The organism is Lactobacillus sp. PSON (assembly GCF_052615405.1).
On sequence record NZ_JBQXFW010000006.1, the window covers coordinates 1 to 57,671 of the forward strand.

The 57,671-nt window shown below is 33.5% G+C and carries 56 protein-coding genes, 1 tRNA gene, 1 pseudogene and 1 other annotated feature (1 of these 59 running past the window's edge); of the genes and pseudogenes, 52 read left to right on the plus strand and 6 right to left on the minus strand.

All coding sequences use genetic code 11. From position 1 onward, the window contains the following. Positions 1 to 262 precede the first annotated feature (262 nt). From ACTHPI_RS05795 to ACTHPI_RS05830, 8 genes are all read left to right on the plus strand, one after another. Entirely contained in the window at positions 263 to 1,258 is a 996-nt protein-coding gene (locus ACTHPI_RS05795) for a LacI family DNA-binding transcriptional regulator (protein WP_445353230.1), read from the plus strand. A 157-nt stretch (positions 1,259 to 1,415) separates the two neighbouring features. After that, the gene (locus tag ACTHPI_RS05800; RefSeq protein WP_445353231.1) at positions 1,416 to 3,383 is read left to right on the plus strand and encodes a glycoside-pentoside-hexuronide (GPH):cation symporter; all 1,968 of its coding nucleotides are present in this window, start codon (positions 1,416 to 1,418) and stop codon (positions 3,381 to 3,383) included. 14 nt (positions 3,384 to 3,397) lie between these two features. Beyond that, on the plus strand, positions 3,398 to 5,392 hold the full coding sequence (locus ACTHPI_RS05805; RefSeq protein ID WP_445353232.1) for a beta-galactosidase: 1,995 nt from the start codon (positions 3,398 to 3,400) through the stop codon (positions 5,390 to 5,392). Positions 5,393 to 5,541: 149 nt separating this feature from the next. Then, positions 5,542 to 6,711, plus strand: a complete 1,170-nt coding sequence (locus ACTHPI_RS05810; RefSeq protein WP_445353233.1) for a galactokinase — start codon at positions 5,542 to 5,544, stop codon at positions 6,709 to 6,711. Between the two features lie 22 nt (positions 6,712 to 6,733). Next, positions 6,734 to 8,197 (plus strand): UDP-glucose--hexose-1-phosphate uridylyltransferase, encoded by a 1,464-nt coding sequence (locus ACTHPI_RS05815; protein WP_445353234.1) that lies wholly within the window; start codon positions 6,734 to 6,736, stop codon positions 8,195 to 8,197. A 1-nt stretch (position 8,198) separates the two neighbouring features. Then, a complete protein-coding gene (locus tag ACTHPI_RS05820; protein ID WP_445353235.1) occupies positions 8,199 to 9,185 on the plus strand; it encodes an aldose epimerase family protein in 987 nt (328 codons plus the stop codon). Positions 9,186 to 9,288: 103 nt separating this feature from the next. Beyond that, positions 9,289 to 9,705: an OsmC family protein gene (locus ACTHPI_RS05825; RefSeq protein ID WP_445353236.1), complete on the plus strand. Its 417-nt coding sequence runs from the start codon at positions 9,289 to 9,291 to the stop codon at positions 9,703 to 9,705. A gap of 129 nt (positions 9,706 to 9,834) precedes the next feature. Continuing rightward, positions 9,835 to 10,050, plus strand: coding sequence for a hypothetical protein (locus tag ACTHPI_RS05830; RefSeq protein WP_445353237.1), 216 nt, complete (start codon positions 9,835 to 9,837; stop codon positions 10,048 to 10,050). Positions 10,051 to 10,076: 26 nt separating this feature from the next. Here the strand turns inward: ACTHPI_RS05830 and ACTHPI_RS05835 are convergent, their stop codons facing one another. Beyond that, on the minus strand, positions 10,077 to 11,426 hold the full coding sequence (locus ACTHPI_RS05835) for a ClC family H(+)/Cl(-) exchange transporter (protein ID WP_445353238.1): 1,350 nt from the start codon (positions 11,424 to 11,426) through the stop codon (positions 10,077 to 10,079). Positions 11,427 to 11,574: 148 nt separating this feature from the next. On the opposite strand from ACTHPI_RS05835, the gene yjeM reads away from it, so the two are divergent. Next, on the plus strand, positions 11,575 to 13,089 hold the full coding sequence (gene yjeM / locus ACTHPI_RS05840; RefSeq protein ID WP_445353239.1) for a glutamate/gamma-aminobutyrate family transporter YjeM: 1,515 nt from the start codon (positions 11,575 to 11,577) through the stop codon (positions 13,087 to 13,089). 26 nt (positions 13,090 to 13,115) lie between these two features. Here the strand turns inward: yjeM and pyrE are convergent, their stop codons facing one another. Then, a complete protein-coding gene (pyrE, locus tag ACTHPI_RS05845; RefSeq protein ID WP_445353240.1) occupies positions 13,116 to 13,748 on the minus strand; it encodes an orotate phosphoribosyltransferase in 633 nt (210 codons plus the stop codon). Beyond that, positions 13,748 to 14,455: an orotidine-5'-phosphate decarboxylase gene (pyrF, locus tag ACTHPI_RS05850; protein ID WP_445353241.1), complete on the minus strand. Its 708-nt coding sequence runs from the start codon at positions 14,453 to 14,455 to the stop codon at positions 13,748 to 13,750. Before pyrF ends, pyrE begins: the two co-directional genes overlap by 1 nt. A gap of 247 nt (positions 14,456 to 14,702) precedes the next feature. Between pyrF and ACTHPI_RS05855 the strand changes: the two genes are divergently transcribed. From ACTHPI_RS05855 to ACTHPI_RS05895, 9 genes and pseudogenes are all read left to right on the plus strand, one after another. Further along, positions 14,703 to 15,626, plus strand: a complete 924-nt coding sequence (locus ACTHPI_RS05855; protein ID WP_445353242.1) for a dihydroorotate dehydrogenase — start codon at positions 14,703 to 14,705, stop codon at positions 15,624 to 15,626. A 165-nt stretch (positions 15,627 to 15,791) separates the two neighbouring features. Then, positions 15,792 to 16,334 (plus strand): bifunctional pyr operon transcriptional regulator/uracil phosphoribosyltransferase PyrR, encoded by a 543-nt coding sequence (gene pyrR / locus ACTHPI_RS05860; RefSeq protein ID WP_445353243.1) that lies wholly within the window; start codon positions 15,792 to 15,794, stop codon positions 16,332 to 16,334. 150 nt (positions 16,335 to 16,484) lie between these two features. Beyond that, positions 16,485 to 17,435: an aspartate carbamoyltransferase catalytic subunit gene (locus tag ACTHPI_RS05865; protein ID WP_445353244.1), complete on the plus strand. Its 951-nt coding sequence runs from the start codon at positions 16,485 to 16,487 to the stop codon at positions 17,433 to 17,435. Next, complete coding sequence (locus ACTHPI_RS05870; RefSeq protein WP_445353245.1) at positions 17,435 to 18,700, plus strand: dihydroorotase; 1,266 nt, start codon at positions 17,435 to 17,437, stop codon at positions 18,698 to 18,700. The genes ACTHPI_RS05865 and ACTHPI_RS05870 overlap by 1 nt, the downstream gene beginning before the upstream one ends. 2 nt (positions 18,701 to 18,702) lie before the next feature. Then, positions 18,703 to 19,785: a glutamine-hydrolyzing carbamoyl-phosphate synthase small subunit gene (carA, locus tag ACTHPI_RS05875; protein WP_445353246.1), complete on the plus strand. Its 1,083-nt coding sequence runs from the start codon at positions 18,703 to 18,705 to the stop codon at positions 19,783 to 19,785. Beyond that, positions 19,778 to 22,960, plus strand: a complete 3,183-nt coding sequence (carB, locus tag ACTHPI_RS05880) for a carbamoyl-phosphate synthase large subunit (RefSeq protein WP_445353247.1) — start codon at positions 19,778 to 19,780, stop codon at positions 22,958 to 22,960. The genes carA and carB overlap by 8 nt, the downstream gene beginning before the upstream one ends. 168 nt (positions 22,961 to 23,128) lie before the next feature. Further along, positions 23,129 to 23,992 carry a GRP family sugar transporter gene (locus ACTHPI_RS05885; RefSeq protein WP_445353248.1) on the plus strand — a complete coding sequence of 288 codons (864 nt, stop codon included), beginning with the start codon at positions 23,129 to 23,131 and terminating at the stop codon, positions 23,990 to 23,992. Positions 23,993 to 24,191: 199 nt separating this feature from the next. Then, the gene (gene mazE, locus ACTHPI_RS05890) at positions 24,192 to 24,323 is read left to right on the plus strand and encodes a type II toxin-antitoxin system PemI/MazE family antitoxin (RefSeq protein ID WP_445353249.1); all 132 of its coding nucleotides are present in this window, start codon (positions 24,192 to 24,194) and stop codon (positions 24,321 to 24,323) included. A 134-nt stretch (positions 24,324 to 24,457) separates the two neighbouring features. Then, positions 24,458 to 24,745 (plus strand): annotated as a pseudogene (locus tag ACTHPI_RS05895) (type II toxin-antitoxin system PemK/MazF family toxin); the annotation flags it as partial. 216 nt (positions 24,746 to 24,961) lie between these two features. Here the strand turns inward: ACTHPI_RS05895 and ACTHPI_RS05900 are convergent. Next, positions 24,962 to 27,343 carry a Xaa-Pro dipeptidyl-peptidase gene (locus tag ACTHPI_RS05900; protein ID WP_445353250.1) on the minus strand — a complete coding sequence of 794 codons (2,382 nt, stop codon included), beginning with the start codon at positions 27,341 to 27,343 and terminating at the stop codon, positions 24,962 to 24,964. A gap of 151 nt (positions 27,344 to 27,494) precedes the next feature. On the opposite strand from ACTHPI_RS05900, the gene ACTHPI_RS05905 reads away from it, so the two are divergent. Beyond that, positions 27,495 to 28,343 carry an alpha/beta hydrolase gene (locus ACTHPI_RS05905; RefSeq protein WP_445353456.1) on the plus strand — a complete coding sequence of 283 codons (849 nt, stop codon included), beginning with the start codon at positions 27,495 to 27,497 and terminating at the stop codon, positions 28,341 to 28,343. Positions 28,344 to 28,369: 26 nt separating this feature from the next. Here the strand turns inward: ACTHPI_RS05905 and ACTHPI_RS05910 are convergent, their stop codons facing one another. Further along, positions 28,370 to 29,254, minus strand: a complete 885-nt coding sequence (locus ACTHPI_RS05910) for an alpha/beta hydrolase (RefSeq protein WP_445353251.1) — start codon at positions 29,252 to 29,254, stop codon at positions 28,370 to 28,372. Positions 29,255 to 29,409: 155 nt separating this feature from the next. Between ACTHPI_RS05910 and ACTHPI_RS05915 the strand changes: the two genes are divergently transcribed. The 31 genes from ACTHPI_RS05915 (at position 29,410) to ACTHPI_RS06065 (ending at position 55,503) form a co-directional block, all read left to right on the plus strand. Next, positions 29,410 to 29,486: transfer RNA gene (locus ACTHPI_RS05915), tRNA-Arg, on the plus strand. Between the two features lie 91 nt (positions 29,487 to 29,577). Continuing rightward, positions 29,578 to 30,180 carry an ECF transporter S component gene (locus ACTHPI_RS05920; protein ID WP_445353252.1) on the plus strand — a complete coding sequence of 201 codons (603 nt, stop codon included), beginning with the start codon at positions 29,578 to 29,580 and terminating at the stop codon, positions 30,178 to 30,180. 39 nt (positions 30,181 to 30,219) lie between these two features. Continuing rightward, on the plus strand, positions 30,220 to 30,399 hold the full coding sequence (locus ACTHPI_RS05925; protein WP_144355494.1) for a 2-hydroxymuconate tautomerase: 180 nt from the start codon (positions 30,220 to 30,222) through the stop codon (positions 30,397 to 30,399). A 48-nt stretch (positions 30,400 to 30,447) separates the two neighbouring features. After that, positions 30,448 to 31,374 (plus strand): substrate-binding domain-containing protein, encoded by a 927-nt coding sequence (locus ACTHPI_RS05930; protein ID WP_445353253.1) that lies wholly within the window; start codon positions 30,448 to 30,450, stop codon positions 31,372 to 31,374. Positions 31,375 to 31,514: 140 nt separating this feature from the next. Continuing rightward, positions 31,515 to 32,438, plus strand: a complete 924-nt coding sequence (gene rbsK / locus ACTHPI_RS05935; RefSeq protein ID WP_445353254.1) for a ribokinase — start codon at positions 31,515 to 31,517, stop codon at positions 32,436 to 32,438. Continuing rightward, positions 32,434 to 32,835 carry a D-ribose pyranase gene (gene rbsD / locus ACTHPI_RS05940; RefSeq protein WP_445353457.1) on the plus strand — a complete coding sequence of 134 codons (402 nt, stop codon included), beginning with the start codon at positions 32,434 to 32,436 and terminating at the stop codon, positions 32,833 to 32,835. Before rbsK ends, rbsD begins: the two co-directional genes overlap by 5 nt. Positions 32,836 to 32,859: 24 nt before the next feature. Then, the gene (gene rbsU, locus ACTHPI_RS05945; RefSeq protein ID WP_445353255.1) at positions 32,860 to 33,750 is read left to right on the plus strand and encodes a ribose/proton symporter RbsU; all 891 of its coding nucleotides are present in this window, start codon (positions 32,860 to 32,862) and stop codon (positions 33,748 to 33,750) included. A gap of 97 nt (positions 33,751 to 33,847) precedes the next feature. Then, a complete protein-coding gene (locus tag ACTHPI_RS05950) occupies positions 33,848 to 35,191 on the plus strand; it encodes a DUF2325 domain-containing protein (protein WP_445353256.1) in 1,344 nt (447 codons plus the stop codon). Between the two features lie 89 nt (positions 35,192 to 35,280). Further along, positions 35,281 to 36,120 (plus strand): YitT family protein, encoded by an 840-nt coding sequence (locus ACTHPI_RS05955; protein WP_445353257.1) that lies wholly within the window; start codon positions 35,281 to 35,283, stop codon positions 36,118 to 36,120. A gap of 62 nt (positions 36,121 to 36,182) precedes the next feature. Beyond that, positions 36,183 to 36,263: a sequence feature (ribosomal protein L21 leader region), on the plus strand. A 13-nt stretch (positions 36,264 to 36,276) separates the two neighbouring features. Further along, positions 36,277 to 36,588, plus strand: coding sequence for a 50S ribosomal protein L21 (gene rplU, locus ACTHPI_RS05960; RefSeq protein ID WP_144355487.1), 312 nt, complete (start codon positions 36,277 to 36,279; stop codon positions 36,586 to 36,588). Between the two features lie 18 nt (positions 36,589 to 36,606). After that, positions 36,607 to 36,897 carry a 50S ribosomal protein L27 gene (gene rpmA / locus ACTHPI_RS05965; protein WP_144355486.1) on the plus strand — a complete coding sequence of 97 codons (291 nt, stop codon included), beginning with the start codon at positions 36,607 to 36,609 and terminating at the stop codon, positions 36,895 to 36,897. A gap of 226 nt (positions 36,898 to 37,123) precedes the next feature. Continuing rightward, positions 37,124 to 37,693, plus strand: coding sequence for an elongation factor P (gene efp, locus ACTHPI_RS05970; RefSeq protein WP_144355484.1), 570 nt, complete (start codon positions 37,124 to 37,126; stop codon positions 37,691 to 37,693). Between the two features lie 17 nt (positions 37,694 to 37,710). Further along, positions 37,711 to 38,142 carry an Asp23/Gls24 family envelope stress response protein gene (locus tag ACTHPI_RS05975; protein ID WP_445353258.1) on the plus strand — a complete coding sequence of 144 codons (432 nt, stop codon included), beginning with the start codon at positions 37,711 to 37,713 and terminating at the stop codon, positions 38,140 to 38,142. Then, entirely contained in the window at positions 38,143 to 38,538 is a 396-nt protein-coding gene (gene nusB, locus ACTHPI_RS05980) for a transcription antitermination factor NusB (protein WP_445353259.1), read from the plus strand. 55 nt (positions 38,539 to 38,593) lie between these two features. Next, positions 38,594 to 39,448, plus strand: coding sequence for a bifunctional methylenetetrahydrofolate dehydrogenase/methenyltetrahydrofolate cyclohydrolase (locus tag ACTHPI_RS05985; protein ID WP_445353260.1), 855 nt, complete (start codon positions 38,594 to 38,596; stop codon positions 39,446 to 39,448). Next, positions 39,432 to 40,781, plus strand: a complete 1,350-nt coding sequence (gene xseA / locus ACTHPI_RS05990; RefSeq protein WP_445353261.1) for an exodeoxyribonuclease VII large subunit — start codon at positions 39,432 to 39,434, stop codon at positions 40,779 to 40,781. Before ACTHPI_RS05985 ends, xseA begins: the two co-directional genes overlap by 17 nt. Further along, positions 40,778 to 41,020, plus strand: a complete 243-nt coding sequence (locus ACTHPI_RS05995) for an exodeoxyribonuclease VII small subunit (protein WP_445353262.1) — start codon at positions 40,778 to 40,780, stop codon at positions 41,018 to 41,020. The genes xseA and ACTHPI_RS05995 overlap by 4 nt, the downstream gene beginning before the upstream one ends. A gap of 2 nt (positions 41,021 to 41,022) precedes the next feature. Next, the gene (locus tag ACTHPI_RS06000; protein ID WP_445353263.1) at positions 41,023 to 41,892 is read left to right on the plus strand and encodes a polyprenyl synthetase family protein; all 870 of its coding nucleotides are present in this window, start codon (positions 41,023 to 41,025) and stop codon (positions 41,890 to 41,892) included. Beyond that, positions 41,893 to 42,705 carry a TlyA family RNA methyltransferase gene (locus ACTHPI_RS06005; RefSeq protein WP_445353264.1) on the plus strand — a complete coding sequence of 271 codons (813 nt, stop codon included), beginning with the start codon at positions 41,893 to 41,895 and terminating at the stop codon, positions 42,703 to 42,705. Between the two features lie 8 nt (positions 42,706 to 42,713). Beyond that, complete coding sequence (gene recN, locus ACTHPI_RS06010; RefSeq protein ID WP_445353265.1) at positions 42,714 to 44,399, plus strand: DNA repair protein RecN; 1,686 nt, start codon at positions 42,714 to 42,716, stop codon at positions 44,397 to 44,399. A gap of 136 nt (positions 44,400 to 44,535) precedes the next feature. Then, positions 44,536 to 45,150 (plus strand): guanylate kinase, encoded by a 615-nt coding sequence (gene gmk / locus ACTHPI_RS06015; protein ID WP_445353266.1) that lies wholly within the window; start codon positions 44,536 to 44,538, stop codon positions 45,148 to 45,150. A 1-nt stretch (position 45,151) separates the two neighbouring features. Further along, positions 45,152 to 45,379: a DNA-directed RNA polymerase subunit omega gene (rpoZ, locus tag ACTHPI_RS06020; RefSeq protein WP_445353267.1), complete on the plus strand. Its 228-nt coding sequence runs from the start codon at positions 45,152 to 45,154 to the stop codon at positions 45,377 to 45,379. Between the two features lie 55 nt (positions 45,380 to 45,434). Further along, positions 45,435 to 47,834, plus strand: a complete 2,400-nt coding sequence (gene priA, locus ACTHPI_RS06025; RefSeq protein WP_445353268.1) for a primosomal protein N' — start codon at positions 45,435 to 45,437, stop codon at positions 47,832 to 47,834. A gap of 10 nt (positions 47,835 to 47,844) precedes the next feature. Next, positions 47,845 to 48,789 carry a methionyl-tRNA formyltransferase gene (gene fmt, locus ACTHPI_RS06030; protein WP_445353269.1) on the plus strand — a complete coding sequence of 315 codons (945 nt, stop codon included), beginning with the start codon at positions 47,845 to 47,847 and terminating at the stop codon, positions 48,787 to 48,789. Next, positions 48,776 to 50,101, plus strand: coding sequence for a 16S rRNA (cytosine(967)-C(5))-methyltransferase RsmB (gene rsmB, locus ACTHPI_RS06035; RefSeq protein ID WP_445353270.1), 1,326 nt, complete (start codon positions 48,776 to 48,778; stop codon positions 50,099 to 50,101). Before fmt ends, rsmB begins: the two co-directional genes overlap by 14 nt. A gap of 3 nt (positions 50,102 to 50,104) precedes the next feature. After that, on the plus strand, positions 50,105 to 50,854 hold the full coding sequence (locus ACTHPI_RS06040) for a Stp1/IreP family PP2C-type Ser/Thr phosphatase (protein ID WP_445353271.1): 750 nt from the start codon (positions 50,105 to 50,107) through the stop codon (positions 50,852 to 50,854). After that, positions 50,851 to 52,869, plus strand: a complete 2,019-nt coding sequence (pknB, locus tag ACTHPI_RS06045) for a Stk1 family PASTA domain-containing Ser/Thr kinase (protein ID WP_445353272.1) — start codon at positions 50,851 to 50,853, stop codon at positions 52,867 to 52,869. The genes ACTHPI_RS06040 and pknB overlap by 4 nt, the downstream gene beginning before the upstream one ends. Then, positions 52,866 to 53,759: a ribosome small subunit-dependent GTPase A gene (gene rsgA / locus ACTHPI_RS06050; RefSeq protein WP_445353273.1), complete on the plus strand. Its 894-nt coding sequence runs from the start codon at positions 52,866 to 52,868 to the stop codon at positions 53,757 to 53,759. The genes pknB and rsgA overlap by 4 nt, the downstream gene beginning before the upstream one ends. 12 nt (positions 53,760 to 53,771) lie before the next feature. Then, the gene (gene rpe, locus ACTHPI_RS06055; RefSeq protein ID WP_445353274.1) at positions 53,772 to 54,431 is read left to right on the plus strand and encodes a ribulose-phosphate 3-epimerase; all 660 of its coding nucleotides are present in this window, start codon (positions 53,772 to 53,774) and stop codon (positions 54,429 to 54,431) included. Then, entirely contained in the window at positions 54,428 to 55,102 is a 675-nt protein-coding gene (locus ACTHPI_RS06060) for a thiamine diphosphokinase (protein ID WP_445353275.1), read from the plus strand. The genes rpe and ACTHPI_RS06060 overlap by 4 nt, the downstream gene beginning before the upstream one ends. 95 nt (positions 55,103 to 55,197) lie before the next feature. Then, the gene (locus tag ACTHPI_RS06065) at positions 55,198 to 55,503 is read left to right on the plus strand and encodes a hypothetical protein (protein ID WP_186277715.1); all 306 of its coding nucleotides are present in this window, start codon (positions 55,198 to 55,200) and stop codon (positions 55,501 to 55,503) included. 93 nt (positions 55,504 to 55,596) lie between these two features. On the opposite strand, the gene rpmB is transcribed toward ACTHPI_RS06065, so the two are convergent. Further along, the gene (rpmB, locus tag ACTHPI_RS06070) at positions 55,597 to 55,782 is read right to left on the minus strand and encodes a 50S ribosomal protein L28 (protein WP_144355465.1); all 186 of its coding nucleotides are present in this window, start codon (positions 55,780 to 55,782) and stop codon (positions 55,597 to 55,599) included. A gap of 170 nt (positions 55,783 to 55,952) precedes the next feature. On the opposite strand from rpmB, the gene ACTHPI_RS06075 reads away from it, so the two are divergent. Both ACTHPI_RS06075 and ACTHPI_RS06080 read left to right on the plus strand, forming a co-directional pair. Further along, complete coding sequence (locus ACTHPI_RS06075; RefSeq protein ID WP_445353276.1) at positions 55,953 to 56,315, plus strand: Asp23/Gls24 family envelope stress response protein; 363 nt, start codon at positions 55,953 to 55,955, stop codon at positions 56,313 to 56,315. Between the two features lie 22 nt (positions 56,316 to 56,337). Next, positions 56,338 to 57,671, plus strand: partial view of a DAK2 domain-containing protein gene (locus ACTHPI_RS06080; RefSeq protein WP_445353277.1) — the 5' portion only. 328 nt of this gene lie beyond the right edge of the window; 1,334 of the gene's 1,662 nt are visible here — the first part of the coding sequence; its start codon is at positions 56,338 to 56,340; its stop codon lies off the right edge, out of view.

Below are 57,671 nucleotides of genomic sequence, written 5' to 3' on the forward strand. Positions count from 1 at the left end.
CTCTGGTGGCATGAGAGCCAATATAGCCTGCACCACCAATAACTAAAACTCGCATATTTTGCTCCTTTTATTTAACTTTCTTTTTTGTAACCGATTACAGTATAACACAATTTTAGTAAATAATTTACTAAAGTTAATAAAAATGTTATTTGCTATAATAAATAATATAAAAAGAAGTTTGTAACATAAACAGCTTACTTTGATGAAATTAAATCTTTTGTATAATATAATTAACTATTTAATTTTAGGAAAGAAATGTAGAATGACAACAATAAAAGAAATTGCTGAAAAGTCAGGATATTCTTCAGCTACAGTTTCAAGGCTTTTGAATAATGATCCAAATCTTTCAATTACAGCAGATACTAAGAATAAAATTTTAGAATTAGCAAATAAATTAGGCTATTGGGAAAGTCATCAAGGTAAGAAAATTAAACCTACAATTGCATTACTTTATCGAGTAAATCATCAAGAACAACTTCAAGATGAGTATTTTATTTCTTTAAAGGAAAAAATTATTGAAACTACTAAAAGTCAAGGTATAAAAATGGAGGTTTTTGAAGATATAAATGATTTAATTAACCATGCATCATTATTCCAAGGCTTTTTAGGAGTAGGTTCTGATGAAATTTCAATAAATAGCTTGCAAAAATTACATAAAGTTTTGTCAAATGGTGTATTTATTGATACAAACCCTGCTCCAAATTTATTTGATTCAATTAAACCTAATTTATTTTTAACAGTAAAAGATGCAATTAATCAATTGTTAAAGGTAGGATATGAAAAAATAGGCTTTATTGGTGGGTTAGGGCAAAAATTTGACCATATTCAGGAAAAGGATATTCGTGAAATTGCTTTTAAAGAATATATAACAACTCGTAATATAAAACATGCACCAATGTATGTTTCTGGTCCTTTCAGTGTTGAAAATGGATATCAATTAGGTAAATTAGCGGCTAAAAAAGAATTGCCTCAAGCTTTTGTAATAGCTTCTGATACATTGAGTGTTGGAGTATTGCAAGCTTTTAATGAGGCAGGAATCAATGTTCCTCGTGATGTAGCAATTATTTCAATAAATAACAGTGATGTAGCTAAGTATGTTTCACCACCTTTAACTTCTTATAATATCAATCAAGAAGAGATGGTCTTACAAGCAATTAGTATGTTGACAGATTTAATAATGAGACCTAATCGACCGTATGAAGAGGTAAATGTTAATACTAATTTAATTGTACGAAAAAGTTTTATCCCTAAAAAATAATAATTCATTATAAAGAAATGCTGTTAATTCAGTATTTCTTTTTTATTTAGTAAAGTTTTAGTAATACTTAGTAATGAATAAATCCTTTACTAAATATTAGTAAAGAAGTATACTAATCTCTGTAAACGGTTTCATAGTTTTATTAGGGAGGCAAACTATGACAAAAAATCAACAGTTAAAAGGAAGGAAAATTCTTTCCTACGCATCGTTTTGCTTGGGTAATCTTGGTCACTCAGCATTTTATGGTGTTTTAAGTACATATTTTATTATTTTTATTACTAGTTCAATGTTTAATGGTGTTAACCCAAATATTGCTGATAAGTTGATAGCAATGATTACAGGATTAATGGTTATTATTAGAATTGTTGAACTAGTTATTGATCCAATTTTGGGTAATATTGTTGATAATACACATACCAAATGGGGTAAATTCAAGCCATGGATTTTAGGAGGAACTGTTGTTAGTGCAGCATTACTTTTGGTTTTATTTACAGGGATTTTTGGTTTAGCTAGAGTAAATTGGATTTTATTTGCAATTTTATTTGTAATTATTTTCATTTTATTTGATGTGTTTTATTCGTTATCAGATGTATCTTATTGGGGAATGGTTCCAGCTTTGAGTGAAGATTCACATGCACGTGGAATTTATACTTCATTAGGGGCTTTTTCTGGTACGATTGGTTGGAATGGTTTAACTATTATCATGGTACCAATTGTTACTGGTGTAACTTATATGGTAACTGGTAAGCATAGTGAAGGAGCAGCGGGTTGGTTTGCTTTTGCAGCTGTTATTTCTCTTTTAGCAATTTTATGTGCCATTATTGTATGTGCTGGTACTAGAGAAAAAGAAAACTTAATTAGAACATCTGCCAAAAAAGACACAACTATTAAAGAAGTTTTTGGAGCAATTTTTCATAACGATCAAATTCTTTGGCCTAGTTTAGCTTACTTAATGTATTCAGTAGCTCAAACTATTACTAACGGTGTTATGTTCTACATGTATAAATTTGTGCTTGGAAAGCCAAATGAATTTTGGGTTGTTGGTGTAATTGCTACCATTATTGGATTTTGTGTAAGTCCACTTTTCCCAATTTTGAATAAATATATTCCACGTAAATGGTTATTTATTGGAGGTCAAATTTCACTTTCATTTGCTTATATAATTTTTATTTTTGCAAGAACTAATGTTGTGATGATGGATATTGGATTAGCTTTGTTTAACATCAACTTTGCACAGCTTGTAACTGTCTTAACTTTGACTGATGCTATTGAATATGGTCAACTTAAAAATGGTCAAAGAAATGAAGCGGTTGTTTTAGCAGTTCGTCCAATGATTGATAAGTTTGCAGGTGCAGTATCAAATGCTTTAGTAGGTTATGTTGCAATTGCCGCTGGGATGACAGGAAGTGCTACTGCAGCTGATATGACTGGTAAAGATATTCATACTTTTAATACTTTAGCCTTGTATATTCCATTAGTTTTAGCAATTTTATCAATTATAATTTTTGTAAGTAAAGTTAAATTAACTGAAAAGAAACATGCAGCTATTGTTGAAGAATTAAAGGATAAACTTGCTGAAGGTAAAGCAGAACAGGGAGAATTAGTGCCTGAATTAAGAGATGATGCTATTTATGCACCAGTTTCAGGTAAACTTCTTAAAATTAGTGAGGTCATTGATGAAAATGGTAAACCGTTTCCTGGTAAAGGCTTTGCTATTAAGCCAAATTCAAATCACATTTATGCACCATTTAATGGAACTATTAAATTTACTTTTGGAACAAAGCATGCTTTTGAGATTGTTTCAGATAATGGCTTAGCCATGGTTGTTCACGTAGGGCTTGGAACAGTAAATATGCGTGGACAAGGGTTTGTTACTCATTACTTAGATGGTCAAAAAGTTAAACGTGGTGATTTACTGCTTGATTTTAATAGAAAATTGATTATTGATAATGGATATCAAGATACTATTGTTAATTTCTTTACTAAGCCTAGAGATATTGAAAAAATCGAAGAAACTGCTACAGATAGACTTATTAAGCATGGTGATACAGTTATGGAAGTTCAATTTAAAGGTAAGACTAAAACTTCAAAGAAGACAGTTTCTGAATCACCAGTGATGGCTTAGAAAGGAATATAAAAATGAAAGAATTGTCACGATTTTTATATGGTGGTGATTATAATCCTGATCAATGGCCAGAAGATACTTGGTCACAGGATATTGAAGTATTTAAAAAAGCAGATATTAATTCGGCTTCGATTAATATTTTTTCTTGGGCACTTCTTGAGCCTGAAGAAGGAAAGTATGATTTTTCTAAATTAGACAAGATTGTAGAGGAATTATCTGAAAATAATTTTGATATTGTAATGGCAACGTCGACTGCTGCAATGCCAGCTTGGATGTTCAAAAAATATCCTGATGTGGCTCGAGTTGATTATCAAGGTCGGCGGCATAAATTTGGACAGCGACATAATTTTTGCCCTAATAGTATAAATTATCAACGTCTTGCTAAACACCTAGTAGAAAAGATTGTTCAACGCTACTATAAAAATCCTCATATTGCCGTTTGGCATGTAAATAATGAATATGGTGGCAATTGTTATTGTGAAAATTGCCAAAAAGAGTTCAGAATTTGGCTTAAAAATCGTTATCAAACTTTAGATAATTTAAATAAGGCTTGGAATAATAACGTTTGGAGTCACACTATTTATAACTGGGATGAGATTGTTGTTCCAAATGAATTGGGCGATGCGTGGGGAAATGAAGTCAGTGAGACTATTGTTCCTGGATTATCAATTGATTATTTACGCTTTCAGTCTGAAAAATTACAAGATCTCTTTAATATGGAAAAGACAATTATTAAAAAATATGATCCTGAAGCACTAGTGACGACTAATTTTCATAGCTTACCAAATAAAATGATTGATTATCAAAAATGGGCCAAAGATCAAGATATTATTTCATATGATTCTTATCCAGCTTATAATGCACCAAATTATTTACCAGCTTTTCTTTATGATTTGATGAGATCGCTTAAACATCAACCATTTATGTTAATGGAATCTACACCATCTCAAGTTAATTGGCAGTCATATAGTCCGTTGAAGCATCCAGGACAAATGCAAGCAACAGAATTTCAAGCAGTTGCTCATGGAGCAAATACGGTTCAGTTTTTCCAATTAAAACAGGCAGTTGGTGGTTCGGAAAAGTATCATGGTGCTGTAATTGGTCACTCACAACGCACAGATACAAGAGTGTTTAAAGAAGTTGCTGACTTAGGTAAGAAACTTAAAAAAGTAGGACCTAAAATTTTGCATACAAATAATGAATCAAAAGTAGGGATAATCTTTGATTGGAGCAATTTCTGGAGCTATGAATATGTAGATGGAATTAGTCAAGATTTTAATTATATGTCAGAAATTTTAGATTATTACCGTCAATTTTATGAACGTAATATTCCAGTTGATATAATTGGAGTTGATGATAATTTTGATCGATATAATTTAATTGTCGCTCCAGTTCTGTATATGGTAAAACCAGGCCTTGATAAAAAAATTAATAAATATGTTAAAAAAGGCGGAAGATTTATTACTACCTTCATGTCAGGAATGGTTAATGAAAGTGATAATATCTATATTGGTGGTTATCCAGGTCCGCTTAAAGAAGTCACAGGAATCTGGGTTGAAGAAAGTGATGCGGTTATTCCAAATCAAAAAATTACTGCAAGTTTTGATAAAGCTGAACTTCAATGCGGCTTGATATGTGACTTGATTCATCCTATTTCAGCGAAAGTTTTAGCAAGATATTCTTCTGAATTTTATGCAGGAACTCCTGCTGTAACAGTCAATGATTATGGTAAAGGCAAAGCTTGGTACATTGGTAGTAAATTTAAACATGGTTCCCTTAGTAGAATCATGGATTATATTTTGACAACTTGTAGAATTCAAAGTCTAGCTAATAGTAGTTTGGAAATTACATGTCGAAAAGATATGAGTGGTAAAAAATATTACTTTGTTTTAAATATGAGTAATGAAGCTCAAATGTTGCCAGATAAATTTCTGAATTATAAAGATATAATCACTGATAGTTTACCTACTAAAAAAGTTAAACCATGGCAAGTTTTAATTTTAAATTAAGTGAGAAATGATAGACTAGTAAAAATATACTAGTCTATTATTTTTAGTTAAAAATTTATTTTATTTAAGTAAATCATTTACTAAAAGATCTAAAAGTACTATACTTTATTTATGAAAACGATTACAAAAAAGAGAACGAGGAAGTTATTATGAATAAAGAAGAATTATTAGCAGCTTATAAGAATACTTTTGGCGAAGAAGGACAAGACATTTTCTTTTCACCAGGTAGAATCAATGTAATAGGGGAACACACCGATTATAATGGTGGGCATGTATTTCCTGCAGCTATTAGTTTAGGTGTATATGGTGTATACGGTCCGCGTAGCGACAATAAAGTAGTTCTTTACTCAGGTAATATTGATGGAGAAGCAGTTGAATTTGACTTAGATGATGAAACAGTTGAAAAAGATGACCGTTTCTGGACAAATTACTTCAAAGGAATGCTTACTTATCTTCGTCATCGAAAAGATGGTGATAAAATTAACCACGGATTTAATCTTTATATTAAAGCAACCCTGCCATCTGGATCAGGACTTTCTTCTAGTGCAGCTATTGAAATGTTAATGGGAATTATTTTAAAAGATGAATTTGATCTTGATGTTGATCGAGTAACTTTAGCGAAGTTAGGTCAAAAAACGGAGAATGAGTTTGTTGGTTTAAATTCCGGAATCATGGATCAATTTGCATGTATTATGGGTAAAAAAGATAGTGCAATTTTTCTTGATTGTAATACTTTGGAATATGAATATAAGCCTCTTAAGTTAGGCGAATATGAAATTATTATTATGTCAACCAATAAAGAGCATACGTTAGCGGATTCTGCTTATAATGATCGAGTTAAAGAATGTAATAATGCTCTTGAAAAATTACAAAAGAAATTAGATATTAAAGCGTTAGGTGAACTTGATGATCATACCTTTGATGAGTATTCTTATTTAATTAATGATGAAACAGAATTAAAACGCGCTCGTCATGCAGTTAGTGAAAATGGTAGAACTATTCGAGCTACAAAGGCAATGGAAGCTAATGATCTTGAAAAATTAGGACGTTTGATTAATGCTTCTCATGTTTCACTTCATTATGATTATGAAGTAACTGGAAAAGAGCTTGATACTTTAGCAGAAGAATCTTGGAAACAAGATGGAGTTCTGGGTGCAAGAATGATTGGCGGAGGCTTTGGTGGAAGTGCTATTGCCATTGTTAGAAAAGATAAAGCGGAAGATTTTAAGAAAAATGTAGGTAAGGCATACCGTGAAGCAGTTGGGTATGATGCAAGTTTTTATGATGCTGAAATTGTTGATGGAACTAAAAGAATTTAATTTAAAAGGAGAATAGTAAAGAATGCAAGTTATAGAGAAATTTGCGGATGAAATTATTAAAAGTGGAAGTTACAAGCCACTTGATAAAGTTTATGTAATTAATAAAATCCGGGCTTTAGTTGGAGATAAAGATGAAGAAGCTAATGATGAACATTGTGTTAAACAATTAGTTGATTTAGCAGTAAAAAACAAAAAAATTCCTGATGATATTACTAGTCGTGAAGTTTTAAATGATGAATTATATGACTTGATGACACCAACACCGTCAAAAGTTAATGAGATTTTTTGGCAGAAAATGCAGCTTTCTCCTGAAAAAGCCACCGATTGGTTTTATAAATTATGTGAAGATAATGATTATGTAAAAAAAGAAGCAATTGCAAAAAATATTGTTTTTTCAGGAGTTTCTTCTAAAGGACATGGTCTAGAAATTACTATTAACTTATCTAAACCGGAAAAAGATCCTAAAGCTATTGCTGCAGCTGCTCATGCAACTGGTAAGAAGTATCCACAATGTGCACTTTGTCTTGAAAATGAGGGCTACCTTGGTGGCTATGGTAAAAATGCTCGTTCAAATTTACGTATTATTAGAATGAATATTGGAGGACGTTCATGGGGATTTCAATATTCACCATATGCTTACTTCAATGAACATTGTATCTTCTTAGATCAAAAGCATGTTCCAATGGAAATTAATGAGCAAACTTTGATTAATTTAGTTGATATTGAAAAGCAGCTTCCAGCATATTTTGTTGGTTCAAATGCGGATTTACCAATTGTTGGAGGCTCCATGCTGGCTCATGAACACTATCAAGGTGGTCGACATGTATTTCCAATGATGAAAGCTAAGATTAAAAAAGAGCTTAAGTTTAATAAATATCCAAATGTTAAAGCTGGAATTGTTGACTGGCCAATGAGTGATATTCGTTTAATTAGTGAAAATTCTTTAGATATTATTGATTTAGGCACACAAATTATTAAATTCTGGGATAACTACAGTGATGAAAGTCGTCAAATTATTGCTTTTAAAGATAATAAGCGTCATCATACTGTAACTCCAATTATGCACCGAGATGGTGAAAAATTTGTTTTAGACCTTGTTTTGCGTGACAATAATGTTAGTGACGAATACCCATTAGGAATTTTTCATCCACATGCAGAACTTTGGCATATTAAAAAGGAAAATATTGGCTTAATTGAAGTTATGGGACGTGCAATTTTACCGGGACGTCTTAAGAGTGAAATGGCAGAAGTTAAAAAGTATCTTTTAGGACAAAAAAATAATATTGCAGAAAGTCATTTAAGTTGGGCTAATAAGATTAAGAACAATAATACTATTACTGAAGGCAATGTTGATGAAATTTTGCATCAAGCTTTAGTTGAAATATTTGAAGAAGTATTGCAATGTGCAGGTGTCTTTAAGAATACTGAAGATGGTGAAAAAGGATGGGAACAATTTACAAATGATTTAATTAAGGAAGTAGACTAAAATGAAAACAAATTTTGTAAAATATGGTAGAAAAGACGACAAAGACCTTTGTGAAATTACTTTAGCTAACTCAAAGGGTACAGAAGTTAAAGTTTTGAATTATGGAGCTACCTTGGAAAAAGTTTTATTGAATGGTGAAAATATGATTTTATCTTTAGATAATCCAATTGACTATTCAAAACAGCGCAACTATTTAGGTGGAACTGTAGGTAGAGTATGCGGTAGAATTCGTCATGGTCAATGGGGCGTTAAGCATATGATATATCAATTGCCATTAAATGAGGGTGAAAATCATATTCATGGTGGCACGGGAACTGATACAAGAGTATGGGACTTTAGTGTTTTTGCTGATGATAATACTGCACGAGTTGATATGACTTTAATTGATTCTGACTTTAACAATGGTTTTCCAGGTAATATGAAAATTGTAGCTAGTTATGAACTAGATGAAGAAAATAATTTACGTTACAGTATTACTGCCTTAAGTGATAAGATGACTATTTTTAATCCGGCAAACCATACTTACTTTAATCTGGGTGAATCAGCTAAGGATCTTGACATGCAAATTAATGCTGATTACTACATTCCAGTTGGAAAAGACGGTTTACCATTAGAAGGAATGAAGAGTGTAAAGAACACTGCTTTTGACTTCACTAAAAATAAGAAAATTTCTGAAGCACTTGCTTGTGATGATGAACAGATTAAATGGCGTAATGGTTTAGATCATCCGTTTATTTTAAATGGGATGCAACCAGCTGCTGTTTTAACTGGAAAGAAGCATCGGTTAATTGTAACTACTGATGCACCTGCAGTAGTGGTTTATACTGGAAATCATTTTGATCATACAGGATTAGCTGAAAAGTACGGTCAATATGATGGAGTAACTTTTGAAGCTCAATGTCCGCCTGCTTATGGTAGTGATTTAGATGAAATTACATTAATGCCAGGTGAAGTATTTGAAAGAAATGTTTGCTGGAATTTTGAATAATTAGATATTATAAGTGCTATGATTATATTTTTGCACGGAATACTGTTATACTAAAACTGTAGAAAGCGCTTAACACGTGATTATTTAGAAAAGAGTGTTCATAATGGAAAAATACATTGTAAATTCAGATCTTGAAGATGGAACTATTCAAGTTTATACCAAGGTTGGTATTCACAAGTTGATTAGTGATGAAAAGATGGCTGAAGGTGGAGAAGACGCTGGTCCAGATCCAGTTGAATACTTGGCAACTGCTGTTAACTCATGCATCGCAATTTCTGCTGGTAGCTTAGCTAAAGCCAATACTGAAGCACTTGAGAATTTCCATATTGAAAATCATGTTGAAACTAAGCCAATTGTTCATACTAAGAGAAGCGTTGTTTCTAAGATGGTTATCAGAGTTAGCTTTGATGGTATTCCAAAAGATAGAAAACAAGAATTTTTAGCACATGCATTACATGTTTCGACAGTTTATAATACTTTAGCTAAAGTTGTTGAAATGGATGTTAAGCTTGAAAATTAAAATGGAGTCGCGTTTGCGACTCTTTTTTAATTTTTGAGTTCAAAAGTCTAATTTTGATTTATAATAGAAATGTAGAAATCGTTAGCAAATTAAACAAATTATAAAGACTAAGTTCTTTTGAGGCGTAATATGTCCTGGGGAATAATTTTAAGTGATATTGTATTTTTGTTGATGATTGCTGGAGGAATTTGGAGTATTTATGCTTCAATCTCCAGTGCAAAACCGCTACATGTAAAAGCTAATGGCAGTATACGGCTGGCTAATGTAGCTCAGTGGTATGGCTATTTCTTCGGTGCAATTTTGATTCTTTGCTCAATTGCAGGTTTGTGCGGTGCATATAGATAAAATAAAAAAGGCTCAATGAGCCTTTTTTATTTTGATTTCTTTTTATATGGCATTTGAATTCGTAGTGCTTCATAAATAGGTCGACCGCCAAGCCAATCTAATACGAAGTAAGCGATAAAAGTAGTGATAATCATTGGCAAAATTTGTTCAACTGTTCCTACCATTTCTGACAAAAGAGTTACAGCTGTAAAAGGAGCTTTTTCAATAGCACCAAAATAAGCCGCCATTGCAATCACCACGATATGAGGATAATAAGCTTCTGTAATAAAACCACTGCGAATAAGAGCCATTGCAAATGCTACCCCAAGAAAAGCACCCAAAACCAGAATAGGCATAAAGATTCCTCCTGGAACAGAACTGCCATAGGATAACATTGAAAAAACAAATCTAACTACAAAGTATAATAATGGAATTGAAATTGCCATTGCAATTGATTGTTTATTTAAATTAAGCTTGTATGAACTAGTAAATAAACTACTAATTAAATCATGTGAACCACCTAATAACTTAGCATTCCAAAGTCCTACAGGAATAATTAAAATAAATGGAATAATGCTGTGATACTGTTTAGGAATAAACTTAATATGTGAAAACCAAGGCTTAAGACTTAATAAGCAATATTGATAAACATAAGCTAATAATCCTAACAATACGCCTAAAATTGGAAGAGACCAATATATATTAAGTGGTAGGTCACCTTTAACTGGCAAGTATAAGCAAGGAGTAGTACCAAAGAAGAAAAGTGTCATTAAATCTGCTGTAAAACTAGCAGCTAAGGCCATTAAACACTCACGTGGCTTGAAATTAAATGTAATTTCTTCAACTAAGAAGAATACTCCAGCTAGTGGCGCACTAAAGGCAGCAGCCAGTCCTGCCGCAACTCCGCTTTGTTGGAGCAAGCGGATATATTCTTCGTCTGAATTAAGAAACTTATCTCCTAATCCTTGTCCAACTAGAGCTCCCATTTCAATACATGGACCCTCTCGTCCAAGCATTAATCCAGGACAAATAGCTAGTAATCCACCAACGAATTTACGCCAAAGAACAGGCCACCATGCAATTTTATTTTCATTTAAAAAAACTGCCTCAATTTGTGGTACCCCTGATCCAACTAAATCGCTTAGGTAAGGCTTGATAAGCTTACCTAGAATAAGACAAATAATTGCCATTATTAAAACATAGGGGATTAGATAAAGGGGATGTTTTCCTAAAATGGGATAAATAGTAAATAAAAACTGCATAGTATGATCAATTATCCAGCGAAAAACTCCAACAATTCCACCAGTCATAATTCCGACTAGTACTCCATCAGCAATGTATAAACTTAGACTAGAAACGAAAGGTTGTCGTAAAATTTGTTTAGCTTTTAAAATCATAATCAACTTCTTTATAAAAACAACAATAATACACAATTATATTTTAACAAAAATTCTTTAAAAAAACTTAAAAAGAACTTTGAATATTACTAATAAAAGGTTCATAATAATAGATGTTTGACGGTTTAAAAAGGAGTTTTAATTTTTTATGAAAAGTAAAGATAAAGATGATGTCAAAATTAAGCTTGGTAGCTTAGTTTTGATGATTTTTTCTTCCATCTTTGGCTTTAGTAATTCACTTACTGCCTATTATCAGATGGGATATTACAGTATTATTTGGTATATTATTACCGCTATTTTATTCTTTTTGCCATCTGCACTAATATTTGCAGAATATGGCGCCACCTTTAAAGGTGTTAAAGGTGGGATTTTTTCATGGCTTGAAGGGTCAACTAATGAAAAGGTAGCTTTTATTGGAACTTTTATTTGGCTTTCTGCTTGGGTTGTGTGGCTTGTATCATCGACACAATTTTTCTTAGTATCAGTGTCTACCGCAATGTTTGGACATGATACTACTCAAAGTTGGCACTTAGCAGGTCTTACATCTACCCAATTATTAGGAATTCTAGAAGTAGTATTTTTAGTAGTTGTAACTTTTTGTGCAAGTAAAGGAATTGATAAAATTGCAGTAGTTAATAATATTGGTGGGGTCTTTACCTTAGCAATTGCTATTGGATTTATGGTGATTTCACTTTTAGTATTTATTTTAAATCATGGTCAACTTGCAGAACCAATTACTGCTACTAATTTAACTCATTCACCAAATCCAGCTTTCCAATCTCCAATTGCAGTTGTTTCATTTATTGTTTATGCTTTATTTGCATATGGTGGTCTTGAAACAACTTCTGGAGTTATTGATTCAGTTGATAAACCAGAAAAAACTTTCCCTAAAGCACTTGTAACTGCAATGATTGCAATGACTGCATTATATGTAGTAAATATTTTAATGTGTGGTATCGCGGCTAACTGGAATACTCAACTTGGCGTTAAAGGTGTAGATTTGGCTAATGTTGAATATGTGTTGATTAACAATTTAGGTGTTGTTACAGGACATAGTTTGGGATTATCCCAATCTGCATCTTTAGCACTTGGTAGTGCATTTTCACACTTTGCAGGTATTGCGGATGTTTTATCAGGGATTGCGGCAGCCTTTTTAATGGTTTATTCACCGATTAAGTCATTTATTGAGGGATGCGACCCGCGACTTTTACCTAAGAAGTTAGTTGAATTAAATAAACATGGTATGCCAGAAAAATCTATGTGGCTTCAAGCAGCTATTGTAGCAATTATTATCTTATTTATTTCCTTTGGTGGTAATGCAGCTGATCAGTTCTATACAATATTAATGGATATGATGAACGTTTCATCATCAGCACCTTACTTGTTCTTGATTGCAGCTTATCCATTTTTTAAGAAAAAGAAGGATTTAGATCGTCCATTTGTTTTTATTGAAGGTACTAAAAAGGTATGGGCAACAACTATTGTCGTATGGCTTGTTGTAGCCATCGGAATTATCTTTACTTGTATCGAGCCACTCTTTACAGGTGATTATCAAACTTCATTCTGGACAGCTATTGGACCAGTAGCCTTTGGCGTGGTTGCTTGGGTATATTATGATTATCGTGAACGAAAAAGCGATAGAGTAGATGAGATAGCTGAATAAAAATAAGGATATGCATTAGCATATCCTTATTTTTTATTTCCCCAATTCCATGGATTATTATGCCATGATTTTAAAATATGATATTCTTTTTCTGAAAAATGATTTAACTCTTTTTCAATATTAATTAGTTGGAGATAAGAAAGTAAAGGTTCAAATTTAATTTTATTTTTATCAAAATTTACTTTGGCATCTGGTAAATAATAAGTAAAAATTGAAGAAACACCAATTACGTTTCCGCCTTCTTTTTCTGTAGCATGAACTGCCTCAAGGACAGACCCACCAGTAGTGATAAGATCATCAATTAAGACAATCTTATCATCTTTAAAAAAATGTCCTTCAATTTGTCGTCCCTTGCCATGGTCTTTAGGTTTTGGACGAACGTAAATCATTGGTAAATCTAATTTTTCTGCTACAAAAGCTGCATGTGGGATTCCCGCTGTAGCAACCCCGCCAATAATCGTTACGTCTGGGAATTTTTCTTTAATTAAATTAGCCAAGTCTTCTTCGATCCAACTTCTCAGTTGAGGATATGAAATTGTTAAACGCAAATCTGTATAAATTGGTGATTTCATACCACTTGCATAGGTGAAAGGTTTTTGTGGAGAAAGAGTAATAATTTTATTTTCAATTAATGATTTGATAATTTCTGTCTTATGCATTAGTTAAATTCCTCCTTGATTGCTTTATAAGCTGCTTGTGGGTTACTTGCTAAAGTAATTGGCCGTCCAACTACGATAGCTGATGAGCCATATTTCTTAGCTTGAGCAGGAGTTGCGATACGTGATTGATCGTCTTGGGTATCGTCTTTTGGTCTGATGCCTGGTGTCACATAAAGAAAGTTATCGGTAATATTTTTGCGCAAGTTTTCAACTTCTAATGCAGAGCAAATTACACCATCTGCACCAGCTTTTTTGGCCATTTTGGCTAAACTAGTTACTTCTTCTTCCATTGATAGACGACAGTTTTGCTCAAATTGTAAGCTATATTCAGATATTGAAGTTAGTTCAGTTACTGCTAAAAGTTTAGGAATCTTTTTATTAATAGGAGTTCCGTGTTTGAGACCATCTTTAGCAGCTTTAATCATTTGACTGCCTCCTAAAGCATGAACTGTAGTATAAGTTACTCCTAAAGAGGCAATCGCTTTAGCTGCTTGATAAACAGTATTTGGAATATCGTGCAATTTTAAATCTAAGAAAATTTTATATCCTTGTTCAGCTAGCTGTTTAACAGTTTCGCGATCAGTTGAATAAAACAACTCCATACCAATTTTAATAAAGGTGTCTTCAGGTTTGCCTAATTTAGTCAAAAGTTTGTCAAGACTTGCTTGATTATTAACATCAAGAGCCACGATTACTGGATGTTCCATTTTTCCTCCACAAAAAAAGACTCAAAGAGTACAAAGAGAGTACGCAAAGAGTCTGGTCTTGCTAAATTTAAGTCATAATCAAACTTGCGGTCTCTCTGTACCGAATTTAAAGTTTGTTTGAAAAAAGTCTACCACCAAAAAATAAAAAAGACAACTTAAATTTTAAACTTGCAAAAAATATTATTCCGTGTAAACTTAATTGTCAAAAAATAAAGAATGTCAGTGAGCATTCATTTTGGAGGACATTATGGTTAATACTCGTGTTAATTTGTTAGGATTAAATTTGAAAAATCCTATTATGCCAGCTAGTGGGACTTTTGGATTCGGAGATGTTGCTGCAGCTCAAAAGTTTGACTTGAATAATTTGGGTGCAATGGTCATCAAGACTGCAACCTTAGAAGAATCTTTTGGTAATCCACAACCGCAGATTGATATTTTGCAAGATGGAGTTTTGAATTCTGTCGGCTTAACTAATCCGGGTGTAGATAAAGTAATTAGTGATAAGCTTATGCCTTTTCGTAAAAAACATCCTGCTTTACCAATTATTGCTAGTGTTGGCGGAGAGCGGGAAGAAGATTATCTAGAAGTTGCAAAAAAATTTGATAAATCTGGCTTAGTCAATGCTTTGGAAGTTAATGTTTCTTGCCCTAATGTTGATTTGGGAGGGATGAGTTTTGGAATTCATCCAGAAATCGTTGAAGATTTAACTAGAAAGATTAAAGAGAGTGTTGATTTGCCAGTTTGTGTAAAATTGACTCCGAATGTAACAGATATTACTAAAATCGCTCAAGCTGCAGAAAGAGGAGGTGCCGATGGTCTTTCATTGATTAATACTGTTTTGGGGATGGACATTGATATAAAAACGTACAAACCAAAACTTGGGCATAATTTAGGTGGTCTCTCAGGAAAAAGCATTAAGCCAATTGCACTTAGAATGGTTTATCAAGTGCATCAAGTAACTAGTTTACCAATAATTGGAATGGGCGGAATTGAAAGTGCTGAAGACGTGGTGCAATTTTTGTTAGCTGGTGCAAGTTGCGTTGCTGTTGGAAGTGCGCATTTTAAGGATGAACTGGCGAGTTTCCATATTAGCCAAGAGTTACCAATTTTACTTGAAAAACTTGGCATAGAAGATGTTAATGAATTAATTGGACAAGTAAAAATGAATTAATCATTGACAGAGAATACTAATCTGAGTATATTTAACTAAAATATTACTTTTAAATTGGTCCCGTGAGGCTAGTAAAGTAACTCAATTAAAGTATGCACTTTATATAGAGCTCCTAGTCTGATTAGGCTGGGAGTTTTTTCATGGGATAAGAAACAGGAGGCAAAAATGGCAAAGCAAATCTGGGATGAAGCTGCAATGGGTCGTGCTCTTACTAGAATTACTTATGAAATTATCGAAAGAAATAAGGGTACTGAAGATTTAGTTTTAGTAGGAATAAAAACTCGCGGAGTTTACTTGGCTCAAAGAATTCATGACAGAATTCAAAAACTTGAAGGTGTTGATGTGCCTTTAGGAGAACTTGATATTACTCTTTATCGTGATGATCGTCATGATGCGAGTTTAAAACAGGATCCAGTTGTAAATTCAGAAAAAATTAGTGTAGATATTAATGATAAGCATGTTGTTTTAGTTGATGATGTGATTTATACAGGAAGAACAATTCGTGCCGCAATGGATGCTTTAATGGATCAAGGACGTCCAAGCTCAATTGCAGTAGCGGTTTTAGTAGATAGAGGACATAGAGAATTACCAATTCGTGCAGATTTTGTTGGTAAAAATATTCCAACTTCAATGGATGAGCAAGTTGCTGTTGAAGTTAAGGAAGTTGATGATAAAGATGTAGTAGAACTAAAATCTTTATCAAAGTAAAATAAACAAACAAAATATTTCAACCATTTAATTGACTCCAGAGAGGGCCAGAAGGGTTGATCATTTTTAGCATATTTAAATAAGCTAATGATGACGAAAAGCCTGGAGCAATTAATTGCTTCAGGCTTTTATTTTTAGAAAGAAGAAATCATGGAAAATTTAAATCTTGTTAGTTTAAACCATTTTGTTACAGTTAAAGACCTTACTTCAGAAGAAATTTTAGCTTTGATTAACAGAGCGGAATTTTTTAAAAAAGGTGGTAGTGTTCAAAAATTAACTAAACCAGTTTATATCAGTAATATGTTTTTTGAAGATTCGAGTAGAACTCATACGAGTTTTGAAATAGCTGAAAGAAAACTAGGTCTAACAGTAATTCCTTTCGATTCAAAGCATAGCTCAATCAATAAAGGAGAAACTTTATATGATACTTCTTTGATTATGGATGCTGTAGGAGTAGATATTGAAGTGATTCGTCATTCTAAAAATAAATACTATCAAGATTTAATTAACACATCAGGAAAACTTAACTTAGGAATTATTAATGCTGGTGATGGCAGTGGTCAACATCCATCTCAATGTATGCTTGATATGATGACGATTTATGAGCAATTTGGAAAGTTTGAAAACTTAAAGATTGCGATTGTAGGTGATATTACTAATTCACGAGTTGCCAAGAGTAATATGCAATTATTAAAGAAGTTAGGTGCCAAAATATACTTTGCAGGTCCTGAATATTGGTATGATAAAAAGTTTGATGAATATGGAGAATTCTCAGAACTTGATGAGATTTTACCAGAATTAGATGTGGTGATGCTTTTACGAGTTCAACATGAACGTCATCAAAAAGATACACATGAAGCAGAATTTGATAGTAAACAATATCATCAAAAATATGGTATTAATAAAGCCCGCTATCAAAAGTTAAAGGAAAATGCAATCATCATGCATCCCGGCCCAATTAATCATGATGTAGAACTCAGTGGTGAATTAGTAGAAGCACCTAAGTCGATGTTTTATCAACAGATGAAAAACGGTGTCTTCATGAGAATGGCAATGATTGAAGCGGTAATGAGAGGACGTAAGTTGGGAGGAATCCAATAATGAAAACAGTAATTAAAAACGGCCTTGTCTATCAAAATGGGCGCTTAATTAAGACTGATATATTAATTGAAAATAATAAAATTTCTGCTCTGGGTCAAAATTTGACTGGTGAAAAAGTGATTGATGCTTCAGGGATGCTGGTGACACCGGGCTTAGTTGATGTTCATGTTCATTATCGTGATCCTGGTCAAACTTATAAAGAAGATATTGAAACTGGTAGTCGCTCTGCAGCTAGAGGCGGCTTTACTACAGTAGGTGCCATGCCGAATGTAAAGCCAGTACCGAATACCGCAGAATTAATGCAAAAAATGATTCAAAAAAATCATGAAAAAGGCTTGGTGCACATTTTTCAGTATGCACCAGTAACTATTGACCAAACAAGCAATACTTTACCTGATTATCAAAGTTTAAAAGCTGCTGGAGCTTTTGCCTTATCAAATGATGGACATGGTATTCAAAGCGCGCAAGTAATGTATCAAGCTATGCAAAAAGCTCAAGAAAATGACTTAATCATTGCAGCTCATGCTCAAGATGATTCTTTATTTAATCAGGGTGTAATTAACGAAGGGGAAAAATCCCAAGAGTTAAATTTGCCAGCTATTACTGAATTAGCTGAGACGACTCAAATAGCTCGTGATTTGTTATTAGCTCAAAAAACTGGCGCTCATTATCATATCTGTCATGTTTCAACAAAGACAAGTCTGGATTTGGTAAGACTTGCTAAAAAGCATGGGGTTAAAGTAACTTGTGAAGTTGCACCGCATCATTTGTTACTAGCAGATAAAGATATTCCATCAGATAATCCATATTATAAGATGAATCCTCCTTTGAGATCTGAAAAAAATAGAAAAGCGTTAATTCAAGGTCTGCTTGATGGCACAATTGATATGATTGCTACTGACCATGCTCCTCATGCTAAAAATGAAAAAAGTGGCTCCTTCAAAACAGCTGCCTTTGGTATTACAGGTAGCGAAACAGCTTTTGCAAGTTTATATACTAATTTAGTTAAAACAAAAGTTATTTCTCTTGAAAAATTGCTAGCTTTAATGACTAAGAATCCTGCACGAGTTTTTAATTTAAAACATGCTGGCATAATTGAACCAGGGCGAGAAGCGGATTTAACAATTTTTGATATTAATCATAAAAAACGCTGGCGTGAAGAAGATTATTGCTCAAAAGCGGTGAACACACCATTTACTGGTCAAGAATTATATGGTCAAACTGTAAAAACTATTGTTAGCGGAAAAGTAGTCTACGAGAGGTAAAAATGCGGTATTTAATTTTAGAAGATGGTAGTGTTTATGAAGGTGAAGGCTTTGGTGCAAACATTGATACTGAAGCAGAAGTAGTTTTTACTACAGGGATGACGGGATATCAAGAAGCAATTACAGATCAGTCTTATGCTAATCAGATTTTAGTATTTACTAATCCTTTAATTGGAAACTATGGCGTTACTTTGGCAGATTATGAAAGTTTAAAACCGCAAATCAAAGGCGTAATTTGTCATCAACTTGCTCGCCGTCCAGATAATTGGAGAATGCAGGAGAGTTTGCCAGAATTTTTGCAAAAAATAAATGTTCCAGCTATTCAAGGTATTGATACACGTGAACTAGTTAAAAAACTGCGTGAATATGGTACTTTAAATGGTAAAATTACTAATTCTAAACAAGAAGCTACAAAAATTGCTCAAGAATTACGCAATAAAAACTTTACCCATAATGTTATTAGTCAGGTTTCTACTAAGTCATCATATCCAGTTCCAGGTTCTAAAAGAAATGTAGTTGTAGTTGACTTTGGCTTGAAAAATAGTATCCTACGCGAACTTAGCGAGCGTGATTGTAATTGCATTATTGTTCCTTTTAATACTAGTAGCCAGGAAATACTGAATTTACATCCAGATGGAGTTTTGCTTTCAAACGGTCCTGGAGATCCAAAAGAGATGCAGGAAGCAATCAAGATGGTAAGCGAAATTGAAAAACATCTGCCAGTTTTTGGAATTTGTATGGGACACCAAGTTTTTGCTTTGGCTAATGGAGCTAAAACTTACAAGATGAAATTTGGCCATCGAGGATTTAATCACCCTGTTAAAGAAATTGCAACTGGGAAAATCGGCTTTACTTCACAAAATCATGGCTATGCTGTAGATGCTAGTTCAATTGATTCAAAAAAATTAATGATTACTCATGAAGAAATAAATGATAAGACAGTTGAAGGTTTGCGTCATAAAAAATATCCTGCGTTTTCGGTACAGTTTCACCCAGATGCTACACCGGGACCACATGATGAAGTTTCGCTGTTTGATGAGTTTATGACAATGATTGATAATTTCAAAGGAGCAAAAAATGCCTAAAAGACAAGATATTCATAAAATTTTGGTAATTGGTTCAGGTCCCATTATTATCGGTCAAGCAGCCGAATTTGATTATTCAGGTACTCAAGCTTGTTTAGCATTAAGAGAAGAAGGATATGAAGTAGTCCTAATTAACTCTAATCCCGCTACAATCATGACAGATACTACAATTGCAGATAAGGTGTACATTGAACCTTTGACTTTAGAAAGTGTTTCAAGAATTATTCGCCAAGAATATCCTGATGCAATTTTGCCAACTTTAGGTGGTCAAGTAGGACTTAATATGGCTTTAGCTCTGGCAAAAAGCGGTTTACTTGATGAATTAAATATTGAACTCTTAGGAACAAAACTAGAATCAATTGAACAAGCAGAAGATCGTGAAAAATTTAAAGAACTTTGTCAAAAATTAGGTGAACCAGTTCCTCCTTCAACAACCGTTCATACAGTTGAAGAAGCGTTAGAATTTGGTGAAAAGATAGGCTATCCAATTATTGTTCGTCCAGCCTTTACAATGGGCGGTACTGGTGGAGGAATTTGTCACGATAAAGAAGAATTACGAGAAATTGCTAAAAATGGGTTAGAATTGTCTCCAGTGACAGAATGTTTAATTGAAAAATCAATTGCTGGTTATAAAGAAATTGAATTTGAAGTAATGCGTGATAGCAGTGATAATGCAATGATTGTCTGCTGTATGGAAAACTTTGACCCAGTAGGTATTCATACAGGAGACTCGATTGTTTTTGCACCATCACAGACCTTATCTGATAAAGAGTATCAAATACTTAGAGACTGTTCTTTAAAATTAATTAGAGCCTTAAAGATTGAAGGTGGCTGCAATGTTCAACTTGCACTTGATCCAAACAGCTTTGCTTATGATGTAATTGAGGTCAATCCTCGTGTATCGCGTTCAAGCGCCTTAGCTTCAAAAGCAACTGGTTACCCAATTGCCAAGATGGCTGCAAAAATTGCGGTAGGGATGACTTTAGATGAGATTAAAAATCCAATAACTGGTACGACTTATGCAGAATTTGAACCAGCGCTTGATTATGTCGTCTGCAAAATGCCTAGATTGCCATTTGATAAGTTTCCCAAGGCTAATCGCCAACTAGGCACTCAAATGAAGGCAACTGGAGAAGTAATGGCGATTGGACGAACAAGTGAGGAAGCTTTACTAAAAGCAATTAGGTCACTTGAAATTGATGAAAAAGATTTATTTTCTGAAAAAGCTCACGTAGCCGATGATGAAAAATTAGAGTATAAACTAGTCAAAGCTCAAGATGATCGAATTTTTTATATTGCAGAAGCGTTTAGACGTGGATATTGTTTAGAAGATATTCATGAATTAACCAAAATCAACTTTTATTTTTTAGATATTGTTAAGCACCTTGTGGAATTAGAAAAAATAATAAAAAATAATTCACGAGATATTTCAACTTTAAAATTGGCTAAAAAATATGGCTTCAGTGATGCTACTATTGCTAAATTATGGCACCTAACTACAGATGAAGTTCGAAGTTTTCGCAAGGAAAACAACATTCTTCCAGTTTATAAGATGGTTGACACCTGTGCGGCAGAATTTGAATCACATACGCCATACTATTATTCAAGCTATGATAATGAGAATGAAAGTCAAAAATCTGCTAAAAAATCAATTTTAGTTTTAGGCTCTGGTCCTATTAGAATTGGTCAAGGGGTTGAGTTTGATTATGCGACAGTTCATTCAGTGAAAGCCTTGCAAAAATTAGGCTATGAAGCAATTGTTATCAATTCAAATCCAGAAACGGTATCAACTGACTTTTCAATTTCAGATAAGCTTTACTTTGAACCGTTGACTTTAGAAGATGTCTTGAATGTTTGTGATTTAGAAAAGCCAGAAGGAGTGATTGTTCAGTTTGGTGGGCAGACATCAATAAATTTGGCAGAAGGTTTAGAAGAACATGGTATCAAGATATTAGGAACTAGTCTAGAAAACTTGAATCGAGCAGAAGACCGAGAGGAGTTCGATCAAGTAATAAAGGATTTAGGCTTAAAGCAACCACAAGGCTTAACTGCAACTACTTGCCAAGAAGTAATGGATGCTGCAGAAAAGTTAGGTTATCCGGTTTTAGTGCGTCCAAGTTATGTACTTGGTGGAAAGGCAATGGAAATTGTATATAGCAAGAAAGAGTTAGAAGAATATCTTGATAATCATGTTGATATGGCTAAAAAGCACCCAATTTTAGTAGATGATTATCTTGATGGACGTGAGTGTGACGTTGATGCAATCTGTGATGGGGAAAGAGTCTTAGTTCCGGGAATTATGGAACATATTGAACATGCAGGAGTCCATTCAGGTGATTCGATGGCGGTTTATCCTCCTCAGAATTTTGATGAAAATATTAAAGAAAAGATAACTGATGTAACAAGAAAATTAGCTCTTAAATTGAATTGCCGCGGAATTATGAATGTTCAGTTTATCGTGCGTGATGGGGATGTATATGTAATTGAAGTTAATCCGCGAGCAAGTCGAACAGTCCCATTTTTAAGTAAAATCACAGGTATTGAAATGGCACAAGTTGCGACAAAAGTGATTATGGGTGAGAGTTTGAAAGAGCAAGGCTATAGTGATGGGCTTTATTCAGAACCTAAAATGATTAGTGTAAAAGCGCCTGTCTTTAGCTTTAGTAAACTTACTGATGTTGATAGCTATCTTGGTCCTGAAATGAAGTCAACTGGAGAAGTTATGGGAAGTGACATTAGCTTTGCTAAAGCTCTATATAAGGCTTTTGCTGGGGCTAAGATGAAACTACCAGAAAATGGAAATGTCTTACTTACAATTGAAGATCAAGATAAGGAGAAAATTCTACCAATTGCTAAAAGATTTGCTCAGATTGGTTACCGAATTTTTGCGACTGAAGGTACTGCTAATTTCTTAAAAAAGAATGGTCTCTTTGTAAGTGAAGTAAGCAAATTAAATGAAGAAGCAGATAATAACATCCTTTCAGAAATGCAAAAAGGAAAAATTGACTTAGTAATTAATACCATGGGACATGATTTAGAGAAAAATACTGACGGCTTCATTATCCGTCAAACTGCTATCCAGCAGAATATTCCGTTAATTACTGCTCTTGATACAGCAGACGCCCTTTTAACTGCTTTGGAGAATCGCTCATTTAGTACACAAAGTTTAGAATAAGACTTAATAATAAAAGTGTTAGGTAGAAAATGTATTACCTAACACTTTTTTGACTTAAGATTATAAGAATTGGTAATGAATATTTGATTCAAGTTGCATGAAAGCGTGTACTTCTGATATAATCCATAGTTATACAATTCTATAAGTATATAGGGGAGAGAAAACAAAGTGAAATACGTATTTCTATTTTTACCAGCACTGGCTTGGGGTATCATGCCGGTTTTTGTTGCTGGTGTAAAGAAGAGTACCACTTATAATCAAATTACTGGTACAGTTATTGGTGCATTCTTGCTCGGAGCAGTTGCTACATTGATTACACGTCCTGCAATGGACTGGACAACATTTTTAATTGCGATGATTGCCGGGGCTGCCTGGACAATTGGTCAGGTTGGACAGTATATTTCTTATGCTAATATTGGTGTTTCAGAAACTATGCCACTTTCAACTGGACTTCAATTAATCGGTGTGCCGATTGTCGGTGTTCTACTTTTTGGTGAGTGGAGTAGCGCACAAGCTAAAATTTTTGGTTTTATTGGAATTTTGGCTTTGATTATTGGGGTTTACCTTACTTCTAAGGATGATGAAGGAACTGAAGAAGGCAACAAGAAGAATCAAACAACAACTTTGATTATTTTGGTTGTAACTACTCTTGGTTACATTGCTTCAAGTTCTATTCCAAAGGCAGTAAAGGCTGATGGTGTAGCTATCTTCTTCGGTGAAACTATCGGTATGCTTATTGCGGTACTAATTTACTTAGCAGCAAGTAAGCAACTTGGAGCTATCAAACAAAAAGAAAGCTACTTGGTAATTCCAGCTGGACTTATCTTTGCAATTGGTAACTTGAGTTACATTATGTCAGTTAAGGATAATGGTGTTAACTTAGGATTTGTTATGTCACAGCTTGCTGTTATCATTTCAACTCTTAGTGGTATCATTTTCTTACATGAAAGAAAATCAAAGAAGGGTTACATTTTTACAGCTTGCGGTCTTGCATTGATTGTTGCTGGTGCTATCCTTACTTCTTTGTTCTAGAGAAGATATATAAAAAGAGATTCAGTAGGACTGAAATAGTCTTATTGAATCTCTTTTTTGTTATTTGTGAATGACTGTTGATCTTGAATTAAGTAAGAAAATCAAATTGAAGGGATGTTTTTTCACTTATTGCTACATTTCTACTTATTCTAATAATTATATTTATTATAATTAAATTATACAGAAAGGAAGTAGAATTATGTTACAAGCAAAGACAAGAAAAGTTGGTAATTCAGTTATGATTTCAATTCCTAAGGAACTGCATCCCAAAATTAATAAAGAGTACATCATTACCCGAACTAAAAACGGAGCATTTATTATGGCCCCCTAAAATTAGTAATCCTTTTAGCAGTGATGAGGATTTTCAAGATTCTCCAAGTCTTTTTGAACTACAAGCTATGAAAGGATGGGAGAATGATTAATATTCAACAAGGAGATATTGATATTATATAGGTTGATTTTTCTTCTTCTGTTGGAGAAGAAACGAGAGGAAAACACCCAGCACTAGTTGTATCATCAAATGATTATAACCAAAAAACTTCTTACATAATTGTTTGTCTTATTACTTCTCATGGTAATAATTTTAGTGGATACGTTCCTCTACATAACTATAAAATACATGGTCGAATTAATGCTACACAGATTTACAGTTTTTCACTGAAACGAATGAAATTACAAGTTGTGGATAAAATTAGACCAGAAGATTTATTGTTAGTAAAACAAATAATTGATTATGCACTTCAAATAAATTAAATAATGGCTAAACTTAATTTTAAGGTATGAAGTGTTACTTCGTTGGTAAGACTAAGAGTGGTAAGAGAATGTATTTACCAGTTAAGTACACTGCTTATACTTACGCAAGAGATAGTCAATGGAAGTAAATTTGTAATCTATAAAAAAATCAATTTCTATCCTCCAAAAAAAGGATTATAGCCAATTACGACTATAATCCTTTTCATATATCATTAATTACTTTTGCCAAAATCTTAATTCAGTTCCTGCTAAATCAACTGTATAAGTTTCATCTTCAAGTGGACGCTTAGTCATACCTTGATCGGTTGAATAGATAATTAGTGCTAAGCTTGAACCAACAGGAATGCGGTAATAAATTGGCTGAAGTTTAAACTTCAAATCAACAAATTGATCAGCTTTAATTTCACTAGGTTTCTTCATATCTTTGTAGTTTTGCAAGTTCATATGTCCCTTAGTGATTAGTTTTGCATCGGTTATTTTATCTGGAACAAATTCTTGCAAGGTATCAGTTCCGAAGCGATAGCCAAGTTCTTGACCGCCGCGCATTAAGAATTTAGGAGTAGGAGTTAGACGCTTGCGTTTGCCCATTTCAACTAAGGCTACGGAGAGTTGCCCTTTTGGCAAGCTTCCAGATATGCGGACTGTGACTTCTGGACGGCCTACGATAGTTGTTGGATGAATAAATTCATCAGTTGTATAACGCAGACTGGCTTTAGCCCATTTTTCATCCCCAGAAATAAATTTATATTGCCATTCACTCTCAGAAATTTTAGCCTCTTTGAATTCTTTTCCACCAACATCAACAAATGACTGTTTTTCTTTACCGTTACCATCCTTATATAATTCATGGTCATCGGTTGGATAGTAAGTAGTTTCATGGCCGATTTCATCAGACCAGTCATCTTCTTCATGCCACTTATCGGCATATAGATTATCCTGAATCATTACAGTTGGCCATTGTTCATAAGCATGATTTTCAATATTTAACAATTCATGTACAAACCAAAGATTCATCAAATCAGTAAAGTCAATAGAAGCAAAGTTGTTCATATTATAGTGAGGTCCTTGATGAAGGAATAGGTGGTGTTCAATTGGCAAATTTTTAACTTTTTGCCAAATTTTATAAACATTTTTAGGTTTTACATTCCAATCATTAAGTCCATGAACGCTGATCCATGAACATTTGATGCCGTCTGTATGATGGCGATAGTTACGAACATCCCAGAAATTAGAGTATTGACCAGTTATGCGGTCTTCTTTATCGTATAGCTTTTTTTGTTCTGCGTCATATTTTGGCTTAATTTTAAGCATACTACCTGCATCCCACAAATTAGATTGACAAGTTTCTGCTAATAAATCTAAATCTTCTCCTTGGCAATCTTCAGGAGCTATTACCAAGCCATGTTCACGATAGTAGTCATACCATGATGAAATTGCAGCTTCTGAAACTACTGTCTTAAGTCCTTTTACGCCAGTAGTGGCAACTGCAATTTGCAACGTACCAAGGTATGAACGACCAGTCATACCGATGTTTTTATTGCACCAATCAGCTTTTGTTTCATGCTTCTTAGTTCTGTCAGTATAAGCAATTCTATCGCCATGTAGCCACTCTATAACAGCCTTAGCAGATTCAGTTTCTTCGGGAGCTCCAGTAATTCTTAATCCGTCACTGCCGCGAGTTCCGATTCCTCCCGCAAAAACACTCGCAAAACCGCGCGCAAGCATATACTCATTAAGTGGGTAAGAAGACTTATGAACTGCTTCTTCAGTTGATGGAGAATTTTCTGAGTCAGGTTTTGGTGCATCAATATGAGGAGAAGCGACATACTGGGGGTCAGTCCATTTAGTAGCATCGCTCAAGTTTTCATCAACGTTATGGTTGCGCTTTTCATTTGCAATAATTCCGCCGAAATATGGACTTGCAGTGTATAGTGCTGGGACTTTAAGACCCTTATTTGATTCAGCTGGTCTAAATACAGTCACTTGAATAAGGTCGCTTTTACCATCTTGGTCGGTATCAAGGTCAGTTTCAACATATACTACTTCTCGAATTACTTTTTCAGTGTTAAAAACAGGCAGGGATTTTCCATTGAAGAACATGAACTTATTTTGACCCCAGAATTGAGTGAAGTAGCCCTTGCCAGCCATTACATCAATTAAGAGCTGACCATTTTTGGCGCGAGTATTTAGCAAGCGATAAAAGACTTCAACTAAGCGATGAAGAGAGTCAATATCTTGTAAAAATGGCAAGGCTTGTCTTTGCATAAAACCTGTTGAATCATCTAATTTGTAATCATAATTAACGTGATAGCCTAATAGTTGCAAGGCTACGTTGTAAAACTGATTGGTGCCAATTTTTTCCGGCTTTTTTGCTAAAAAATGCGCCAAGGTTTCTTTATCAGAAACTGCAAATTCAGCAAGTTTGGCCGTTTTGGCTTCATCACTTTTAGCTTCAACAATAATTGTTTTGATAAGTTTACTAAGCAAGTCGCTGAATTTCCAATCTTGCCAGTTTTTAGGTAAGAAGTTAATGTCTAGCAATTCTTTTTCTTGTCTAGCAAAGTCGCTATTAACATAAGCGTATTGATTGTACTTCATAATAATCTCCTTTGACTAATTCTATTAATTTAAGTGTACTAGTTTTATCAATGATAGAAAATAATTATGGCTATTAATTAGTAATAAATATTTCATTTTTTAACTTCTTGAAGATAAAATAATCGTGAGTTAATTAGAAAGAGGAATAATGATGAAAAAGAAGTTCTTAATCCCGTTCTTAGCTATCTTGACAATAATATTAGCAGCTTGTTCAAATTCTAAGTCAACTTCTGCAAAGACTAGCAAAGTTAAGATTGGCACACCAACTTTATTTTTTCATGGAGGAGGGTCATCATATCACGCTGAAGAGCATATGGTTGACGCTGCCAAAAAGGCTGGTGTTACGAAGTCGGTTATTAGAGCAGAGGTTACTCCTAGTGGAAAGGTAACTTTAATTGGTAATTTTAGTAAAAATGCTAAAAATCCTATTGTTGAAGTAAACTATCAAAATAATCGTCAATTAAATTTTAAGGAGCATGGAGTTTATGCAACTAATGTAGTTAAAGCTCTGCAAAAGCAATATTCTTTTAAGAAAATGAATATGGTAGGTCATTCTTTGGGGAATATTTCAATTATTTATTACATGCTTTTAAATGGTAAAAATAAAAAGATGCCTAAGTTAGTTAAGCAAGTTGATATGGCGGGACATTTTGCAGGACTTAACTTTGATGTGCCTAGTGATATTCGCCAGCCAAAAGGACTTAAGCTTGATAAAAACGGCAAGCCGAACAAGATGAACAAAACTTACAAAGAAATGACGCAAGTTCGCAATACTTATCCTAAAAACCAAGTTAGAGTTTTAAATATTATTGGAGACATCGGTGGTAAGACTGATGGTACTGTACCGAATGTGTCATCACTTTCTTTGAAGTATTTAGTAGCCGATAACGCTAAAAGTTATCAAGTAGTTAAGTTTACTGGTAAAAATGCTCGTCATTCAAGACTTCATGAAAATAGCCAGGTTGATAAGGTGTTAATTAAATTTTTGTGGAATAAATAAAAAAGGCTTCATTGTGAAGCCTTTTTTTATTCTTGAATAAATCTTCTAAAGAAAGTTAGTTCATCATCTGTTGCTTTAGCAGCTGCTTTGCTTTTTTGATCTACGAAAAAGACGTGACCTAAGGGATGCTTTTGACTGCCATACATATTTAAGTCAGCATGAACACCGCGTGCAAGTAAAAAGCCGAACAGAGTATGTTGCATATCACGTAAAAAGTCATCATTTGCAGTAATTAAAAATGTTGGTGGAAATTGATTAGTAATATATTTTTCAACATTTAACTGTTCATGATACTTTTTAACAGCTTCAGGAGTAAAATATGCAGATTCTAATCCATTGAGACCATTCAATACAAAAGAAGCAGCACAATTAAGACCAACAGCCCTAATGTTTAAATTAACGGGTTTATAGTCAAATAATTTTGCATAATTAGGGTTTGATAAAATAGTTGCATATTGTTCTGCCATTTGTCCACCTGCAGAATCTCCAATAATGAAGACATTATTTCTATCAAGACGATATTCTTCAGCATGTTTATCTACCCAATGGATGTATTGATTAATATCATTTAATTCATCAGGATATTCGGCTTTTTCTGGAGCTAAGCGATAATTTGGATTAATAAAAGCAAAACCTCGCCTAGCAATTCCCATACCATAGTATTGGTAAGTTTCTTTAGTTCCATATACCCAGCCACCACCATGAATATTAATAATTGTAGGATATGGTGGAGTAATATTTTTTGGAAGATAAACATCGAGCAAATTCCATTTAGGGTCGGGACCATAAGGAAGGTTATCAATTCTTTCTACTTCTTGAGGAGTAGAAAGACCGCTGTCGCGTTTATCATCGTGTTCTTTAGCATTTATTCTAAAACGTCCAATTAATTGTTCTAGTTCAATTTTATCCATAGTAAAAGTCTCTTTCTAAAAATGAAATCACTTACATAAATAATCTTAGTACATTTTCAAAAAAATTGAAATTTTTTTATAAAAAAAGCTTGCATTTTTCAAAAATAGCCCTTATAATAGTTTATGTTCTGTTGAGGACATACAAACATACAACTGGTCTGGTAGCTCAGCTGGATAGAGCAACAGTCTTCTAAACTGTGGGTCGTGGGTTCGAATCTCACCCGGATCACCAAGCAAGGTAACATCTGTAGATGTTACCTTTTTTGTTTTAATTTTTTCTATTTTTTTGTAAAATTAAATAAAAAATTAATTGGAGTTTTTTGATGAGAAAAAAAGAAACAGTAAATTTAACCATTACTGCCATTTTCACTGCTATATTATTACTGCAGACTTTTGTACCTAATATTGGCTATCTTCATCTTTTACCAGGATTGCCTGCAATTACGACTGTTCCTTTGACTGTGGCTTTATATGCAAGCTTGATGGGAATTAAAGCAGGAAGCTTATTTGGGCTTTTTTGGGGTATTACAAGACTAATTATGGCTTATTTGCAACCAACTGATATGGTAACGATTTTACTTTTTCAAAACCCATTGATAGCCATTTTACCGCGATATTGTGCTGGGATGGTTGCTGGAATAACTGAAAAAATATTAGCTAATAAAAATCAAAAATTAGCAGCTTTTTTAGCAGGCTTTCTAACTTCATTTACTAATACTGCTCTAGTAATAGTAATTGCTAGTTTAATATTTATTCATGATCCTGCAAGCTTAACTAAGTATTTGAATATTTCCAGTTCAGGCCAGCCTTTGATTATTATTTTGATTATGGCTTTAGGCTTCAATGGAATTATAGAAATGATTTTTACAGGAATATTGACGCCGATTATTTTGCCCGCATTAAAAATTATCCGCAAAAAGTCTTAAAGTAGCGTATAATTTTAGTAAAAAATAGGAGGAAAAATTATGCCTTTTGTACATATTGAACTAATTAAGGGACGCTCTGATGAGCAATTGACTAATTTAATGAAGGATGTTACTGAAGCTGTTCACAAAAATACGGGTGCACCTAAAGAACACATTCACGTGATTATCAATGAACTTGATAAGCATACTTATGGTCAAGGTGGAGAATGGCGTGCATAACATTTTAAGCGCTAGAGAAGCTAGCGCTTTTTTGTTTTGGAGAAAACTATGGCATTAAAAATGAGCGATATTGCTAAGCTGGCTGATGTTTCAATTAGTGCAGTTTCAATTGCGATTAATGGTGGAATTAGAAAAGTTGCTAGTTGTGATTTGATTATTATTAGCGATGAAAATGGAATAGTTAATCGTAACTATTATAGTTTGCCTTTTTTTGATCATTTGGTGACTAACTTATCTAAGAGTGTGACAGGATTTGGGACAGATTTAAGAATTAACAATTTAAAAATTGATTATTTAAAGCAAGATTTAAGTATGCTTTTAAAATCTAAATCAATAACCAATGCCATTGTTTTGGGAACGGATTTGACAAAAAAGCAGGTAAAATTTATTACGAATAAAATTCAAAATGTAGTTTTTCTTGATACGTATTTTGAAGATTTAAATTGTGATTTTGTAACGATGGATAATTATCGCGCTACTTATAATGCAGCTGAGTTTATTATTAATAAAGGTATTTCAAGAATTGGTTATGCAGCTTTGGCCAAAGAAAATGCTAATTTTTTAATGAGAAGAGCTGGATTTTTTTCAGCACTTGAAGACCATCATATAACAATTAATAAGGATAATTTTTATAAAATTAATCCAAGTGAACTATCTCCAATAGCAGATTTGAATGGTTTTTCTAGTAAAAAATTACCAGAGGTTATTTTCTGTGAAAATGATTATTTAGCTATTCGCATTATAAAAGAATGCAGTAAATTAAATATCAAAATTCCAGAAGATATAAAGATTATGGGCTTTGATGATATTAATGAAAGTCAATTGTTGTCGCCTTCTTTAACTACGGTTTATGTACCAATTGATCAAATAGTAAATCAAGTGATTTTTCAATTGCAAGGACAAGTAGCATCAAGTTCGTGGCAAGCTCAGAAGACTTTGATTGGAACAAAAATTGTCCAGCGTGAAAGTTTATAACAGATAATTTACTAAAATAAGAACTAAAATAGTTCTTTTTATCTCAAATTTTATTGAAAGCGTTAACATGATATGGAATAATAATTATAACAAATCAAGAAGTAAATTTAATATTAAGTATAAGTAAAGGAGAACTCCCAATGACAAAGATTTCAGTTTTAGGAAGTATTAATTTAGACACAACTTTACATATTAATCATATTCCGTTGCCTGGAGAAACTCTCCATGTTTCAGAAAAATCTAGTGCTGCAGGTGGCAAGGGCGCTAATCAAGCAGTTAGTGCTCAAAGAAGTGGTGCACAAGTTAGCTTTATTGGAGCAGTTGGATTAGATGATGGTGGTAAGTTTATGCTTGATACAATGAAAAATGAAGGTATAGACTTGTCTCAAGTAAAAAAGCGTAAAGATGCTGATACTGGCGCTGCAACAATTATGTTAGATGAAAAGGGTCAAAACAGTATTTTAGTTGATGCTGGTGCAAATGCTAAAGTAGATAGCGATCAAATTAAAGAAGCTAGCGAAACAATTAAAAATAGTGATTATATTATTGCTCAATTTGAAACACCAATTCCTGCTACAATCGAAGCTTTCAAGATTGCTAAAGAAAATGGGGTTATAACTATTTTAAATCCAGCACCTGCTTCAGAAGTTAGTGATGAGCTTTTGAGTGTAACTGATATTATTGCTCCAAATGAAACAGAGAGTGCGGCTATCACTGGTATTGAAGTTGATAATGAAGAAAATATGCTTAAAACCGCTGAATATTTTAAGAGCAAAGGTGTAAAGATGACTTTAATTACTTTGGGTGAGCGCGGTGTATTTTACTGTGATGGCAATCGTCATGGTTTAGTTCCTGCACACACTGTAAAAGCAGTTGATACTACCGGAGCTGGTGACACTTTTATTGGGGCAATGAGTGCAGTCTTAGTGCCAGATTTATCTAATATTGATGAGGCAATTGATTATGGTCAAAAAGCATCATCAATTACAGTTCAAAACCTTGGTGCAATGCCATCAATCCCAACTAAAGAAAAAGTAGAAGAAGTTTACGGAAAGGAAAATTAAAAATGAAAAAACTGGTGTAATGAATTCAAATATTTCTCGTGTAATTGCTGATATGGGTCATATGGACTGGCTAGGAATTGGTGATGCCGGTACACCTGTTCCAAAAGATACTGAAAAGATTGATCTTTCAGTTAGAGCAGGTCTTCCATCATTTATTGATGTGGTAAAAGAAGTATTAGTTGAATTAGAAGTTCAAAAAATCTATGTTGCTGAAGAAATTAAAACTGAAAATCCTAAGCAACTTGAAGAAATTAAAAAAGTTTTGCCAGATGTAGAAATTGAGTTTATTCCTCATTCTGAATTGAAAAAGGACTTATCTAAGTCAAAGGCCTTTATTAGAACTGGTGAAGAAACTCCATACTCAAATGTTATTTTAGAAAGTGGAGTAATCTTTTAAAATTTAATTGAATAGGTGAAAAATATGAATGGAATTGCTCTTTTAATTGGACTAGGGCCTTTGATTGGATGGGGATTCTTTCCAACGATTGCTTCAAAAATAGGTGGTAAGCCTGTTAATCAAATTATTGGTGCAGCCTTTGGGACTTTTATCTTTGCTTTGATTTATGATTTGATTCAAGGCTTGGGTTTGCCAAGTGGGGCAAGTCTTATGTGGTCGATTATTTCAGGTATTGGATGGGCAAGTGCACAGATAATTACTTTTTATTCCTTTACTTTGATTGGATCTTCTCGTGCAATGCCGATTACAACGGCTTTTCAACTTTTGGGAGCATCTTTATGGGGTGTATTTGCATTAGGAGATTGGCCCAGCTTACCAGATAAGTTAATTGGTTTTATTGCATTGATTTTAATTATTATCGGTGCTTGGATGACAACTTGGACTGAGAAAAAGACTGCTGAAGGTAGTTCTAAGCTTAAAAAAGCTGTAATTGTTTTATTAATTGGTGAAATTGGCTATTGGGCTTATTCTGCAGCTCCTCAAGCTGCTCATATTGATGGTTCACGTGCATTTTTACCACAATCAATTGGAATGTGCATTGTAGCTATTGTTTATGCAATTTTCTTGTGGTTTAAGAATCATGAAGAAAAATTTGCTTTAGCTGAAGCAGTTTCTTATAAACAAATTATTTCAGGTTTCTTCTTTGCTTTTGCAGCATTGACTTATCTTATTTCCGCTCAACCAAATATGAATGGTTTAGCAACAGGGTTTATTTTGTCACAAACTTCTGTAGTTTTGGCAACTTTGACTGGAATTTGGATGCTACACGAAACTAAGACTAAGAAGGAAATGGTAATTACCGTTTTAGGATTAATTTTAATTATTGCAGCTGCTGCAATGACCGTAATTGTATAACTCATTAAAACCGCTGATGGAATTCAGCGGTTTTTTGTTTTGGTGATTAAAAGTAAGTTATAATTAGAAAGATAAAGTCTAAAATGGGGATGAAAAAATGTTTGATTATAGAAATAACTTAAAAAGAATTTTAATGAAAACAGATGGCGATGATAAAAGCCTAAAGAATAGTTTAGTTGCAATAAAAACAATTATTAATATGGCAGATGATAAACCGGATAATTTTAAAAGCAAGCCAAATAAAATTAAGCCTAAAAATATTGCACAGCAAAATCATGCAAATAAAGAAGTTCGAAATTTAATTTTGCAATTAGCAAATTTAATAGAAAATCCTGGCGATAAAAATGCAAAAAATGCTTCTTTATCAGCACTTCATAAGTTAACTTTTGAGCCAGGTGTTGGAAAAAACTATGGAAATGCGTTAGGTAAACTTGATCAAGCAATTCAAAAATCTACTCCAACAAGTGAAGCTGTTAATAAAAAAATTTTTGAAGATGCAATGAAACCAAAGGAAAAAATTAAGCGTGATTATCGAAAAGGACAACGTTATACAGTTATTCGCTTGGTTAGTGGAGCTGATTTAATCAATGATAATGGTGATACTGTTTACACAGTAAAAGAATCGCAAGTTCATCCATTGAATTTGAAAACTGGTGATATTGTGGAGGCTCTAGAAGATAAGGCAAATCCAAATTATGAAGCTGAGATTTTGCGTGTTGTAGGATTTAGAAAAATGCGCAAGCGTGACTATGATGAAGTTGAAGAATTTAAGTATGGCGTAGTTCAAGGAAATACAGGTAGTTTTGCAATTACGCGTAACATTCGCGGTGAAAAATTAAAAATCCGTGGTAAAAGTGTCGTCATCCCAGTTGATTCCAGTTATTATCAAGGAGAAAATATTCATATCGAAGATGGCTCAATTGTTGATTTAGCTTGGTATAGTGGGGATGTTCGTCTTAAGAAAAATCCAGCAGATGCAGTTCAAATTCGCTGGATTTATCAAACTGAGCAACCAAAGAGAGTACAAAATACTAAAAAGAAAAAAGAAAAGACAGTTTCTAATGAGGAGTTAACTAAGTTAGATATGGACCTTCATTATCAACGAGTAGGAATTGCAATTGGTGATAATCAAAATGAAGCAATGCTTGAAAGTATAGTAACTCGTTATAATGGAATACCGATTCCAATTGATGCTTTTGAAGGTAAAAAGAAAGTAATAGAAAATCAAATTAAAGATTTAGATATTGTGATTTTAGTGACGGCTTTTGCTGCTCATGACAGTACTTGGAATATCCGAGAATTTAGTAGTAAATACGGTGCAAAATTTGCAGTTAGCTCAAGTAAAGGTTATCAATCTTTTGAAAGAGCGCTTTATCGAGCTGAAAATGGTCTTCCTGCTTATGAAGGTAATCAAACGATTAAATATGAAATTCAAAATTAAAAATTTCCTTATTTTTTGTAATTAAGGTTGAGACGGTGTCACAATTTTGTATACAATATACTTATTACAAATAGAGAGGACGCTTGATAATGAAAAATAATATAAAAAAACGTTCTTGGATGCGTTGGTTGGTTTTTCTAGTTGGACTTGAGATTATTGCAATTTCAATTAACTTGTTTTATGGACCTATCAATATCGCTGCAGGAGGATCAACGGGGATTTCGATTTTAGTTGATGCTGTATGGGGAATTAACCGATCAATTACAGTTTTTGTAGTTAATATTTTAATGTTGATTTTGGCAGCTGTTTTTCTTGGTAAAAAAACCACCAAAAATGTTGCATTGGGAAGTTTGCTTTTGCCTCTTTTAATGGAAATTACGCCTAGCTTTAAAGCGACTAATAATGAACTTTTGGCAGTGATTTATGGTGGAGCTTTAATGGGACTTGGAGTATCGCTTCTTTATCGCGTTAATGCTTCAAGTGGGGGAACAACAATTCCACCAATGATTCTTAAAAAATACTTTTATTTAAACTCTGCTACTACGTTGCTATGTATAGACATGGTTATAATTTTCTTAAACATTTTTGTAGATGGTTGGAATGCATTTTTCTTGGCAGCTTTTTCACAAGTAGTAACAGCAATTACGATGAATTATACTGAAACCGGTTTTGATAAAAAATATCAAGTTCGTATTATGAGTAATGAACATTTAAAAGAAATTCGTGAAATGCTACAAAATGATTATGTTGGTTTAACTGTTTATAATGTTGTCGGTGGATATAGTGACGATGCCAAGCAGCAACTTTTAATTATTGTTGATACTAACGAATATGGTGCTCTTCTTACGAAAATTCATGAAATTGATGAAGATGCCTTTATCATTACTTCAAATGTAGCTAAAGTCCACGGTGGACGATGGGGAATCTGATTTTTTTATTGAAAAGTTCTATATTTGGTAGTAAACTGTAGTAGTTGTATTTGTGGAGACCTCCACATCTGCAACCGCACGATTGTGGGTCAGAAGTCTTTCGAAGTAGGAAGCACCCCAATTCGGCGAGTCTAAGTATTTTACGGAGGTGTACAAATGTACGCAATTATTAAGACCGGTGGTAAGCAATACAAGGTTGCTGAAGGTGAAGCAATCTTTGTTGAAAAGCTTGATGCAGAAGAAGGTTCAAACGTTACCTTTGACCAAGTTATCCTTGTAGCTAATGATGGCGATGTTAAAGTTGGTACTCCATTAGTTGAAGGTGCTAAGGTTACTGCTAAAGTTGAAAAGCAAGGCAAGGAAAAGAAAGTTGTAACTTTCAAGTACAAGCCAAAGAAGCACTCACACACTAAGTATGGTCACCGTCAACCTTACACTAAGGTTACAGTTGAAAAGATTGAAGCTTAATTCAGAGGTGAAACAATAATGAATATTTTAGGTTTGAAATTATTTGCCCACCACAAGGGTGGCGGTTCTACTGCTAACGGTCGTAACTCAGCTGGTCGTCGTTTAGGCGCAAAAGTTGGTGATGGTCAAGACATCCACGCAGGTTCAATTATTTACCGTCAACGTGGTACTAAGATTCACCCAGGTGCAAATGTTGGTCGCGGTGGCGATGACACTTTATTTGCATTGGTAAACGGTACTGTTAAGTTTGAACGTCTTGGCAAATACAGAAAGCAAGTTTCTGTTATTCCAGCTGACGAAGCAGAATAAGACAGTTCTATTTAAAAAGGCAGGAGCAAAATAGCTCTTGCCTTTTTTAACTATTATAGTCATTCAAATTATTGTTATCTTATTGATTTGGCTAGTAGAATGATATTAAGAGTTTTGTCATTTTTGCTAAAATTTGACCTATTTTCTCTATAATTTTCGAAGATTATTTATAGCCAAATCGAGCTTAAATTGGTAACATAGATAGTGTAGAAATGAGGGAACTAATATGACAATGATTTCAGTTAATGAATTCAAGAACGGCTTAACTATTCAATACAATAACGATTTATGGCGTATCATTGAATTCCAACACGTAAAACCAGGTAAGGGTAGTGCTTTTGTACGTTCAAAGCTCAAGAGTTTGCGTACAGGTGCAGTTCAAGAAAATACTTTCCGTTCAACTGCTAAAGTTGAAACTGCTGATATTCAAACCAAGTCAATGCAATACTTATACAATGACGGTTCAAGTTATGTATTTATGGATACTTCAACTTATGATCAATTAGCAATTCCAAATGAACAAGTTGAAGAAGAATCTAAGTACTTACTTGAAAATATGAATGTTAGTGTAATTACACACGAAGGTGAAACTTTAGGTATCCAATTGCCTAACACAGTTGACCTTAAAGTAGCTAAGACTGAACCAAATATTAAAGGTGATACTTCATCAGGTGGTGGTAAGCCTGCAACTATGGAAACTGGTTTAGTAGTTAACGTTCCATTCTTTATTAATGAAGGCGATGTATTAACTATTAACACAGCTGATGGTAGTTATGTATCACGTGCTAATAAGTAGTTTTTTGAGGTAATAATATGGCAGATAGTTCAAAAATTCTCTTAAGCGGCGAAGAAAACGGCGAACAAATTAAGATAGATCCTAGTGTTCTTGAAGTTATTTTGGGCATTGCTGCTGAAAAAATTGATGGTGTAGCTGGAATGCGCGGAAGCCTTAAGTCTGGTCTTAACTGGGTATTAGGACGAGAAGATAGAGGTAAAGGAGTAAGCGTTAGCGTTGATGAGCATAAAAAGTTAGTCGCTGATGTTTATGTTTACCTTAACAGCGGTGTCAATGTTCCAGTTGTAGCAACTAAATTGCAAAAAGCATTAAAAGCACAACTTGTTCAAATGACAGATCTTGAACTTAAAGCAATTAATGTTCATGTTGTGGGCCTAGTTTTTCCAGAAGATGAGAAAAATGCTGAAGAGGTCACTTCAGAGCTGTTTCCGGAGGATAAAGATAAGTAAATGAATCAACACGAAAGTCGTAAGGTTACAATGCAAGCAGTCTACTTGGCAAATCAAGAACCAACTTATTCTGCTGCAGAAGTTGAAGCCAAAACCGTACAAACGCTTGATTTAAAAGAGCTTTCTGCCTATTCAAAGACTCTTATTGAAGGCATTATTGCAAAGCGTAGTGAACTTGAAGATGAAATTTCATCTCATTTGAAAAAAGGCTGGAAGTTATCTAGAATTAATCAAACTACAATTGCAATTTTGGAAGTTGCTTTATATGAAATTAAGTATAGTGACGAAATTGAGCCTAAGGCAGCGGTTAGTGAAGCTTTAAACTTATGTGATGAATTTGCTGATCCAAAGGCAAAGCCATTTGTTAATGGAATTTTGGCAAACTTCATTAAATAAAGTACTAATAGTCGGCATTTTGCCGGCTATTTTTGCTAGGAAAGGAAATGATTAAATGGGAAAAATTCTTGATGGGAAGGCATTTGCAAATTTAAGAGCAGAAAAACTAAAAAAGCAAGTAGAAAAATTAAAGGCTCAAGGAATTGAACCATATTTTTGCGTAATTAATATTGGAGATAATTCTGCAAGTAAAGTTTATGTTCGTACTAAAAAACGTCGCGCTGAAAGTGTGGGGATAATTCAAAAAATTTATCAATTGCCTAAAACTGAATCTGAAGAAGATGTTTTAGCTTTAATTGATAAATTAAATGCAGATCCTAAAGTGCACGGAATCATGGTTCAATTGCCAGCACCAGAGCATATTAATGTTAATCGAGTGCTTGAAAGAATTAGTCCAGAAAAAGATGTTGATGGTCTGACTCCAAGTAATATTGGACGTTTATGGCAGGAAAATCACTTTGTAGAACCGGCTACTGCTGACGGTATTATGGCGCTACTAGATCATTATGGAGTTGACTTAGAAGGAAAAAATGCTGTAATTATTGGACGTAGCAATATTGTAGGTAAGCCACTAGCTGCTTTAATGCTTGAAAAAAATGCTACAGTTTCTATTCTTCATTTAGCTACCAAAAATTTATCTGAGTATACTAAAATGGCAGATATTTTAGTCTCTGCTGCTGGTCAAGCTAATCTAGTAACTAAAGATATGGTAAAAGATGGTGCGATTGTCATTGATGTTGGTATTAATCACGTTAATGGTCATTTAGTAGGAGATGTTGCTTTTGATGAAGTAGAACCTAAAGCAAGTATGATTACTCCAGTTCCTGGTGGAGTAGGTCCGTTGACTGTAGAATTTTTGATGGAGCAGGTTATTAAGTTAACGAGGAGAGCAAATGGCATCCGAGAATAAGTATTTAACAGTTACGGATTTAAACTATTATATTACACAAAAATTTAAAAAAGATCCGTATTTGCATAAAGTATTTTTACAAGGAGAGCTGTCTAATTTTCGTTTTCGCAGAAATTCACATCAATATTTTTCATTAAAGGATGAAAAATCCAAAATTAATGTAGTGATGTTTCGTTCTTTCTTTGATAAAGTAAAATTTAAGCCAGAAGAAGGCATGAAAGTATATGTTGTTGGCTATGTGAGTGTTTATGGACCACAAGGCTCATATCAATTTTATGCGGAACAAATGGAACCAGCCGGACTTGGAGCATTATATGAGCAATTTAAACAACTTCAAGCAAAGTTAAGTAAGGAAGGCTTATTTAATTTAGAACATAAAAGACAGCTTCCACATTTTCCAGATAAAATTGCAGTGGTTACTAGTGCATCAGGTGCAGTAATTCACGATATTATGGTAACTGCAAATCGTCGTTTTCCTCATGCGGAGATTGACTTATTTCCTGCACAAGTACAAGGAGATACAGCTGCAGATTCTTTAGTAAGAGCTATGAAGCAGATTGCTGCTAAAAAGGACGAATATGATGTAATGATTATTGGTCGTGGAGGTGGATCTCTAGAAGATTTGTGGCCGTTTAATGAAGAATCAGTAGTAAGACAGGTTTATAATATGCCTATTCCTGTAATTTCTTCGGTAGGTCATGAAACTGATACTACACTTTGTGACTTAGCTGCTGATCAACGGGCAGCAACTCCAACAGCAGCTGCTGAATATGCTACGCCTAATTTATCAGATGAGTTAATAAAATTGCATCAACTTGAAAGCAGAATGCAGGCAAGCATTCAAGCATTAATTAAACAAAAACGAGATAAATTGACTCAAATTAATAATTCGATTATTATGCGTGAGCCAGCTAGACTATATGATCAACAAATTCAGACTGTTGATGTGTTAAAAAGTCGTTTGCAAAATAGTATTAAGAATATTTTAAATGCTTCAACGAAAGATTATAATTTATTGAAGCAGCGTTTATTGAGCTCTAATCCGAATCAAAGAATTATGCAATTGCACCAACAAAATAATTTTTATCAAAAACAGCTGTTTGATAGTATAAAACATTATTTAGTAAATAAAAGAAATGTTTTTGCACAAACTGTTCAACAACTTGATGATTATAGTCCATTAAAGACGTTAGACCGTGGATATGTTTATACAACTAATCTTGAAGACAAGACAGTTAGTTCTGTTGACCAAATATCTGAAAACGAAGAATTGAATCTACATTTTAAAGACGGTCAGGTATCTGCAGTTGTAAAAACAATAAGGAGAAAATGATGGCAAACCAAAATAACTTTGAAAGTCAATTAACCGAATTAGAAAAAATTGTTAATAATTTGGAAAATGGAAATGTTCCGTTAGAAGATGCACTTAAGGAATTTCAAGAAGGAGTTAAGATTAGTCGAACATTAGAGAAAAAATTAACTCAAGCAGAAGAAACAGTTGCAAAACTAATTGACACTGACGGTAGCGAACATCGTCTTGATCCAACTAATGCAAGTGCACCAGAGGAATAATTATGACAGCATTTCAATATTTTAAAGAGCAATGGACACCAGTTATTAATGATTATTTAGAAAAACAATTGTCAAAAACGATTGATAATGAGAAGATGAGTCAAATAATGGCATATTCCGTTATGGCTGGTGGAAAAAGATTAAGACCTTTATTATTTTTGGCTACCTTAAATTCGTTAGGACAAGAAATTGATGAAAATGCTATTCAAATAGCTTCTGGTATTGAATTGATTCATACTTATTCTTTGATTCATGATGATTTACCTGCAATGGATAATGATGATTATCGTAGAGGAAAGTTAACAAGTCATAAAAAATGGGGTGAAGCAGAAGCTATTTTAGCAGGGGATGCTCTGTTGCCTTTAGGGATTCAGTGGATTTCTCAGGGAAGCAATTCTTCAGAATTAGTTACAATTATTACTCAAGCAATTGGACCAAATGGTATGGTTGGTGGACAATATTTAGATATTGATTCTACTAATAATGAAACAGTTGCCAATGATGCTAATTTTATCAATCAGATGGAATGGCTTAAAACGGGATGTTTAATTGAAGCAAGCGTACAGATGGCAGCGGTATATGCACATGCAGATGATATTAAACAAGTCAAATTAATTGATTTTGCGCGTGAATTTGGTCGTGCTTATCAAATTTATGATGATTTGGTAGATGTAATTGAAACTACTGAAGAAGCTGGAAAAGCTACTCATAAAGATGAAGAGGAAGGAAAAAACAACACTCTTACTCTTTTTGGAATTGATAAGAGCCGCAAAGAATTGCAAAATTTGATTACTCAAGCAAAAGAAGATTTGCAAGGCTTAAATAATGAAGTATTGGTTGGATTTTTAGATCTTTATAAAAAGGTATTGTAAATGGTAAAAGAAAGAGCAGACGTATTATTAGCTGAGCAAGGGATTTTTCATTCGAGAACTCAAGCTCAACGTGCAATCATGGCGGGACTTGTATCAGATCATAATCATCAAAGAATTGATAAAAGCGGTACTAAATTTCCTAAAGATGAAAAATTCTATGTAAAAGATGATGGAAAAAAATATGTTTCACGCGGGGGCTTTAAATTAGAAAAAGCGCTGAAAGCATTTAACATTGATTTAAATGATAAAATTTGCCTTGATATTGGAGCTTCTACTGGTGGTTTTACTGATGTAGCATTACAAAATGGAGCTAAAATGGTATATGCTTTAGATGTTGGTTATAATCAGCTAGCTTGGCAACTTCGAGATGATCCGCGCGTTATTGTAATGGAAAAACAAAATTTTCGTTATAGTAAACCAGAAGATTTTGAAGAAGGAATGCCTGATTTTGCAATGACAGATGTTTCCTTTATTTCATTAGATTTAATTATGCCACCAATGTATACTATTTTGAAAGATAAATGTGATGCTGTTTGTTTAATTAAGCCACAATTTGAAGCGGGTCCAGAAAATGTCGGTAAGCATGGAATTGTTCATGACCATGAAGTTCATAAGGCTGTTATTGAACATACAATGAATGAAGCTATGAAAATTGGTTTTAATATATTGGGTGTAGACTATTCTCCTATTAAAGGTGGAAAAGGTAACATTGAATTTTTGATACATTTACAAAAAGATGAAAAGTCTGGTGGTCAAAATCTTTGGACTGGTACACCAGAAGAAGTTGTATCTAATGCGGTAAGTGGACTATAGGTGAAAGTATGCTTGTTGAACTAGATATTGAAAATTTTGCAATAATTAAAGATTTAAAAGTTCGCTTTCAAGAAAATATGACAGTTTTAATCGGAGAAACTGGTGCAGGTAAGTCAATTTTAATTGATGCTGTTTCACTTCTAACGGGTGGAAGAGGTCAGAAAGAAATGATCAGATCTGGCGAAAAAAAGGCTGTCATTACGGGATTATTTGAATTAGAAGAACAAAAAAATAAAATTGCTGATTTATGTGATGAATATGGTCTTCCTCATGATGATAATCAATTAGTTATTAGCAGAGAATTAGCTGTTAAAGGACGTAATGTTGTTAGAATTAATGGGCAATTAACTACAATCAATGTTTTGAGAGAAATTGGCAAGTATTTAGTTGATATTCATGGTCAAAATGACCAGCAAATGCTAATGAATCAAGATAGACAAATTTATTTAGTAGATGATTATGCTTCTGAAAGTTTTAAACATGACTTACTGCAGTATCAAGAAAATTTTCAAAAATGGCAAAAATTAACTGCTAGATTGCGTCATTTACGGCAAAATGCTCAAGAACTAGCTCAAAAGCAAGATATTCTACAGTTTCAAAATGATGAGTTAGAAGCTGCTAATTTAGAAGATCCAAAAGAAGATGAAAAACTTGAAGAAGAGTTTAATGAGCTTAATAATTATCAAAAAATAGCAGATACTGCACAATTTTTTATGCAGCTATATGACGATGATGAACGTGGCTTGGATACCTTGTTAAGTGAAGCGCAAAATGCTGCCCAAAGTTTGACTGAATTTGGTAATAAATTTAAGGACTTTGCTAAAAGTGTTGATGATGGCGTCTTTGCCTTAGGGGATGCTAGAAGTGAATTATCTAGTTTAATGGATCAGATGGATTTTGATGAAGAAAGATTTCAATATGTAACTAATCGTTTAGATGTTTTAAATTCATTAAAGAAAAAATATGGTCCCACTTTGGAAGATGTATTTAAATTTTATGAAAAAATTCAACAAGAACTTAAACAATTTGAAACAGGTGGACTTGATGAAGAAGAAATTCAAAATGAATTATCTAAGTTAGAAAAAACTATGACTGGGCAAGCTAATGACTTGCACCGAAATCGTGAAGAAGTTGCACATGCCTTAGAAGAAAAGATTAAAGGCGAGCTTGCAGATCTTTATATGGAGAAGGCAAGATTTTCTATTAATTTTGAAGAAAGCAAGAGTTTTAATGAAAATGGTATGGATACTATTTCATTTTTAATTGCACCAAATCCTGGCGAAGAGTTAATGCCACTTGTCAAAATTGTATCAGGTGGGGAGCAATCAAGATTGATTTTGGCGTTAAAGGCAATTTTTAGTCAAGTGGAACCAGTTGGAACTATGATTTTTGACGAAATTGATACTGGAGTTTCTGGGAGAGTTTCTGCTGCAATTGGTCGTAAGATGCATTCAATTGCTCAAAATAAGCAAGTTATTACAATTACTCACTCCCCGCAAGTTGCAGCTGCTGGAGATCACAGGTATTTAGTTGCAAAAAAAGTAAAAGATGGTGCAACCTTTACCCAAGTAGGACCATTATCAAAAGAAGAAACAGTTACAGCAATTGCTCAAATGATGGCTGGTAAAAATGTAACTAATGCTGCTAAGCAGAATGCAGTAGATTTGATAAAAAGTTTTAAAATAGATAGTTAGGCAGAAGAATGCACAGAAGTTGCAAACTTCTGTTTTTATTTTTAAAAAATAACAGTGCTTTTCTACGGTTAAGACTTGAAAAAGAAAGTATTTTAGTGCAAACTAAATATATTAGATATTTCTAGGAGTGTTCGGCATGGCAGATAAAGGTTTATTACTCGTCCTTTCGGGTCCTTCGGGTGTTGGTAAAGGAACCGTTAAAAGCGCAATCGTTGAAAATAAGGTGTTTCCTTTTGAGTATTCTGTTTCAATGACTACGCGTAAGCCTCGTCCTGGCGAAGTGGATGGAGTAGATTATTATTTCGTAAGTCGTGAGAGATTCCAGGAAGCTATTAACCAAGGCGAGCTTCTGGAATATAATGAATACGTGGGCAATTTTTATGGAACACCAGTTGCACCAGTTAAGAAGATGCTTAAAGAGGGCAAAGATGTTTTGCTCGAAATTGATGTTAACGGTGCACAAAAAGTTCGTGAAAAAATGCCAGACGGCGTGTTCATTTTCTTAACGCCACCAGATTTGCATACTTTACATATGCGTCTTGAAAATAGAGGCACTGAATCTGAAGATGTAATTAGGGGAAGAATTAAGCAAGCGCGTAAAGAAATTTTAGTAATGCAAGATTACGACTATGCCGTGGTTAATGATACTGTTGCAAATGCAGTTGATCATATCAAGGCAATCGTTGATGCTGAACACGTAAGTGTTAAGCGAGTTATCGATGACTACCGTAAAATGGTCAGGGAGGATTAATATGAGAATTACATACCCATCAATTGATAAATTATTGTCTCGCGTTGATTCGCGTTATTCATTATCAGTACTTGCTGCCAAACGTGCACATGAACTTGAAGCAGGAGATCCACCAACAATCGAACATTTTAAGTGTGATAAATCTGTTGGTCGAGCTCTTGAAGAAATTGCAGCTGGTAAGGTTACAGTTGATCCAGCTCACCGCGAGGTTAACCTGGTAGATGAATAAAAGTTAATGACCTCCATCAAAAAGATGGAGGTCATTTTTTACAAAAGGAATTTAAATGATTGCGCAAGTTATTATAGATATTGCTGCCAAACAGACAGATCGAATTTTTGAATATCATATTCCAAAAGAATTACCTGATGTTAAAGTTGGTTCACGCGTTGTGGTACCATTTGGACCTAGAAAATTGCAAGGATTTGTTGTGGGGATTAGTGAGAGGAGTAATTTTTCTGGAAAATTACGAGATTTACTATTAGTAGTTGATGAAATGCCGCCTCTTACTAATGAACTTGTAAAATTATCAGCAGAATTAGCAAAAGAAGTGTTTTCTTATCGAATAACAATTTTGAAGGCAATGCTTCCACGAGTAATGAGAGCAAATTATCGAAAGATATTAACTCCGATAACTGAAAAAGCTAAAAAGATGCCATATTTTCAAGGAGACCCAATTGATTTAAATGAAGTAGACGATATTGATAATATTGCCTTTATTCATAAGCTCTTAAAAGCGCAGGATGCAAAGATTGAGTATATAGTAGAAAATAAGGCTAAAACTAAAACTGAAAATCAATATATGCTCACAAAATCTAAAAAGGATTATCTTACAATTTATAATTCCTTGAGAGAAAATGCTACTAAACAAAAAAACTTATTAATGGATATTATTCAGAATTTTAATTTTTATCCTAAAATGCAAAAGCAACTTGAAAAAGATGCTGAAATTAACACTGCGACATTAACTAGTGCTGTTAATAAAAATTGGCTCAAAAAAAAGCGTGTAGAAGTTTATCGTAATCCTTTGGCTGGTTTTGAAGGTAATACAAAGATTTCTAAAGATATTAAATTAAATGATGAGCAACAATCAGCTCTTAAATACATTAATTCCTCAATTGAAAATAAAGAGGCAAAAACTTACTTATTAGAAGGAATTACGGGAAGTGGGAAAACAGAAGTATATTTACATGCCATTAATCAAGCTTTAAAAGATGGTCGAAATGCTTTAATGCTTGTACCAGAAATTTCTTTAACTCCACAAATGGTTGAACAAGTAAAAGGAAGATTTGGACAAGAAGTGGCAGTTCTTCACAGTGGACTTTCTGAAGGAGAGCTTTATGATGAATGGCGCAGGATTCGTAGAGGTGAAACTAGAGTTGTAGTTGGAGCAAGAAGTGCGGTTTTTGCTCCACTTAAAAATATCGGTTTAATTGTAATTGATGAAGAACATGAATCCTCATATAAGCAAGATTCAGATCCGCGTTATCATGCTAGAGATGTAGCTTTATGGCGCAGTAAATATAATAATTGTCCTGTTGTGTTAGGAAGCGCTACTCCTTCTCTTGGCAGTCGTGCTCGAGCTCAAAAAGGTGTATACACTTTACTCAGATTAACTAAAAGAGCAAATCAAAAGAAATTACCTAAAGTCAAATTAATTGATTTAAAGCATGTAGAATTTGCTGGTGGACAATTTGATTTATCAGTAGAATTATTTAATGCTATAAAAGAACGTTTAGCAAAAAAAGAGCAGGTTATTTTAATGCTCAATAGACGAGGGTTTGCTAATTTTATGTTGTGTCGTGAATGTGGTTTTGTTTTAAAATGTCCTAACTGTGACTTATCTTTAACAATGCACAAGGATACCAATCAAATGCAGTGTCACTACTGTGGCTATAGTGAAATAATTCCTCAAGTTTGTCCTAATTGTCAATCAAATAAAATTCGTTTTTTAGGAACTGGAACACAAAAAATTCAAGAAGAATTAGAAGAATTACTCCCAGAAGCTAGAATTTTACGGATGGATGTTGACACTACTAGAAAAAAAGGCAGTTATAAAAATATTTTAGATAAGTTTGGAAATCATGAAGCTGATATCCTTTTGGGTACTCAAATGATTGCTAAGGGATTAGATTTTCCTAATGTAACTTTAGTTGGTGTAATTAATGCTGACACTGGATTATGGTTGCCGGATTATAATGCATCTGAAAGAACCTTTGAATTATTAACGCAAGTAGCAGGAAGAGCAGGACGTGCAGAAAAAACTGGGGAAGTGATTATTCAAACTTATAATCCAGATCATTATGCAATTCAATTAGCGCAATCGCAGAATTATGAACGATTTTATGGTTATGAAATGCAAGTTCGTCATGCGGGCAATTATCCACCATATTTTTATACAGTTTTGATTTCTATTGCTTCTAAAAATGAGCAAAATGCTGCTAGAGAAGCTTTTAAAATTAAAAGAAAACTGCAAAATAATTTGCATACTGATGCAATTATATTAGGTCCAACACCTAGTGCAATTTCTAAATTAAAAAACCAGTATTATTATCAAATACTGGTAAAATATAAAAAAGAAGAAAATTTAAATAATTTGCTGCATCAAATTCAAGATTCAGCTCAAGAAATTAAAAAATATGGCTTAAATGTCTATATTGATAATGAACCAGAGAGAATTAGATAAGGAGAAAAATATGACATCAATAATTTTTATGGGAACACCTAATTTTGCCGTTCCAGTTTTAGAAGGATTAGTTAAGAATGGTTATGATGTAAAAGCAGTAGTAACACAACCTGATAAAAAAGTAGGTCGTAAACAAAAAATTACTAAAACACCTGCTAAAGTTGCTGCAGAAAAATTAAACATTCCAGTTTATCAACCAGTTAAGTTATCTGGTTCACCTGAAATGGATGAATTAATTGATATGAAGGCTGATTTTATTGTTACTGCAGCTTACGGACAATTTTTACCAACTAAGTTTTTGAATTCAGTTAAAATTGCAGCAGTAAATGTTCATGGGTCTCTTTTACCAAAATATCGTGGTGGAGCTCCAATTCAATATTCATTGATCAATGGTGATAAGCAGACTGGTGTAACTATTATGGAAATGGTTAAGAAGATGGATGCTGGTGATATGTATGCTCAAAAAGCAATTGATATTGAAGAAGAGGATACTGCAGGAACAATTTTTGAAAAATTATCATATCTAGGTCGTGACCTTTTATTGGAAACTTTGCCTAAGATTGAAGATGGAAGTGTAGAAAAAACTCCACAAAATGAAGATGAGGTAGTATTTTCACCAAATATTAAAAAGTCACAAGAGCAAATTACTACTCAAATGACTGCACGAGAAGCAAATAATTTGCTTCGTGGTCTAAATCCAGACCCAGGTGCTTACATGATGGTAGATAATAAACGACTAAAAGTTTGGAAAGCAGAAGTAGCTTCTGACAATACTGATTTAGAAGCAGGAAGCTTAGTAGATAATAGGGGTAGATTTGCCATTAGTTTTGCTAATGGTAGTGTTCTTAATTTATTAGAACTTCAGCCTGCAGGAAAGAAAAAAATGCCAGTTAAGAACTTCTTAAATGGTCAAGGTAGCAAATTTACAATAGGAGAAAAAATTGTCGACAACTAAGACTGCGCGCTCAATTGCGCTTAATACTTTAATTCGTGTGTTAGAGGATGGCTCATATTCAAATATTAGTTTAAATAATAGTTTAAAAAGTTCCCAACTTTCAAAAGCTGATCAAAATTTAGCTACAAAGTTAGTTTATGGGACTATTCAATATAAAATCTATTTAGAATATCAGTTGAATGGGTTAATTAAGACTAAAATTACTGAAAAGTATATTATGCCGCTTCTTTTGATGTCGGCTTATCAAATACTATTTTTAGATAAGGTGCCAAATCGAGCAGTTCTTGATGAAGCAAATAAATTAGCTAAGCAATTTGGTAAACAACATTCTTCTGGATTTAGATTAGTTAATGGGATTTTACGAGCCTTAACTCGTAGAGGCGAGATTTTACCTGATCAAAAAGATACAGTTAAATATTTAAGTGTCAAAGAAAGTATGCCTATTTGGCTAGTAAAATATCTCATTAAAAATTGGGGTGAAAAACGAACTGAAAGTATTTTGGCTAGTTTTAATGAAACTGCAAAAAATAGTGTTCGTCTATCTAGTTTAGTTAATCAAAAACATACTTTTATTGAATTGAAAAAATTAGGATATGATCCAGAATATTCAAGCTTATCTAGTCACGATGTGATTTTAAATCATGGTGGGATAGTAGAGTCAGATTTATTTAAAAAAGGATATTTAACAGTTCAAGATGAAGCAGCTAGTTTGGTAGCTGATGTCTTTGATATTAGTGGCAATGAAGTAGTGCTTGATGCTTGTAGTGCACCAGGCGGTAAAACTGTTCAGATTGCTGAACGATTAAATAAAGGTAATGTAACTGCTTTAGATATTCATGAAAAGAAATTGAAATTAGTCCGACAAAACGCTGAAAGAATGGGAGTAAGTGATAGAGTTTCAACTAAAGGAGTGGATGCACGTAAAGCGCATGATTACTTTTCAAAGCAGCAATTTGATAGAATACTAGTAGATGCACCATGTTCAGGATTAGGGCTTCTTAGAAGAAAGCCTGAAATTCGATATTCTAAAACAATGGATGATTTATTAAATTTACAGAAAATACAATTAGATATATTGGATTCTGTTGCTCTACTTCTAAACAAAAATGGAGAATTGGTCTATTCAACTTGTACTATTTCTTTTGAAGAAGATGAAAAAGTAGTTGAAAAGTTTTTAAAGAATCATCCTAATTTTGAACTGGCTCCATTTAAGTTGGAAAAAATAGCATCCAAATCAGGGATGTTAAAGATTTTACCAGATAGCTATGGTAGCGATGGCTTCTTTATAGCTAAGTTTAAATTGCGAGGTTAGATTTTGATTAAAACAGCATATGCTTCAAGTATTGGAAGAATACGAGAAAGCAATCAGGACTTTGTACAGGTTTTTAAAAATAAAAGTGACATAACATTAGCAATTGTGTGTGATGGCATGGGTGGTCATCAAGGAGGCGATGTAGCATCTACAATGGCTGTAAGTCATTTAGGACATAATTTTAAGATGACTGATTTTAAAGATGCAGTCTTAGCGCATAAATGGTTAGATGTTCAGTTGAATTCTGAAAATGAGACGATTTTAAAAACTGCTGATCGTTTTCCTGATTTAAATGGCATGGGAACGACTATCGTTTTAGCGTTTGCTTTTAAGGATTCAGCTTTAATTGCTCATTTGGGTGATTCACGAGCTTATAGCTATGCTGATGGGAATTTTGTTCAATTAACTGAAGATCATTCTTTAGTTAATGAATTAGTAAAAATGGGTCAAATCACTAAAGAGCAAGCTAAGCACCATCCTCAAAAAAATATTATTACTCAAGCTTTAGGAGTATCAAGTACAATTGATCCAGAATTTTGTGATATTGATATGCATGCCAATGATATTATTTTACTTTGTACAGATGGGTTAACTAATTCGTTAAGCGATCCTCAAATTCAACAAATTTTAGCAACTAAGGATTTAAGTTTGCAAGATCGTTGTAATAAGTTAATTAACGAAGCCAACAGATTAGGTGGTGGTGATAATATTACTGTTTGCCTAATTTGGAATAAGGAGGACGAAAGTAAATGATCGATAAAGGTTATTTGCTTGGCGAGCGTTACCGAATTATTGATACTTTAGGCGAGGGTGGAATGGCTAATGTATATCTAGCTGAAGATATAATTTTGCAACGAAAAGTTGCAGTTAAGGTTTTGCGTTTAGATTTACAAAAAGAATCACAGACTTTAGCTCGTTTTCAACGTGAGGCATTAGCAACCAGTGAATTAAGTCATCCAAATATTGTTTCAGTACTTGATGTAGGAACAGACAATGGTCTGCCATATATGGTAATGGAATATGTAGATGGACCAGATTTAAAGGATTATATCCTTGAAAATTCACCACTTGATCTACACGAAGTTATTAGGATTATGGATCAAATTTTAAGTGCAATGACATTGGCACATAAGCATAATGTGATTCATCGTGATTTAAAACCACAAAATATTCTTATGGATAAACGTGGAAATATCAAAATTGCAGATTTTGGTATTGCTGTTGCACTCAATCAAAGCTCAATTACGCAAACTAATTCTGTAATGGGATCCGTGCACTATATGTCTCCAGAACAGACTCGTGGAGGGCTTGTTACTAAACAGTCCGATATTTATTCTTTAGGAATAATTTTATATGAGTTAATAACCGGAAAAGTTCCTTTTAATGGAGATACACCAGTTTCAATTGCGCTAAAACATGCCCAAGAAGCAATTCCTTCTATTCGAAAAAAGGATCCAGAGGTTCCACAAGCTTTAGAAAATATTGTTTTAAAAGCTACTGCTAAAGATCCTCGAGATCGTTATAAAACTGCACACGAGATGAAGGTTGATCTTGATACCAGTTTGGATGCTAGTAGAAGAAATGAAGCTGAATTTGTACCAGATCATGGTTTTAATAATGATGAAACGATAGTTTTACCTAAATTTGATAATAATAGTAATAATAAAACGCCACCTGATGATCCTAAAGATGATGGTGATAATCAAAATGGAGATCCAAATAAGCCGAGTTTTTGGCAAGCTTTAAAAAAACATAAGTGGTGGTGGATCTTTATGAGTTTAGCAGCAATTTTAATAGTTTTTGTGATGATTTTTGCTTTAAGTAGTAAAGACAATCCTCGGATTAGAATTCCAGATGTAACTAATATGACCGAAGAAACTGCTAAACAAAAACTGGAAAAATCTGGACTAGAATTAGGAAGAATTTCTCATCAAAAATCTGACAGTATTGATGCTGGTCGAGTAATTAAAACTAAGCCCAATTCTGGAAAGTCAGTTTCAAAAGGGAAGGAAGTTGATTTAGTAATTTCTAACGGTGCTGGAATGGTAAAAGTTCCGGATGTTACTGGTCAAAATTACATGCAAGCTGTTGCAAAATTAGAAAAAATGGGCTTTGAGGTTGTCAAGGAAATGCAATTTTCTGAAGAAGTTCCAGTCGATCAAGTACTTAGCCAGAGCATTGCAGCTGATGTAGAAGTAAAACCTAAGCAAACCACTATTACATTGGTTATCTCGAAAGGAAAGCCAGAACCGGAAGTTAGACCTAAAAAGCAAATGGTTAAACTTAAAAACTTAAAAAACTATTCTCTAAAAAGTGCCCAAGATTATGCTAAAGAAAATGGATTAACTCTACAAATTGCAGAAAAATATTCTGATGATGTAGAAAAGAACATGGTAATTTCAATGAATCCTTCTGCTGGAACTGAGCTTGAAAAAGGTTCTACAGTAACGATTACAGTTTCTAAAGGTGCTAAAGAAAAAGCTAAAGAAAATATTGTAGTAACTAAAAACTTTACAGTAGATTATCAAGCTCCAAATTCTGGTAAAGATGAAAAAACTGACAATGAGGCAGAAAAAGCAGATAATAAAGGAAACCATGTTCAAATCTATATTCAAGATGACGATCACTCTATAAGTAATATTTATCGTGATTTATATATAAAGCGTGATACTAACTTTTCAATCCCATTCACTTTAAAAAATAATAATGGTGAATTACGTGTTGTAAGAGATGGTCAGACAGTGTTAAGTGAGAAGGTGACTAAATGACAAAGCAAGCTGAAGGAACTGTTATCAGTTTAATTGCAGGTTTTTATGATGTTGAATTGGATAATGGTGAAATTATAAGAACTAGGGCTAGAGGGGCTTTTAGGCAGAAAAAACAAAAACCAGCGGTTGGAGACCATGTTGAAGTTAAAATTGATGATAAGGGAATAGGGTATTTAGTTAAAATTCTCCCCCGTGTAAATCGTATAGGTCGACCAGCTGTAGCCAATGTGAGTCATGTTCTTTTAGTAATTTCGGCAGTTCAACCTGATTTTTCTTTGCAGTTATTAGATCGATTTTTGACTTTTTTCTCTTGGCAAAAAGTTGCTGTAACTATTTATTTATCTAAAAGTGACTTACTTCCTACAGAAAAACTAAAAACTATTCAAGAAGAATTGAATTATTATCGGGAAATTGGTTATCAAGTTTTTGATAATGAAAATGATATTCAAAAAATCCCAAGTCAAATTAAAAAAGGTCAAATTTGGACTTTAGCAGGACAATCTGGAGCTGGAAAATCAACCTTACTAAATAAACTTAAAAAAGATGCTAATCAGGAAACTGGTGAGATTTCGATGAGTTTAAATCGAGGCAAGCATACAACAAGAGCAGTTAAATTATTTAAACTTGGGGACGGTTTTTTAGCTGATACGCCTGGATTTTCATCAATTGATTTAACCCCGATTAAAATAAATGAACTTTGCAATTATTTTGTTGAATTTAAAAGAGCAAGTGTTAAATGTAAATTTAGAGGTTGTCAGCATTTACAAGAACCTGGTTGTGAAGTTAAGAAATTACTTGAAGAAGGAAAAATTGCTCAAAGTCGTTATGATGATTATTTGGCTATGAGAACAGAAATTAGTGAAGGTAGAATTCCTGAATATTTGAAATAATTGGAGAAAAAAATGATAATTGCACCCTCGATTTTAAATGCAGATAATTTAAATTTAAAAAAAGATATAACTAAAGCAATTGAAGCAGGTATTGGGAGATTTCATATTGATATTATGGATGCTCATTTTGTACCTAATTTATCTTTTGGTCCGGAACTTGTTAGTGATTTTAAGTGTAGTTTTCCTATGACTGAAGCTGAAATCCATTTAATGAGTGATAAACCAGATGTGTTAGTACCCGCTTTTGTAAAAGCTGGTGCGGATATGGTTGAACTGCATTATGAAGCAATGGATGAAGAAAAATTAAATTACTGGTTAGATTATCTTGTTTCTAATGGAGTAAAAACTGGTTTAGTATTAAATCCTGATACACCAGTAGAAGTAATAAAAAACTTTGCTCCAAAATTAGATCAAGTTTTATTAATGACAGTTTATCCAGGTTTTGGCGGTCAAAAATTTATTCCAAATTCTGTTGAAAGAATTGCTAAGGCACGTGAAATTTTAGATGAAGTAAAAAAGCGGGTTCCAATTGAAGTAGATGGTGGGATTAATTCTAAGACTGCTAAGCTTGCCCGTGATGCAGGCGCTGAAGTTTTTGTGGCTGGATCATACATATTTAAAAATGGTGACATTGCTACTCAAGTAAATCACTTAAGAGATATTATCAAATGAAAGCAGCAGCTTTATTAGGTGGTCCTAAAAGTGAGTGGCCTCAAGATTTAACAAAGAGGCTTAAAGATTTTGACATAATCTTTGGAGTTGATCGTGGAGCATTCATTTTACAAAAATTAGGAGTTAAAATTGATATAGCGATTGGTGATTTTGATTCATTAAAAAGACAAGAATTATATCAATTAGAAAATTCGGTTTCAGATATTCGATATTCTAATCCTATTAAAGATTTGACTGATTCTGAGTTAATGTTAAAAGTTGCTTTTGAAGATTATCATGTTGACGAACTTACGATTTTTGGCGCAACTGGAGGAAGAATTGATCATTTTTTAGTAAATTTATTAATGGTTCTTAATCCTCATATAAGACCATTTGCTTCAAAAATTAATCTTATTGATAAGCAAAATTACATTAAATTTTATTCTCCAGGAAGTTATTTGATTGATAAAAAAGTACAATATCCATATTTTGGAGTGATGAATTTAACTACGGTTCAAAATTTAAATATCAGCAATGCTCGTTATGATTTAAAAGATTATAGTGCAGAGTTTCCAAGGGTATTTTCATCAAATGAATTTTTACCGGAAAAAGATAATTTTAATTTATCTTTTGAAAAGGGAATTGTAGCGGTAATTTGGTCTAAAGATATTGATCGTTTTTATAATATTTAAAAAGAATTTGAATTTTATGTTCAAATTCTTTTTTATTTTTGATAAATGCTAGTAAAATATAGATAAGTGTTAAGATAGAAAAGAAGGTCGATAAAATGAAGTATACAGATTTTGAAAAAGATATTGCTGACTTTGATAATGGCCGTTATGAAGCTCGTCTTAGCCGTGCAAAGCAAAATGTGGACAATTATATGCATAAAAATAGAGTACATATTTTTGATAAGAAAAAGCATAAGCGAATTGCTAGCATCGCCGGAGATGATACTAATATTTTACAAGCAGACTTGGGAATGCCTACTAAGCTTAGTGAAATGATTACGGATTATGCTTATACTCCACTTGATGAACGCATGGCTGATGAAATTCCTGATGATGATATGCATCACAATATTGAAAGATAATAAAAAGGGCATCTAAAATAGATGTCCTTTTTGCAATAATTATTAAAAATAAAAAACCTGTTAGAATTAGATTCTAACAAGCTTTATGGTCTATTAGGCACGAGTAACTTTACCAGACTTCAAAGTCTTGGTTGAAACCCAAACGCGCTTTGGCTTACCGTCAACAAGAATGCGAACTTTTTGAAGGTTTGGCTTCCAAGCACGACGTGTTGAGTTCAATGAGTGTGAACGCTTGTTACCGAAAGTGGTCTTCTTACCTGTTACAAAATCTTTTGCCATTTGCTAAACCTCCTTTATGTGTTTTCATACTTTATTACGATAGCATATGTTGAGGTTTAATTCAACCTGAAAAACTATTTTTTCTAAATGACTACTTTTTAATAAGCGCGAAGTCAATTACTATGATAAAATAAATGCGTATATTAAGAACAATAAGACGGAGGACAAACATGGCTGTTAAAATCAAAACAAAAGATGGTTTGATAGATATTTCAAACGGAGTAATTGCAACTGTTGTTGGTAGTGCAGCTACGTCTAATTACGGCGTTGTTGGAATGGCTTCAAAAAATGCTATTCGAGATGGCTTCGATGGGATTCTTAATCGTGCCAACTATAAGCGCGGCGTTGTTGTTAAGTCAGAAGATAATAAAATTACAGTTGATGTTTACATTATTGTTGGTTACGGTTTGAAGCTTTCAGAAGTAAGCCGTAATGTACAAGGTAGTGTAAAGTTTAACTTGAAGCATCAACTTGGTATTGACACAGAAGCTGTTAATGTCATCGTTCAAAGTGTAAAGGTGCTTGACGAATAACGCGAGCGGAGGTTTAAGAATATTGGTTTTAAAAGAAATAGATAGTAAACAATTTAGAGATATGGTGCGTGTAGCTACTCATAGAATGGGGAAAAATGCGGAGTTTGTTAACTCTCTTAATGTTTTCCCAGTTCCTGATGGTGACACGGGTACCAACATGAATTTAACTATTGAAAGCGGTGCTAAGGCAGTTAGCGAAAACCCAAGTGATAGTGTAGGAGATTTAACTGAGAGTTTAGCTAAAGGAATGCTTATGGGTGCTCGTGGTAATAGTGGTGTTATTACTTCGCAGCTTTTCCGTGGAATTTATAAAGCAACTCAAGGCATGAAAACTTTGAACGCTCAAGAATTAGCAAATGCCTTTACTAATGGAGTAGCTACTGCATATAAGGCAGTTATGAAACCTGTAGAAGGTACTATTTTGACTGTAGCGCGTGTTGCTGCACAAGAAGGTGCCAACAAAGCTAGTGAAACCGAAGACGTTGAGGCAGTAATGAAGGCGATTGTAGAAGGAGCAAAGAAAGCTTTAAAAACAACCCCAGATTTACTTCCAGTGTTAAAGCAAGTTGGTGTAGTTGACTCAGGTGGTCAAGGATTGCTCTTTATTTATGAGGGATTTTTAGAAGGACTTCTTGGCGAAAACTTTGCGGATCAATATCAACCAGATGAAAGTGAAATGGATGAAATGATCAATGCAATGCACCATCAATCTTCAGTTCAAAGTCAATTAGCTACTGAAGATATTATTAACGGTTATTGTACTGAAATTATGGTTGATTTAACTGCAGATGTTCCAGATAAAAAGCCTTTTGAACTTGAAGAATTTAGAAAGCATTTGTCAGGATTAGGTGATTCTCTTCTTGCGGTTTCTGATGGAGAAGTAGCAAAGGTCCATGTTCATACAGAACATCCGGGAGAAGTTTTCCAATACGGCAGTAAATTTGGTCAACTTGGAAAAATAAAGATTGATAATATGCGTATTCAACATGAAACTATTGTTGAAAGTGATGAAGATAAACAAGAAACTGTTGACTTTGCAGTAATTGCCGTAGCTTCAGGAAATGGTATTCGCAAATTATTCGAAAGCGAAGGGGTTAACCGTATAATTTCTGGTGGACAAACAATGAACCCATCTGCTGGTGACATTATTGAAGCAATTAAGAAAAGCGGTGCGAAGAAGGCAATTATTTTACCAAATAACGGTAATATTATTATGGCAGCTAAGCAAGCAGCAGAAGTAAGTGATATTCCTGTTGGTATTGTCCCTACTAAGACTATTTCACAAGGATTAACAGCAATGCTTTCATTTGATCCTGATAGTAGTGTTGATGAAAACGTTGAAATGATGACTGAAGA

Excerpts from the sequence above, each read along its gene's own strand:
- ACTHPI_RS05865 (WP_445353244.1), top strand. The coding sequence starts at position 16,485 with ATGGAAAATTTAAATCTTGTTAGTTTAAACCATTTTGTTACAGTTAAA.
- ACTHPI_RS05920 (WP_445353252.1), top strand. The coding sequence starts at position 29,578 with ATGAGAAAAAAAGAAACAGTAAATTTAACCATTACTGCCATTTTCACT.
- ACTHPI_RS05830 (WP_445353237.1), top strand. The coding sequence starts at position 9,835 with ATGTCCTGGGGAATAATTTTAAGTGATATTGTATTTTTGTTGATGATT.
- ACTHPI_RS05995 (WP_445353262.1), top strand. The coding sequence starts at position 40,778 with ATGATGGCAAACCAAAATAACTTTGAAAGTCAATTAACCGAATTAGAA.
- ACTHPI_RS05795 (WP_445353230.1), top strand. The coding sequence starts at position 263 with ATGACAACAATAAAAGAAATTGCTGAAAAGTCAGGATATTCTTCAGCT.
- pyrF (WP_445353241.1), bottom strand. The coding sequence starts at position 14,455 with ATGGAACATCCAGTAATCGTGGCTCTTGATGTTAATAATCAAGCAAGT.
- pyrE (WP_445353240.1), bottom strand. The coding sequence starts at position 13,748 with ATGCATAAGACAGAAATTATCAAATCATTAATTGAAAATAAAATTATT.
- ACTHPI_RS06060 (WP_445353275.1), top strand. The coding sequence starts at position 54,428 with ATGAAAGCAGCAGCTTTATTAGGTGGTCCTAAAAGTGAGTGGCCTCAA.
- ACTHPI_RS05975 (WP_445353258.1), top strand. The coding sequence starts at position 37,711 with ATGGCAGATAGTTCAAAAATTCTCTTAAGCGGCGAAGAAAACGGCGAA.
- ACTHPI_RS06000 (WP_445353263.1), top strand. The coding sequence starts at position 41,023 with ATGACAGCATTTCAATATTTTAAAGAGCAATGGACACCAGTTATTAAT.
- recN (WP_445353265.1), top strand. The coding sequence starts at position 42,714 with ATGCTTGTTGAACTAGATATTGAAAATTTTGCAATAATTAAAGATTTA.
- rpmA (WP_144355486.1), top strand. The coding sequence starts at position 36,607 with ATGAATATTTTAGGTTTGAAATTATTTGCCCACCACAAGGGTGGCGGT.
- ACTHPI_RS05800 (WP_445353231.1), top strand. The coding sequence starts at position 1,416 with ATGACAAAAAATCAACAGTTAAAAGGAAGGAAAATTCTTTCCTACGCA.
- ACTHPI_RS05815 (WP_445353234.1), top strand. The coding sequence starts at position 6,734 with ATGCAAGTTATAGAGAAATTTGCGGATGAAATTATTAAAAGTGGAAGT.
- mazE (WP_445353249.1), top strand. The coding sequence starts at position 24,192 with ATGTTACAAGCAAAGACAAGAAAAGTTGGTAATTCAGTTATGATTTCA.
- carB (WP_445353247.1), top strand. The coding sequence starts at position 19,778 with ATGCCTAAAAGACAAGATATTCATAAAATTTTGGTAATTGGTTCAGGT.
- rbsU (WP_445353255.1), top strand. The coding sequence starts at position 32,860 with ATGAATGGAATTGCTCTTTTAATTGGACTAGGGCCTTTGATTGGATGG.
- ACTHPI_RS05855 (WP_445353242.1), top strand. The coding sequence starts at position 14,703 with ATGGTTAATACTCGTGTTAATTTGTTAGGATTAAATTTGAAAAATCCT.
- xseA (WP_445353261.1), top strand. The coding sequence starts at position 39,432 with ATGGCATCCGAGAATAAGTATTTAACAGTTACGGATTTAAACTATTAT.
- ACTHPI_RS05950 (WP_445353256.1), top strand. The coding sequence starts at position 33,848 with ATGTTTGATTATAGAAATAACTTAAAAAGAATTTTAATGAAAACAGAT.
- priA (WP_445353268.1), top strand. The coding sequence starts at position 45,435 with ATGATTGCGCAAGTTATTATAGATATTGCTGCCAAACAGACAGATCGA.
- rbsK (WP_445353254.1), top strand. The coding sequence starts at position 31,515 with ATGACAAAGATTTCAGTTTTAGGAAGTATTAATTTAGACACAACTTTA.
- yjeM (WP_445353239.1), top strand. The coding sequence starts at position 11,575 with ATGAAAAGTAAAGATAAAGATGATGTCAAAATTAAGCTTGGTAGCTTA.
- ACTHPI_RS05910 (WP_445353251.1), bottom strand. The coding sequence starts at position 29,254 with ATGGATAAAATTGAACTAGAACAATTAATTGGACGTTTTAGAATAAAT.
- rpoZ (WP_445353267.1), top strand. The coding sequence starts at position 45,152 with ATGAGAATTACATACCCATCAATTGATAAATTATTGTCTCGCGTTGAT.
- fmt (WP_445353269.1), top strand. The coding sequence starts at position 47,845 with ATGACATCAATAATTTTTATGGGAACACCTAATTTTGCCGTTCCAGTT.
- ACTHPI_RS06065 (WP_186277715.1), top strand. The coding sequence starts at position 55,198 with ATGAAGTATACAGATTTTGAAAAAGATATTGCTGACTTTGATAATGGC.
- ACTHPI_RS05930 (WP_445353253.1), top strand. The coding sequence starts at position 30,448 with ATGGCATTAAAAATGAGCGATATTGCTAAGCTGGCTGATGTTTCAATT.
- carA (WP_445353246.1), top strand. The coding sequence starts at position 18,703 with ATGCGGTATTTAATTTTAGAAGATGGTAGTGTTTATGAAGGTGAAGGC.
- ACTHPI_RS05820 (WP_445353235.1), top strand. The coding sequence starts at position 8,199 with ATGAAAACAAATTTTGTAAAATATGGTAGAAAAGACGACAAAGACCTT.
- ACTHPI_RS05900 (WP_445353250.1), bottom strand. The coding sequence starts at position 27,343 with ATGAAGTACAATCAATACGCTTATGTTAATAGCGACTTTGCTAGACAA.
- ACTHPI_RS05805 (WP_445353232.1), top strand. The coding sequence starts at position 3,398 with ATGAAAGAATTGTCACGATTTTTATATGGTGGTGATTATAATCCTGAT.
- rpmB (WP_144355465.1), bottom strand. The coding sequence starts at position 55,782 with ATGGCAAAAGATTTTGTAACAGGTAAGAAGACCACTTTCGGTAACAAG.
- rplU (WP_144355487.1), top strand. The coding sequence starts at position 36,277 with ATGTACGCAATTATTAAGACCGGTGGTAAGCAATACAAGGTTGCTGAA.
- ACTHPI_RS05825 (WP_445353236.1), top strand. The coding sequence starts at position 9,289 with ATGGAAAAATACATTGTAAATTCAGATCTTGAAGATGGAACTATTCAA.
- rpe (WP_445353274.1), top strand. The coding sequence starts at position 53,772 with ATGATAATTGCACCCTCGATTTTAAATGCAGATAATTTAAATTTAAAA.
- ACTHPI_RS06005 (WP_445353264.1), top strand. The coding sequence starts at position 41,893 with ATGGTAAAAGAAAGAGCAGACGTATTATTAGCTGAGCAAGGGATTTTT.
- ACTHPI_RS05955 (WP_445353257.1), top strand. The coding sequence starts at position 35,281 with ATGAAAAATAATATAAAAAAACGTTCTTGGATGCGTTGGTTGGTTTTT.
- ACTHPI_RS05835 (WP_445353238.1), bottom strand. The coding sequence starts at position 11,426 with ATGATTTTAAAAGCTAAACAAATTTTACGACAACCTTTCGTTTCTAGT.
- pyrR (WP_445353243.1), top strand. The coding sequence starts at position 15,792 with ATGGCAAAGCAAATCTGGGATGAAGCTGCAATGGGTCGTGCTCTTACT.
- ACTHPI_RS05870 (WP_445353245.1), top strand. The coding sequence starts at position 17,435 with ATGAAAACAGTAATTAAAAACGGCCTTGTCTATCAAAATGGGCGCTTA.
- efp (WP_144355484.1), top strand. The coding sequence starts at position 37,124 with ATGACAATGATTTCAGTTAATGAATTCAAGAACGGCTTAACTATTCAA.
- ACTHPI_RS05905 (WP_445353456.1), top strand. The coding sequence starts at position 27,495 with ATGAAAAAGAAGTTCTTAATCCCGTTCTTAGCTATCTTGACAATAATA.
- ACTHPI_RS05810 (WP_445353233.1), top strand. The coding sequence starts at position 5,542 with ATGAATAAAGAAGAATTATTAGCAGCTTATAAGAATACTTTTGGCGAA.
- ACTHPI_RS06075 (WP_445353276.1), top strand. The coding sequence starts at position 55,953 with ATGGCTGTTAAAATCAAAACAAAAGATGGTTTGATAGATATTTCAAAC.
- rsgA (WP_445353273.1), top strand. The coding sequence starts at position 52,866 with ATGACAAAGCAAGCTGAAGGAACTGTTATCAGTTTAATTGCAGGTTTT.
- gmk (WP_445353266.1), top strand. The coding sequence starts at position 44,536 with ATGGCAGATAAAGGTTTATTACTCGTCCTTTCGGGTCCTTCGGGTGTT.
- ACTHPI_RS05985 (WP_445353260.1), top strand. The coding sequence starts at position 38,594 with ATGGGAAAAATTCTTGATGGGAAGGCATTTGCAAATTTAAGAGCAGAA.
- ACTHPI_RS05925 (WP_144355494.1), top strand. The coding sequence starts at position 30,220 with ATGCCTTTTGTACATATTGAACTAATTAAGGGACGCTCTGATGAGCAA.
- nusB (WP_445353259.1), top strand. The coding sequence starts at position 38,143 with ATGAATCAACACGAAAGTCGTAAGGTTACAATGCAAGCAGTCTACTTG.
- pknB (WP_445353272.1), top strand. The coding sequence starts at position 50,851 with ATGATCGATAAAGGTTATTTGCTTGGCGAGCGTTACCGAATTATTGAT.